The sequence below is a fragment of the Halobacillus seohaensis genome, from assembly GCF_042663045.1.
GTDB lineage: Bacteria > Bacillota > Bacilli > Bacillales > Halobacillaceae > Halobacillus_A > Halobacillus_A seohaensis.
The window spans coordinates 1-42,641 of the sequence record NZ_JBHSZV010000035.1 but is presented as its reverse complement, the minus strand read 5'-3'; the positions used below and the strand labels follow the sequence as shown (position 1 = coordinate 42,641).

Genomic DNA, 42,641 nt, shown 5'->3' with positions numbered 1-42,641 from the left:
AGTAAAGAACTATGATTTCAAAGCTATTTACATATATTTCAAGTCGTGCAAGGCTAGTGGGTCACCCCCCCTATATTAATACATATAAAAAGAAAGCCCTGCAGAGATTTCTCTCCGCAGAGCTTTTCCTTTAGCGCTTTACAGCGCTGTGGGTTAGACACGAAATTAAATTAGTTAGCAGGGTTTGTTAGGTCTGTAGAAGTTGTTAGACCATTCTTTGTAATATACGTGATAGTTGTATCATCAGATTCACCTGCATTAGTATCATTAGCGGTACCGCCTGTAACAGTGATATCAGCATCAGATGACATCCAGAATCCAGTAGTTGTTACATCTAGAGTATTATTGGCAACAAGGTCTACACCATATTGGTCTAGGACTTCTACATCACCAGAAAGGTCTTCAGTTCCCTGATCTGCAATAGTTGATGCAACAGTATCAGCAAAGTCTACAGATGCTACTGATGGTTTTTCTTCAGAAACTGTAACAGTGCTTGTTCCTACAACTTCTCCATCTTTCCAAGCAGAAATTGTAGCTGTGCCTTCAGCAACACCATCAACTTCTACATCACTATCAACATCAGCAACATTAGTGTTACTTGATGTAATAAAGTCAGGAGTGCTAGAAGCAAGTTTAACTGTGTCTCCATCAGCGTTTACACCGCTCAGTTCAGTCACTACATCATAAGAGTCATCCCCTGCAGATGCGTATACTGTGCCAATTTCATTTAGTGTATAGCTTTCTACGTCACTTGAAGTAATTACTTCAACAGGAACGTCTACGGTTACTCCATCAACTTCTACAGTTAATGTAGTTGTGCCTTCTGCTACAGCAGTCAAATCAGTACCGCTGGCAACATCAACAACACTAGTATCATCACTAGTTACATTAATTGCACCTTCAATAGAACGTCCGTATTGGTCAGTGACAGTTAAGTCATCATTAGTTACTGTGTGAGTAGCACCATCTTCGAATAGAGTAGCCAAATCATCAGCTTCTACATCTTGTACTTCTGCTTCAGGTTCGATGTTGAAGGATACAGTTCCTAGTTCATCTCCTGCACCATTTGTGATATTAACAGTTGCTTTAGTAGTCTCATCGATAGTGGCATCGGAAACTCCTGAAAGATCTACTGCTAATGATGTCTCTCCATCTTCTTCATTCAAAGTAAGATTAGCTTCGCTTTCTAGAGTAGCATCATCAAAGGAAACGTTTAGTCCATTCACAGATTCAAGAACATTACCATATTGATCTGTTACTGTAACAGGAAGATTAAATGCCTCATCTTGAGAAGCAACAAGGCTTGTCGGTGCGGAAACAGAAACTGCTTCCGGAGTTGAATCTTCTTCAACTGTAACTTCTGTAGTAGCTACTGCTCCGGATTCATTCACAACAGCAGTAATAGTCGCAGTACCATCACCTGCAACAGTAAATTCAATTTCTCCATTTCCGTCTTCATCATCGACTACAGCAATATCACTAATAACTGAAGAATCAGAGCTGATAAATTGAACACCATCAATTGTAGCTGGTAATGACGTTTGACCTGTAGCGCTTAGGTCAGTACTTTCACCATATTGATCAAGAAGAGAATAATCAAGTTTGAAAGTACCATCAGATACGTTTAATCGGTTATCATCTTCTTCTAAAACAACGTCCCCTAATTCAATATCAGCGGCAGAAGAAGCATCAGCAACTAAAACATTAGACTGGGTTGTTAGACCTTTGTAGGTAACTGTAAACCTAACTTCATCACCAATTTCGTAAGCATCCGTAGAAGAAGTATCTAGTTCAAAATAGTCCTCAGCAGGAGTAGCGATGTCACCCGTTACGTCTGCATCTTGTGTAACGTTATAAGCGGAAACATTAAGATTAGAATCAGTAGCAAGTACTTCCATATCTTCACCATACTGGTTTTCAACTACAAAAGGTACTTGTGCTGCTGAAGCTTCATCATCAACAGTTGCAGCTGTAACTTGTACAGCGTTAGCTGCCTCTGCTTCAACAGAGAAATCAGTTGTTAGATCTTCTTCACCAAGACCAGAAACTACCGCTGTATAATCATCTTCAGGTAACTCTACTACAGTTGTTACTGTAGCGACTGTTCCTTCTTCATTCCACTCCACGTCAGAACCATAAATTGCAGCTCCACGTTTAATTTGAACTGTTGCTTCTTCAGTATCTACTGCTTGGTTGAATTTAACATCGACAGTTTTCACACCAGTTGCTTCTACTGAGCTAAGTTCTACGGCAGGTGCTTCAAATTCAACAGTTTCAGTGTACTCAACACCGTCAACTGTGAAAGTAACTTCGTTTTCGCCATCTACAAGCGCTTCGTCAAGTTTAACTTCAACAGTTTCTTCATTGTCGAAAGTTACTTCAAGAGTAGTAGCGTCAATCGCACTTACACTCTCAACAGCTACTTCTTCAGAATCAGGGTTCATTGCACGAGTAACCATTAATGCGAAATCTCCGCGCTTAATGTTTTCTTGTGGTGCAAATTCATTATCACCTTGACCTTCAACAACGCCATTTTGTTCTGCAATAGCAATATACTCTGCAGACCATCTGTCGGCGTTAACGTCAGTGAATGAACTGCTTTCTCCGTCGCCTTCAAGACCATAAGCTTCTACAAGAATTTTAGCTGCTTCTTCACGAGATAGGGAAGCTTCTGGATTAAAGTTTCCGTGGTCATCTCCACCGAAAACTCCTGCATCAGTAACGCCAACAACAGCCTCATAGAACCAGTCGCCTTCGCTAACGTCAGGATAATCTTCGCTTCCAGTTGTTGGATAATCTAGAGCTTTTCTTAGAACTTCTGCGGCTTCAGAACGCTCAATGTCAGCTTCTGGATTGAAGTCCCCGTTATCGTCCCCTTGAAGAACTCCTTGTTCAGATAAAGCATGAATAGCATCCGCGTAGTAATCTTCACCATCCACATCTTGAAATTGGTCATGTTGTGCAGATACGGCAGCTGGTGCTACGGCTGATGCTACCATTGCAGCAGATAAAGCTCCTGCATAAAATTTACGATTTGACTTTGGTTGATAACCCATAGTACAAAATTCCTCCTGATTGGTATAATTTTCAACTAATCCTATGTATTAAGTCAGAACTATAAAAGCTCACTTTTCAAAGATTAGTAGATTTACTAGAGCATTAAACCCAAATACACGATAACGATGACTGTCTTTATTATGTATGTTTCTCAACATCCCGCAAAAATGGAATGATTTATGTGAAATGGATTAATTTGCTTCAAATACCATAATACATTATTTCAATATGATTTCAAGCTAAACGTAATAGACTATTGCGAAATCTATGTCGATTAAACTCTATAATTAGTATATCGGCAGATTTTTTAGGATTTAAATGTTTTTATAGGATTTTTTGAACTCCCTTTTGAAACATAACTGAAATCTATCAGAATTTTTCATGTAACATTATATAGAGATAAAGATTCACATCTAATGATATAGAAAAGACGCTTCTGTAAAGGGAAGCGTCTTTTCTATTAGGCTGTGTTATATCTTGTTGTTAATTTTTGTTACAAAAATTATTGATTTCTCTATAGAGAAAAGGTACATGCACGACTTTCCTCCTTTGCCGGTTCTGTTAACTTCCTTATTGTAATGGGGATGAAAACAAGGAGACTACTGCAGGGAAAGTGAACAAGGTGAGAGTTCAACGTACAACAGCCATATCCCTGACACCATTCTTCTTCTATTAAAATATTATCGAAAAGATGGATCTTGGGATTTTGCTAGTAATGATGAGAATTCTGCTCGTGTAACATAGGAGTATGGTTTGAATGTTCCATCCGGATACCCTTTTATAATTTCTCTTGTTGATAAAGCTTCTATAGCTTCTCTAGCATAGTAATGATCTTCAACATCTGAAAAAGTCGGGCCACCCGATTCCTGAGTAAGTTCAAATGCTCGTTTTATAATTAGGGCAATGTCTCCTCGCCTGATCGACTTCTTCGGCTGAAATTCTCCATTAGGTAATCCTTCAACAATTCCTAACTCACTCGCAGAGGCAATATAACCGGCACTGTAAGCATCCGAATCAACATCTGGAAAGGGGTTGTTTGTCGTTTGTGCATCTTCTAACTCTAGAGCGCGTCCTACCATAGTGACTGCTTCTTCACGGGAAATTTTATTATCTGGACGGAATTCGCCATCTTCAAACCCTTTTATTACTTTATCTACATAGAGTTTATTTACATATGATTGAAACCATTCTTCCTTTTGGATATCTACAAACGGAAACTCTAAGGACTGAGTCAATCCATGCCCATATTCAAAATCTTTTCCTTTTTCACCTAGGTCTAGTGAGTGTTCAATTAACATTTCTTTTATTTGATTTGCATCAAAATGAGGAAATGCTTGTTTATATAGTACGGCTAACCCTGATACGTATGGGGCTGCCATTGATGTACCATTGAGTGTTTCGTAACCACTATCATTAGATTCCGTTTGAATATATGTACTATTTATACTTTCCCCAGGAGCAACAAAATCTAACGAATCGCCTCCATAAGAGAACAACGTCGTTTCATTGTTGTCATCGATGGCACCTACACTGATTACACTGTTATAACGAGCTGGATACATAACATCCTCTAAATATTCTCCGTCACAAGTTATTTTATTACCAGAGGCAGCAACCACTGAAATACCTTCAGCTTCTGCTTCTTCTAATACCATTTTCATAGTGTTTGATGTATTACAGGAGGTCAGACTTAAGTTAATGACATCCATTTCCTGATCGATTGCCCAGTAAATACCCGCAATGATTTGCGCTTCCCATCCTTCCCCTTCGTCGTCAAGGGATTTAACACCATAAAGGTCAACATCGGGAGCTACACCTAAAACGCCTTTCTCATTGTCTTTGGCTGCTATTACTCCAGCAACATGAGTTCCGTGACCATTATCATCATCATAACTGTTCACGTCTTCAACAAAGTTTTCTCCACCAACAACATCTAAATCCGGATGGTCTGTATCAATGCCAGTATCAATAACAGCTACCTTAATGCCTTCGCCGGTCAATCCCCATTCAGTAGAACGCTCTACCATGGTAGATTCATAACCCCAGTCAACTTTTTGCGTCTCAGTACTAACTTTTTGCTCATCTTCTACCGACTTTACTTTTGGGTGTTGCTTAAGTTCATTTAGAGAAGAGATCGGCACCGTTGCAGATACGGCATCAAGTTTTTCAAAAGTATGATGAATCTCATACGTTCGCTCTTCTAACATATTTTCATCTATCTCTTCTTTAAATCCTATAATCACTCGTTGGTTATCACTCGGTAGTTCGTCTGCTAATACGTTATTTGAACTACCTGCTAAGAATAAACCAATAATTACAATTACAAAGATCCTCACCAAATGGACCACCCCTTTAAATCATTACAAAAGAAGCGAACAAATGTCCGCCTCTAATTAGCTTTATTCCTCTTTCCAGTTATAATAATCGACAACACCTAAAGCTATTGCTCTCGCTGCTGCTTCACGATAATGATCTGTTTTTAATTTCTTTACATCTTCATCGTTGGTCAGAAAACCAATCTCAGTAAGTACAGAAGGCAATGGGTTCGCCTTGATCACTCGGAAACCAGCCTCTTTTACTCCACGATCAGTCATATCCATTTCTTTATATAAACGATCATTAATGAACTCTGCTAATTTCATACTACGATAGGCACGATCCGATAAACCTGAAGCAGAGTAAAAAGTTTCCACTCCATTAGCCGATTCTCCGAAAGCATTTGCGTGAACACTTACAAAAGCATCTGCCTTTTTATCTTGAGCAATTTTAACTCGTCCGTCTAATGATGGATACCAGTCGGTCTGCCTCGTCATGGCAACATCTATACCTGCATCCTCTAAGTATTCTCGAGCGGTTAAACTGACATCAAGTACTACATTCTTTTCAATTAATCCATTTGCACTTGCACCTGGATCCGAACCACCATGCCCTGGGTCAAGAGCAATAATATGAGAGGATTGAGGTTTATCAATAAGGTAGGATTGAGAAACCCATCCCTTTACATTACCTTTAGAAATGTATGCCCAGTTACCATTTTCTTCATAAACAGAAACGGCACTTCCTGTGGATAATGAGCCGACAATTCCGTAATTTGTGCTTGGACCTTTACGCACGTTAAGGTAGTCAGCTGTAACAACTTGTTCATCAATAACTTCTGAATTTCCCGCATCTTCTGAACTTTCTTGTTGCACACGGTACTCTGAATTGAGGCTACGTGCTACAAATAGTGAAAACTCTTCTCTCGTTATCTCTTTATTTGGCTTGAAGCCCCCATCTGGATATCCTGCAGCTACACCAGAAGATGCAACTTCCTTAATATATTCAAAGTATTTGTGGCTTTTAGATACATCAGAAAATGATTGGTCACTTTCCTTTTGAAGGTTAAAGGACTTGGATATCATGACAGCCATTTCTCCCCTAGTGATCGTTTGCTTTGGTTTGAATACTCCTTCAGGATATCCCGTAATGATATTATTCTGGGTTGCTGAAGCTATGTAGCCAGAAGCGTATGAACTAGAAGGTACGTCAGAAAATGTCGTATCTTGCTTTTCATCATTATATCCTAATGACCGACCGATCATTGTAGCTGCTTCTTCACGTGAAACATCGTTCTTAGGTTTGAAAGTGTTATCAGGAAACCCCTCAACTATTTCTTTCTGAATTAAGTAATTTATTTCATTTTCATACTTTGAAGGAATATCATTAATAGAATTAGCCGAAACATGTTGTTCGGTATCAAAAAAGCCAAATGATATAACAAAAAGGGCAAACAACAAACTTAGTAATTTTTTAGACATATTTTTTCGTGCTCCTTTTTTATTTTTACCAAAAAGCGTTACGACAAAGTCTACTTCAATTTAATAAACTTATAAATGTTTAGACCACTCCCCTTTTCTCAACAAAGAACGTATTATATATAGCTAGCAATTTAATCATCCCTTGTAATATTTTGTATAAAGCTTTTCATAGTTATCTATTATATCGTCAAAAGAAGTCAATTTATTACCCTACGAAAGACTCATTTTACTATACCACCCCCTTATATTAGCTTTTTAGGTTTTACCTATGTAGCTTGTGAATACGGGAAATTTCTTCTAGTCTTAGATCTTTCTTCTCTTTCAATCTAATTTTTCATACCTATTCTTTTATATGATTTTTTGATAGATTATTAAATGAATCTATAAAACTATAGGAGGATGGATACGGAAATGAAGAATATAATGTTAACCTTGCTTGGCTTTTCGCTCATATTTTCACTTTTCACCCCTGTTGCTTCAGCAGAAGATGACATAACAGGTACTGATTTCGAAGAGGAAATGAAATCTTTGATTGAGAAAGAGATTATGGAAGGATATGACGATGGTACATATAAACCAAAAAACTCCGTTACGCGTGCTGAGTTTACTGCATTTTTAGTACGAGCATTGGATATTGAATTAAAAGAGGATCAATACCCAGACAAGGAATTCAACGATGTAAACTCAAATGATTGGTTTCACAAATACGTTTTACCTGCCTATAACCAAGGCATAATCAATGGTTTTCCTAGTGGAGATTTCAAGCCAAATGATGTTATCTCTCGTCAAGACATGGCTGTAATGATGGCAAATACAGCTGATTCCGAAGGGCTTGTAAGTGAAAGATTGCCTTTAGATTTCACGGATAATGATCAAATAGACGATTATGCAAAAGAAGCTGTTGAACGTTTAACGTACTTACGTATTATTAACGGAAAGAAATTAAGTGATGACAGTGTGAAATTTGCTCCTGATGACAAAACATCCCGCGGGGAAACCGCAGCAGTTATCACTAGGCTCCTTGATCAATTGAACCCTTCAGAAAATTTAAATTTCTCTGTAGTATCTCTTGATGCTAATGCCGATCATGACACTAAAGGAGAATTTAAAACTTATGATGAAGCTGTTAGTCGTACTACTGGTAATGACGTAGTCCTTGAAGGAAACAACGTTGTTTGGATTAATGAAGGAATAGCGATTTCTAATAAATTTACAATTCTCTATAAATCTGAGTCATTAGCTACTGATTCAACATATGTCACTTCTGGGGTTGAAATGGAACTGCTTGAGATAGATGAGGATTGGGTTAAAATCAAATTAGCGGACACAACTGGATTTGTGGATCCAGATAAAGTAAATCTCACACCAACACATATGATTGAGGATCGTTCCCATTATGAGGTGGAAGACGGGGACCTTGTTCATAAAATCAATAATTCTATTAGCGGAATATCAACAGGGTACACATACGGAGCAGCTCCTGACTTTATGAAAGAAGGAGAAGAATATTACAGTTGGAACGGAAATACCTTTTACAACGAGGATGATGAAGAAGTTGGTGAAGCTTACCAGTACTTCAATCGGATGCCTCTGTATAGTAAAACAGACTATACAGCTGAACAACTTGATCAATATGTAGAATTTGTAGAGTCGGACAGTCCTCTGATTGGAACTGGGGAATCGTTTAAGAAAGCAGAAGAAGAACATGGAACGAACGCGCTTTATTTACTTGCTCACGCCATTCATGAAAGTAACTGGGGACAGAGTAAGATAGCAAAAGATAAAAATAATTTATTTGGTATTGGTGCTGTAGATAGCAACCCTTACGAAAACGCAGAAGAATTTGATGATTTAGAAAGTGGCATTCTTGGGGCTGCGGAAGATTTCATTGGACCTGGCTACTTTGCCAGTAATGGTCCTCATCACTTCGGAGCCCACCTCGGAAACAAGAGCTCTGGTATGAATGTAAAATATGCATCTGATGCTTACTGGGGACAAAAGATTGCTGGACACATGTATCGTGCAGATCAATATTTAAGTAAAAAATACGACAGCAAAGAGGAAAATGCGAGAAATGATTTAGCAAAGACCGTGACAACTAACGTAAACGTCCGTCCTGAAGCTAATACAAATAAGGCTCCTCTTTATCAACTGCCAAAAGAAACTGTGACGGTAGAAATACTCGATACCATCGAAGCAAATGGAACTTGGTACGAGGTCATCCCTAAAAATATATTGGATGATGATTATAAAGAATCCTTTATTTACAGTCACGGATATTCACCATACGGTACAAGTTTAGAGAAACTACCAACCGCTAAATAAGTCCTATTATGTTGAAAAAAGGTGGCAACATCTATATGTTGCCACCTTTTTATGTTATATTATGTAGAGGTATGAATGTGTATATTAAAGGAGTCACATCACAATATGAAGCACGTAATCATTTTAGGAATTCCATTTTCTATTATCAATCACCACAAATTGGTGAATAACTTAAATCAACAAATACAAAGTGCGGAAAAGTCATTTGTTATTACCGCAAATCCTGAAATCGTTATGCGAGCGAACCGCGAAATAGATTATAAACAAGATCTACTTCGTGCTACATATATAACCGCAGATGGTATAGGAATAGTGAAGGCATCACACATACTTAATAATCCACTTCATGAGAGAGTAACAGGGTATGATGTCATGATGGATTTGCTTCAACTATCAAACTACCACCAATATAAAATTTACTTGCTAGGTGCTGATCAAGAAACATTAGAGTACACAAAAGAAAATATAGAAACCGAGTACCCTTCGGTAAAAATTGTTGGTCATCATAACGGATACTTTGACTGGAATAATAACAATATTGTTGAAGAGATTAATCAATCCAGCCCTGACGTTGTATTTGTAGCTTTAGGTGCCCCAAAACAAGAACAGTGGATTTCACAAAATATCGATCACTTTCAAAAGGGTGTTTTTATTTGTGTGGGTGGAAGTTTTGATGTAATTTCAGGAAATGTAAAGCGTGCCCCTCTTAGTTGGCAGAACAGGAACCTTGAGTGGCTCTATCGTTTATTAAAACAACCTAGCCGTTGGAGAAGAATGTTAGCTCTTCCCCAATTCACCTTTCATGTCATCAAGCAAAAAGTGAAAGGTTCCTCATGAAACGCTCTACTTTTGTGAAAAGCACATTAATTTTATCTTTTGCTACCCTTTTATCAAAAGTATTGGGTAGCATTTTTAGAATACCCTTACAAAATATTGCCGGAGATGAAGTGCTTGGTATTTTCACACTGGTATACCCTATTTATATGGTAGCTTTAATATTGTCTGTAGCTGGAATTCCTATTGCTATCTCTAAGTTGATCGCTGAAGCTAGAACGCAAAAAGATGATGTAGCCATCTTTCAAATCAAACGTACGGCTAGTATCTTAGCATTATTATTTGGGGTTATAAGCTTCACTTTGCTCTACGCTTTTTCTGAATCAATTTCTACTGTACTCGGTGATCCCTCTACACGTCCTGCGTTAATTGTGGTATCCACAACTTTGTTAGTTGCCCCATTTATGGCAGTGTACCGTGGCTATTTTCAAGGTTTTGAGGATATGAGGCCAACTGCAATTTCTCAAGTTCTTGAGCAATTGATACGAGTCGGTCTTATTTTAATCAGTGCGATTTATTTCGTATCTAGAGGTTATTCTAACGAAGTTGTAGCGGCAGGGGTTATGTTGGGTTCTATTGTAGGGGTTCTAGTGTCGTTAGTTTATTTATTACTCCTCTATAAAAATAAAGTCGGATCAGAGGCTAGCCTGAAACACTTCTCTTACAAGACATTTCTCTCATGGAGCAAAACAATATTAAAGGTATCTATCCCTATAGCGATTGGTACGATTACGATGGCTTTATTAAATGCTATCGACTCATTAACTATCCCCTATGCTCTTCACTCTCAGAGCGACGGTACAAATAATGTTACTTATTTGTATGGAATTTATGGGAGAGGTCTTGCTTTAGTACAAATTGCTACCGTATTTGCTACCTCAGTTGTACTCCCACTTATTCCGCTAATGACCAAAAAATTAACCGAAAAAAAATATGATCAGACAAGACAGTTAATTGAAAAAACCAACCATCTTAGTCACCTTATTTCTTGGCCTGCTGCTTTTGGCTTACTCGCTTTAACACTCCCTTTAAACATTACTTTATTCACTAATTTAGAAGGAAGTACTATGCTAGGGATCATTGGATTTAGTTCAGTGTTTACTTCACTAGCAATAGTGGGGACAGGGATCTTACAGGGAATGAATCTTACGAAAACCGCTGCTCTCATAGTAATAGGCAGCGTAATTCTTAAAGCTTTCATTAATATTATTATGATTCATTATTACGGAATTACTGGAGCAGCTTTATCCACCCTGTTCGTTTATATCATGATAGTAGTAATAAATACGATATTTATTTATAAAAAGTTCAATTACAACCTTTTTCCTCGTGAATTACCAAAGATCGTACTATCTGCATTAAATATGGGAATCGTTATAGCAATTCCTGCCTTATGGTTTACATTCGAAAATTGGTCACGCGTAGAAAATATGCTCTATTTACTCATCGTTATCACATTGGGTGGGCTATTTTATTTCTGCCAACTTTTCTTAATGAAAGTAGTCAATAAACAAAGTTTAAGTAACTTACCTGTGATAGGTGATTGGTTGAAAAGATAAAGTGAGGTAATAATATGAAAGTGATTTTATCTGGATATTATGGTTTTCACAATACAGGGGACGAAGCTATCTTATACTCATTGATCCAGCAATTAAGAGCGCACGATGCCAGCATTGACATTACAGTTTTATCAAATGACGTCACACATACTAGAAATACTTATCAAGTTCAGGCCGTCAACCGATGGAATGTAAAAGAAGTCATTCAAGCTATCAAACAATCAGATGGATTAATTACTGGTGGAGGTAGCTTACTGCAAGATGTAACGGGCATTAAATCAATTATCTACTACACTGGTGTCATGAGAATTGCCAAATTTCTTCGGAGACCCGTTTTCGTCTATTCTCAAGGAATGGGGCCCATCACAGGAAGAATCGCAAAAAAACTTACTAAAGTGACGTTGAATAAAGTAGATTACCTTACAGTTAGAGACGAAGAATCTAAACAATTACTAACAGAAATTGGTGTAAAGAAAGAAATAACCGTCGTCCCAGACAGTGTCATGGGATTAGACTACTCCCCTACTACGTCCAGCTACACACAAAATAACAACTCTATTATTATGGTAAGCGTAAGGGATTGGCCGTCACAACAGCCATACAAAGAGAAAATAGCTCATGCTCTTGATCGATTAGTTCGACCTGGTGGTTATCAGATTGTTTTTATTCCCATGCACGGGGAGAACGATGCCCAATGTTCCGAAGACATTCGCTCTTTAATGGAGGAGTCTGCCGAGGTTCTTCCTCATCATTTGTCCATTCAAGAGAAAATAGACACAATTGCCAACTCCAAGCTTCTTATCGGGATGCGACTTCACTCGCTAATTTTTTCAGCGATCTCAACTACACCCTTTATTGCAATTTCTTATGACCCCAAGATTGATGCGTTCGCTAATCTCTTAGATCAAAACGTACTCGTCCATGTAAATGATGAGTTTTGGCAAGAAGAGGAAATCATACAAGAAGTGTCCCGACTTAACAAGGAACGAACTCATGTGCAGAATCATCTTAAAGGAATCATTTGGAAGAAGAAAAGTGAGTCAAATCAAGCTGTTAAAGAAATCATATCAATGATAGAGAATTTGTAAAAAAAGTCTTTGGCATTTTGCTTGTCATCCTCCACACGGGTAGAGGCTCCGATTTTTAAACCATAAATTCCATGATACCAACAAAAAATGACCATCAATTCGCATACGAATTGATGGTCATTTACATTACATTTTTAATGTGTTGATACCGTTACTATAAGTGAACTTTTCAGATGACTTGTCATAAGGGGATTTTTCTATCAATTATTGTTTGTTATCCCAATAGAAGGTCTACCAATCGAGTGGTACTCAAGACCAATTTCCTCTACTTTTTGTAAATTAAAACAATTACGCCCATCAAAGAGGGTAGGGTTCTTTAATTTATTCTTTAACTGGTCTAACGGATATTCTTTAATATCCTGCCAATCTGTCATGATAATGGCAAAGTCTTTATCTTCAATGGTTTCATCGATCGAATCTTTATAGATCGTTCCTCCAGGTAGAAAAATCTTCGCATTTTCTTTAGCAATCGGATCGTACGCATAAACTTCCGCCTCATTATCTACCAATTCTCGAATCACTTTAATCGAAGGCGCATCACGCATGTCATCTGTATTTGGTTTGAAAGCAAGACCTAAGACAGCAACTTTTTTATTGGATAAGTCGGGATAAAATTCTTTAATTTTATCAATGATGATGCGCTGCTGTTTTTCATTCGTTTCAATCACACTATCAACGATCGACATATAATAGCCGACACTGTTTCCAATCGATACTAAAGCATTTGTATCTTTAGGAAAACAGGAGCCGCCATATCCAACACCAGCGTTCAAAAACTTATCACCAATGCGCTTGTCCATTCCCATACCTTTTGCTACATTTTCAATGTTAGCGCCTAAGCGTTCACATAAATTTCCCAACTCATTAATGAAGCTGATTTTTGTAGCTAAGAAGGCATTGGATGCATATTTAATCATTTCAGCACTTCGCAAGTCGGTTTCTAAAATCGGAACTGTGAAGGAAGCATAGACTTCTTTGACACAATCTAAAGCTTCTTGTTCTTCTGAACCTATAACGATACGGTCGCCATGGTATGTGTCATGGATAGCCGATCCTTCTCTAAGAAATTCCGGATTGGAAACGACACTCACTTTGTATGAATTTGTCTTATTCTTATCGATGAGCTCTTTAACATATTCGTTCGTTCCTACAGGTACCGTACTTTTTGTTATTACAATCAAGTCGTCGGTCATATGTGCGGCAATACTCTTACACGCTTTTTTCAAATAAGTAAGTTCAGCAGACCCATCCTTCGACTGTGGTGTGCCTACAGCGATAAATACAATTTCCTTATCTACCATGGCTTCCTGGTAATCACTTGTGAAGGAAAGACGTTGTTCGTTTATATTTTTAGTCATCAACTCATCTAGACCCGGTTCAAAAATGGGAGAAATTCCTTTACGCATATTTTGAACCTTCTTTTCATCAATATCCACACATGTCACATCATGACCTACTTCTGACAAGCAAACACCTGTAACAAGTCCAACGTATCCCGTTCCAATAACAGAAATTTTCATTAGTTTCACCTTACTTTATTGGTCTATTTGTGTCCATTTTTCTTTTAATAGTTGGCGAACATCATCCCTTAAGTCGTCACGATTCAATGCAAAATCAAGGGTTGCATCAATAAATCCTAGTTTATTTCCGATATCATAGCGATGTCCCTTAAAATTGTAAGCTAAAACTCTCTCAGATGAATTTAATTGTTTGATTGCATCCGTTAATTGAATTTCGTTTCCGCGTCCTGGAGATAAATTTTCAAGTATATCAAATATGTTTGGTGTTAGCACGTATCGGCCCATGATCGCCAAATTCGAAGGTGCTTCCTCTTTAGCTGGTTTCTCTACCAAGTCTTCAATTTCAATTTGATCTTCTGATGGATTCGCACCTGTACGCGGCGCTACCACTCCATAGCTGGAAACCAGGTCAGCAGGTACTTCCTGTACTCCAACAACGGAACATTCCTCCTGCTCATACACTTCCATCAATTGCTTTAAGCAAGGCACTTCTGATTGCACGATATCATCGCCTAATAGAATAGCAAAGGGCTCGTTTCCAATAAACCGACTGGCACATGAAATGGCATGACCCAGGCCTTTTGGCTCTTTTTGACGGATATAGTGAATATTAGCTAGGTTTGATATGTTTTGAACTTCCTCTAATATTTCATATTTTTCTTTTTCAATAAGTTTTTCTTCAAGTTCATAGGATTTGTCAAAGTGATCTTCAATCGCTCTTTTTCCTCGGCCTGAGACAATAATGATGTCTTCAATTCCCGAGGCGACTGCTTCCTCCACAATATACTGGATGGTCGGCTTGTCAACGATGGGAAGCATTTCCTTAGGTTGAGCTTTTGTTGCAGGCAGGAAGCGTGTTCCAAGCCCCGCTGCAGGAATAATTGCTTTACGTACTTTCAACTCCATCAACTCCTTTATTCGAAACATCTTACCCAAGAATATCATATTTCATTCGACTTTTATTTAAAAGAAGATCTTACGACTGATCGATGAAATCTTCAATTAGTTGAAACATCTGTTTTTTTCCAGACTGAAAAGGGCGAGGCTGGAATGACTCCACTTCTTTCAAGGTTTCTTCCAGATCTTCACCTTTCCCCCAGTTTAATATATATCCCTGTTCTAAAAAGACATTAATTAATTCTAGTTGGTGATCATCATTGTGTTCCCCAAATTCTTTGAGTCTAGCCGAAGCAATTACTTTTTTCCCTTTCTTTAAACCCGTTGTTACTGAACCAGTTCCAGCATGTGTAATAATAATCCGTGCTTCTTCGAAAAGGTGGTCCATTTCTTCGTATGTTACAAATGGCTTAAGCGTTAACTCATCACTTTCATAAGAGGTGTTTCCATTTTGCACAATGACTTCTTCATCGATAATACCTGCTTCTTTCAATCGCTCTACCTCTTTTATCAACCTAAGAAATGGTAGCTCATGAGTGCCTAAAACGACAAAGATCAATAGATGCTCCCTCCATATACTGCCTTCGGATACACTTTCTTCATAGATTCCCATTGAACAATGAATAAATCCGCAATCGGGTAAATCATACGCCCAGAAAGTGTAGGCGAAGAAGATTTCGCAAAACTTTCAATATATATAACTTTCTTTCTGAATAACTTTGCGATGTAACACATAGGGACAGAGGAATGGACCCCCGTCGTTATAATGATATCTGGTCGTTCTCTCAGAAAGATAAATAGTGACTTAATTATATTGAAGGAAAACTTAAAAATGTATCGGAATGGATAGTTGCGAGCTCCGTATACTAAAAACGATATAGGATATTTATTCTTTAAGTCTTTTGTGATATCTGATTTCTCTGTCACAATATGATAATCGTACTGAGTGAAAAGAGGCTCCAACTGCAACAACTGCGTTAAATGCCCCCCTATCGAAGAAATCAACAACAACTTTTTCTTCTTCATTTCTTCGCTCCGATCTTCTCATAAACCTTACATAATAGGTTAATAAGAACGTCTTGATCATTTTCCTGTGCTTGATGTTCTCCATTTTCTATTAGCTTTTTCTGTAAAGAAGGGTCTTCCAATAATCTTTGAATGCCTTCTCGTAAAGAGCTCGTATTTTTGGGTTTCACGAGAATACCATGGTTATCTTTTAATAGATGTGATAACCCACCAACATCCGTACCCACGACCGGTGTTCGACAGGACATCGCTTCCACAGCGACTAGACCGAACCCTTCAATATAGGATGGTAGAACAAATATATCAGCCGCAGACATCCATTTGGCCACTTCGTTCTGTGGTAAGGTGCCATGGAAGTGTACATCCTTTATGTTATCCTTACGCAATATTGTTTTCAACTCATTTAAAAATGATTCTTGTTTCGGCTGACCAACTATATGTAAATTCAGCTTATCATTATTCATTTTAAGTTGTCCAAATGCTGTCACCAGCTCAAGTAATCCTTTAGCTTCAATAATATTCCCAACGAACAATAAATGAGTGTGGGATTCTTCCAAATCTAAATTTTGTTTTGCTTGATTTTTATCTACAGGAAAGAAAACTTGGCGGTTTACCCCCATACTCATAACTGTGATCAGTGACTCGGGGGCTTTAAACTCTCGGATCATTTCCTGCTTTAATCCTTCGCCTACAGCAATTATGTGGTCTGCATCATGAAGAATATGCTTCGTTTGGGTATGGATAAATGCACTTTTTTTCGGCATTTTATCTATATCACCGCCATGGGCAGTCACAACCAATTTAGCACCTGTGATTTTTTTTAAAAGTCTGCCAAACCAACCACTAGGAAAAACATAGTGAGCGTGAATTACGTCATATTTCCGACCTTTGGTGATAAGAAGGAGGACCATTCGAAGGATCCATTTAAGGTATTTCCATGCCACGTACTTTTTCCCTACTCTAGGGTCTTTAACCGCAGCAACATCCACATCAAACTGTCTTGCACGTAAGGAAGTCACTTGGTTTTTAACAAAGATCCCGAAGGTTTTATTCCTTTTTCCCGGATACATATTTGTAATTACGAGTATTTTTTGATTAGGCAAAGAATCACCTTCCTATTTTTTGCTCACCCTTTGCATTGGTTTAGTGCTTCTATATAGATAGGCCATTAACAGTGCTAAATATATTCCTGAAGCTGGTGAAGATAATACGTGTCCAGCCAAAAATGCAGTACCACAACCAATAGCTACAGCTATACCGACGAACAAATTCTCTCCATTTAAAACGCTAAACCGGCTAATAACTAAATGTTTCATGATCATAAATAAAAAGAATACGATTGGAATCACAAGTACAATAAATCCAAGGATACCAAAATTTAAAAACCAATCTAAAATGTCCATTTCTACTAAACTTGGCTTTTCTTTATAATTTCCGCCGCGCCCCATTCCTAATAATTTCTGTGATATTGGGGCCTCTTTATATTGATCTATTTTTTCAGCTAAGAATACATCTCGACTACTCAATAGCTCTCTTGCTTGTGCAGATCTATCACTTGAATTTGTGTCTTCATCATCTTCAGTCTCACTGTTATTGTTTGGATCATCGTCAGCATTTTCACCCTCGGATACTTGATCCATTCTTTCAGCTGTCAAACCTAAATTGTTTCCCACAGCCGTAAAAGGTACAGCAAATATGGACAAAACAAGTAAAGTAGGTAGAAGAATAGCATTAAACCATTTTCGCTTCTTCCAAATCTCAAATAAAGCGATTATACTTCCAAGTGCTAACACCATAAGGAGTGAACCTACTCCTACCTTAGTGCCAACAGTAAGAATTGCCCAAGAAGTAACAATTACTGATGGAAGGAGCAAGAAGCTTTTTTTGACTGTTGGTTGTTTCATCAGGTAAAGAATCATAACTGCAAAACCTATACCTAAAATGGCACTAACCTCATTTCCAGAATAAAACCAACCGGAGTGCCCTTCTTTATCCAACATTCCGTAACTCCTATTTCCAGTGTCTGTCAATGAAGCTAAAAGCATGATGAATCCAATGACCGCTAAATTAATCGTTACGTATTTCTGGAATGTATTCCTCCACTCAAATTGTCCACTCAACGACTTAAATACAAAATAGTAAATGATAAGCATGATCAGAAAATATGATGTTTTAATAATATAAGTCATCTCAGTCATCAAGGAGAATGGGTCTTTCACCACAAAATTGTTCACTAAGTTTGCACTCATAAATATACCAAGTAATACTATGTAGCTTATGGCCATAACTTTAGCCCTATTATGGGGGCTAAGCAGGATATAAACTAGTCCGAGGAAAAGAGTCAGGACTCGAACCGGTTCAGAAATCGGTAAATTTATATAAGCTGTGACATCTAGTAAAGGTTGTAACAGTATAAAAGTGACAAGATAAATTTCAATAAGCCTATTAAATCGATGAGTATTCTTTCCGTGTTGCATAAACCCCATTCCTCCAAAACATTTAATATACAATTTTTATTTATTTGATAGTCTTTCTAAATAAATCCGCTTTTTCTGTGGGTAATTTTTAAATATAGCCCACAGTAAAGTTATCGTTCGATTCGCTTGTTTAAACATTTTATCATATGGATAATTTTTCTGTCTTAGTTTATCGAACTGTTTAATAAATTGATCGACATCAACTTCTATAAACACCTCGGCCGCTAACACAGAATGATCATTTACAATATTTGATTTCAGTCGATTTAATTCTAAAAATCCATCAAAAGCGATGGCTTGAGATTTAAATAGTTTAATTGCTTCTTTTTTTGTAGAAAATGTTGAGGTGACATCAATGACACAATTAATTTCATGAGGTGGAAAAGGACAATTAATTTCGTATAAACGAATCTTCTCTTCCTCTCCCCTTATCTTTAAACAATCCGATAACAGTGTAGCCGTTCCCATATGATCAGGATGAGCATCAACAAATGGTGTACAATAAATTAAATCGGGATCAATTTCTTCTAATAATGTCAACAGTTTATTTTGGGCCTCTGGAGTTGATTGAACATTACCATCTGGAAGATCCATATAGTAAATAGACTTCATTCCAAGGATTTCATTCACTTCTTCTATTTCTTGTTTGCGTATCTTACTTAGTTCCTCCCTCGCAAGGGAACTCTCGCTGTTTGAACCATCTGTACTGAAAACACAGTGTACTTCGGCCCCTTCTAATACGTGACGTCTAATTGTCCCTCCTAAGCCTATCGTTTCATCGTCCATATGAGGAGCCAAAACTAGGATTTTCTTATAATTCCCCAATGGAGTCAAGGCAGAATCAGAATTATAGTGTTTCTTTAGAAGTAGCTTTGTAATGGGTTTTATTATTGGTTCACTAAATTTAAAAAGCAATTGCTTAAAATCCATTCAATCTGTACCCTCCTTTCCTTTATGTATAAACATTCTACAGTCTGTAGCTATTCTAAATTTTCTAAGTAGAGAATTAGCCCAAACGGCTTTAAAGTAATGAAAGGAAGTGTTTAAAGAGCTATTCCTTTGTATATTTCTTAGGATACGTAATGTGTTAATGACGGAAAAACAATTATCAAATAATTTCGATAACTTTATCATTACTACCTATTATTGTTTCTCTATAAGCTTGTACACCAAACTATAACACTAATCTTAACATTAGACCTTATTCCTAACCTACATCGAACATTATAACATTTGAGTCAATATATGCTCGATCTTTTATTGAAACATCTATTTCACTATACAATTTATCTACAGGAAGTATAATACAAATGGTATTGATAAAGTAAATTAGGATGAGAAAAATTCTAACGTCACGCTCTATAACTACTGTATATTTTAATTTATTGAAATTTGAAGTTTGAAATGTTGGCTTATTGGTAAAATAATGTTGTACCAACGTTAACATTATTACCCACAATAAATTCTAAAAAAAGACGAATCATCTAACACACAATCGATTCAGAGAGTTGGCGAACCGTATGACGATTAATTTTCAAGAAATATCATTAATAATACCTGCTTACAATCCAGATAATAAATTAATAGAATTGGTAAACGAACTGTCTTCTATTAATTTTAATAGTATAATCGTTGTTGATGATGGAAGTTCTACTTCAAACCACATTTTTAATGAGTTAAAAGATAAACAAAACTGCATTATACTTCATCACGAAAAGAACAAAGGAAAGGGTAGAGCATTGAAAACGGCCTTCTCTTATGTTCAGAAACACCAAACTAATATCACAGGGATGTTAACAGCTGATGCTGATGGTCAACATAGTATTCCCGATATAAAAAAAGTTGCTGAATCCTTACTAAAACATCCAAATAACTTAATACTAGGTGTACGCGACTTTAAAAAAGAAAATATACCGTTACGGAGTCGTTTTGGAAATAACTTAACAAAACTAATATTTAGGATCACTTCTGGATTAAATATTAGAGATACCCAAACTGGGTTAAGAGGAATCCCCCTCTCTTTCTCTAAACATTTATTAAATGTAGATGGTGAACGGTATGAATTTGAAACTCGTATGATTTTAGCTAGTAAAGACATTAACTGTGAAATTAGTGAGGTAGAAATTGATACCATCTATATTGATGATAACTCTTCTTCCCACTTTAACCCGATTCTTGATTCATTAAAAATTTATTACATTTTCATTAGGTTCTTACTATCTTCTGTAGCCTCTTTTATATTGGATGTAGGGCTTTTCACATTATTCTCTGCTTTCTTAAAAACGATTCTGCCAGGGTCGTTTATTATAATATCAACTATCCTTGCAAGAGTGTTCTCTTCATTATTTAATTACTTTGTAAATAGAAATATTGTTTTTAAATCTACTACATACACAAAGGTGACACTAATCAAGTATTATACACTTGCCGTTTTTATATTAGGAGCTTCCTCTATCAGTGTTCATTACACTTACCAATTCATTGGGGACCATGAAGTTATTATAAAAGTATTAATAGACTCTATATTATTTCTAATGAGTTTTTATATTCAGCGCACATGGATTTTTAATAAAAAACAAGCAACAGAAGGTGAACATTTATGATTACTGTGATTCTCATGTTTTTAGCTATATTTATTTCGTTTGCAGGATATGGTATGTATATTAGGTTTAGATGGGGGATAAATCCTTCGATCATTCCCCTTTTGTTATTCTCCAGTTTAGTAACTATTTTGTTTATTGGTGGAACTTTAAACATATTACCATTAACTGTTAATCTCATTTTTGCTGCAGGACTTGTCCTGTTTATCTATAACCTCATAAGAATAGTAAAGGATATAAGCACGTTAAAAGTCCTTTTAAATCCTGGAATTATATTTTTCCTCATAGCTTCCTTATTTTTTGCCTTTCTTTTAAAAGATGCATTATTTATACATTACGACAATTTTAGCCATTGGGGATTAATTGTCAAAGAAATGGTCGAGGGAAACTCATTACCAGACGATTCAACTATCGTTTCTTTTAGAAATTATCCACCAGGAACGGCAATTTTCATTTATTATATCGTCAGTATTATGGGTTTTTCGGAGAGTGCTTCCCTTATAGCACAAGGTGTTCTGATTGCCGGAACGTTAGCGTCACTATTCCTTTTCACTTCATTTAAGAAACCAGTTATTTCTATCTCAGTTTTTTTAGTTTCCCTTTTACTCTTACTGATTGATGGAAGTATGATTTATACACTTCTAGTAGATTCTTACTTAGGATATTTATCAACTGCTATTGTACTGATTTCTTTTTATTACCGGAATCAATGGAGTCGATTAAGTTTGATTGTAATGCCAATGCTTACTTTTCTTGTTTTAGTTAAGGACAGCGGTAAAATCTTCTTATCCTTCTGCCTAATATGGATTATTGGATTATTAATTAACTATATTAGAAAAAAGGAATTTAATATAAGAGAGAATTGGAAGAATTTAATCGCTTGGGGTTTCTACTTACTATTTGTCCCTTTTTTCGTGAACTATTTGTGGTCCAAGTATACTGCTAAAGCATATGAGGCTAGTTATGATTCTAATCGACACGCTGTAACATCCGACACTTTTAACTTAAGTGATAGATCTGCAGAATTAGTTAATAATTTGTTGCCGGACTTATTACAAGCTTCATTTAATCTAAGCTCTCCAACTTTTCAACTTATGCTATTTGCTAATGCATTTGCAGTTCTGGCTGTAGTTTATATTTTCATTTCCCAAAAGCAATTAGCAAAGACGCTAATTTGGACAGGAATATATGTGAATATACTGTATTTAATATATACTGCTCTATTGTATATCTTATATTTATTTTTAATGCCTGAGAATGAAGCAGTTTACTTAGCAGGATTTGGTCGGTATAACACTTCCATTTCCATATTTTTTCTAGGAACCTTATTAATTATCACGCTCCACTCCTTGACCCAAAGTATAAATTTCTCTGGTTCTATAAAATTAAAAGAAATTGTTTGTATGGTGATCGTGGCTTTATTACTTACTATTCCACAAGGTCAGATTCAATCTTTCCTACAACAGGATGAGCCGAGTACTCCTGCATTACACGAAGCCACAGAACTGTTAAAAAGTTTAAGAACTGAGAAAAATATAAGTAAAGAGAATGGGGTTACCGTTTTCAATGACCTTGGTGAATCAGACCGTTTTTATTTGCGTCATGTTATGTGGTATAAACGATCAACTTTCAAAACCTATACCCATACGTATTGCGATTCCCCTAAATTAGAAGAAAGGATCAAAATAAATTTAGGTAAATCTGACTATTTGCTTGTCCTTCAGAGTACTAACCATATTGAAAAATGTCTACCTGACGAAGGGATACAAGAGTTAAACAAAGGTGCTTACGCCATCAATGATGGTTTGATAACAGAACGCATAAACCTACCTAGCTATGCTGAATACGACAATTAATATTGAAAGAATAATCCGTTACAAATTAATAACCACAAGCCTCTCATGATAAGAAAGGAGTCTTGTGGTTTTTACTAGGAACCAACTAAGATTTTTAGCGATTGTTATTAAGTTTCTTAAAAATAGAAATTAGTGTAAAATCAAATACGGGAAGCCAATTATTAGTGTTAATTCAATTGTGAGAGGAAAGATAGTCAGAATGTCCATAAGAAATTATGCAGCAGGCGATGAAGTACAAATACAAAGATTATTTGAAAAAACCTTTAAGCACAATCGCTCTCTTGCACATTGGGAATGGAAATTCAAGCAACATCCACACTTCCAAGATCCAATAATTTTGGTGTGGGAGGAAAATGACGAAATTCTTGGACATATAAGCCTATGGGTAAACAAAGCTTATAATGGAAATGAAGTTCATAAAGTCGGCTTAAGAATTGATACCATGGTTGACCCAAAAACAAGAGGTAAGGGAATATACAGGAAACTGAATGACAGACTGATTGAGGAAGCAAAAAAAGAAAACATTGATTATTTATTTGGTTTTCCAGCGCCAAAAGCAAAAAATTTATTAATCAAATATTCAAATGCTAAACACATTATTAATATGCCTAGATTAGTTAATATACAAAGACCTTTTTCTTTATTATCGTCAAAGTTCTCTTTAATAAAATATCTAAAACCTCTTGATGAAATGGTAATAAAGATAAAAAACAGAAAAAACGTACGGTTTTCTAACCATTTTTCTGTAGTTGAAATTCGAAATTTCGATGATAGATTTAATAGACTTGCCTCTACAATTAATAACACCGAGCAAACTATGGTGCTGCGAGACGCTTCTTATTTGACTTGGAGGTATTTATTACATCCAGAAAAACACTATAGGATTTTAGCCTTAGAGGATGACTCAAACAACCTCCAAGGATACATTATTTTTACAGTTGAAAACAAACACTCTTATAAAAGCGGAATAATCTTAGACTGGGTCTGCTTAGCAAATTCTAAAGGAAGTCGTTTGCTTTTAGACACAGCATTGTCATATATGAGGGAAGCAGATCTTGTACAAACATGGTCCCTCCCCCATACTTCTATGTACTCCCTTTACACTGCTAATGGTTTCCGTCAAAAAGATACCCCTGTCCCATTAGTGGGTATTAATATAAGCAACGATTTCATACATTTACATCAATCCTCTAAATGGTTCATAACACCAGGGGATGTAGACTCTTTTTAATGCTCTACAAAAATTCAGCATGAAATCATAGTCAGTATAAAGCAACGGGATTACCCGTTGCTCTTTAGTATCTTATGGTCATATTCTAAAATCAGAGCTGAGTGTATTGAAAGCCTAGAACAATACTTATATAATTAGAAAATATGTTTTTTTCCCAAGGAGCGAACGATGAAAGAATTTCTATTGAATTTAAGTCGAAAAAAGTTTGTACGTAATGTTTTTATAATGGCCACTGGAACGGCCGCTGCCCAAGGGGTTATGATGTTATTTTCACCATTTATCACTCGACTCTATGGTCCAGAAATTTTTGGAGTTCAAGGAGTTTTTATGTCAATAGCAGGCATCTTTGCTCCAATAGCAGCGTTAGCTTATCCAATTGCTATTGTCTTACCAAGAAAAAGGGAGGATGCTAAAGGTTTAGCCAAACTCTCTCTATATATAACAGTAGTTATAACGTTATTAGTTGGATTGATTTTATTCTTATTTAATCAACCACTCGTTAAATGGTTGCAAATGGAGGAAATTACTAGCTACCTTTACCTAATTCCTATATTTATATTTTTCTCAGGGTTTCTTCAAGTAATTGAACAATGGTTAATTCGAGAAAATAAATTCAGCGTGTCTGCGAAGTCCACATTTTTGCACGCTCTACTATTACAAGGAAGTAAAGTAGGTGTAGGATTCTTTTATCCACTAGCTTCAGTTCTCGTGATTTTATCAACTGCTGGACAAGCATTAAAGGCAGTATTAATGATAGGTATGAGCAAGGATACGTGGAAACAAACTGATGATAATAAGAATAACCCTTCACTAAAAGTCTTAGCGAAAGAGCATAGAGACTTTCCCATATATAGAGCGCCACAAGTGTTTATAGATGGATTTTCTCAAAGTTTACCTGTTATATTGTTAGCTAGCTTTTTTGGACCGGCGGCTTCTGGTTTTTTCACAATTTGTAAAACCGTTCTAGCGATACCTACCAAACTAATTGGTAAAGCAGTAGGTGATGTTTTCTATCCTAGAATTACTGAGGCTGCTAATAATAAGGAACGATTAAGTGATTTAATAAAAAAAGCGACTTTAGCACTGGGTGGTATTGGAATTATTCCCTTTGGCCTAATTATCCTGTTAGGTCCTTGGCTTTTTGAATTAGTATTTGGTGCAGACTGGGAAAGAGCTGGCGAATATGCTAGATGGCTTGCATTATGGGGCTATTTCAAATTTATTAATCAACCTAGTGTGAAATCTTTAGCAGTGTTAGGCGTGCAATCTTTTCACTTAGGATATACAATTATTACCTTTGTAGTACGCATGGCAGCCCTAACAGTAGGTTATTATGTATTTAATAATGATCTTGTAGCCGTAGCTCTATTTGGAGTGACAGGGGCTATTTTAAACTTTTTATTAATATTTATAACACTTCGCATTAGTAAGAGATTCGATAGTCAATTCCCTTAAATTAAGGTACGTTAACAAAGCTCGATAGTCATTGATAAAGAAATAGGTGGTATGTAATGAGTGATTTCATTTATTCAAAAAAGCCGTTCACACCAGATGAACTTACAAAAAAAATCCATAAAATCTATGATGAAGACAGACCTCTAGTTTATGAATTTCACGGGAATTGGGGTTCTTTAGCTATTAGTCAAAACCTATACAATGGGTTTGAACCATATGAAACTGATGAACATATTACAATAGTACTGGGAGGTCCACTATTGTGTTTCAGGGATAATAGTTTTTTAGTAAATGACGATTCTAAATTTGAAGCTGTCCGCTCGATCTATAATCGTTGGCAAGAACAGCAAATAAAATGGGATGAAGACTTAAGTGGTCCTTATTCGGTTCTAATTATAGACAAGTCTACTTATGAAGTTCACTGTATTACGGATTTAATGTCATTTATACCAATTTATTATTTTAGCAGTGGAAGTAATATAATACTTTCATCACATGTAGATATGTTAGCTGACGCATCAAATGAACAAGCTAATCTTGATATTGTTTCTCAGGTGGATTTCATACTTCATGGATTTGTAACTTACCCTTATACAATGTTCAAGGGCATTAAACAAATTTCACCTGCTTCTATCCATTCCCTTTCGAACCATTCATTAACATTAGAATCAGAGCCATATTGGATACCAAAAGAAACGTATGAATACAGTAACCTTACACAAGCTGCACTAGATTTGCGAACTGCTTTAGAAAACTATGTACATTCCCTTACTAAAGATATGACACACATAGCTCAGTTTATTAGCGGAGGAGAAGATTCTCGAGCGTTATCAGCCCTTTTACCAGAAAACTCAAAACGGGATGCTTTTGTGTTTTTAGATTATATGAATAGAGAAGGAAAAGTAGCAAAAAAGGCAGCAGATGCATATGGAGCAAACTTTCACATTTCTACCCGAGAACAAAAGCACTACCTGAATATTCTCCCAGAAACCGAAAAGTTAGTAGGCAGTGGCTCTCAGTTTCATCACGTTCATACGTTCGGCTTTCATAAAAATTGTAAACTTACCGAATATCCTGCTGTATTCGGTGGCTTGTTTGCTGATGCACTGCTTAAAGGCTCACGTATCAAGAAAGTTAAGGGACCAAGACGCTTCCCTTTTTTACCACAAATTAAAAATAAAAAGTATTCAAATGCACAGAGTAAAAAGAATGATGTATTCAATAATGAGGTTCTAGCTGAAATAACTGCTAGAAGACGAACTCACTTAGATCGAGTGAAAAAATTTCGTAACCAGTCTGCTGAAGAGTGGTTTGAACTTTGGCCCAGTACGATGAATATGAATATACCCAACCTTCACGGGAATCGCCGACTTTTTCGTACTTATGAACCTTTTATGGCTAAAGAAGTGGTAAAAATAAGTGCATCTGTGCCTCAACATTGGAAGCTTAATCACAAATTGTTCCGGATCACAGCTAAACCTTGGCTATCAAAAACTAAATGGTTACTTCACGGGGAAGGTAGATTACCTTACTTTCCTTTTTATGCTAATTTCTTTGTACAGTTTACCGTCTGGCTAATGAGGGAAGCAGGAAAAAAAGCAAATATTATACAAGGCAATCAAGGACCTTGGGGCCAATGGAACGAAGTCATGAAAAGTGATGAATGGAAACAGAACGTTGAGAACTATGCAGATGGGTTGATCTCTTTGGAATCAGCCTTAAAAGAAAGTAATCCAAACTATTTATTTGAGGGAAATAAATTAAATAAATCCCAAAAAATTAACCTTATGCAAGTACTGTATAGTAATCATATAAATGGATATCATCGAATGGAGAAATAATCATCCACCCTGGTTTCCTTATATAAATCTAAGCAATTAAGTATGAGCCTATTGCAACTTCAACTGACCATGATAAACTGCTATAATAATTCAGATGCCAGAGTTTTTTCACTAATTTTGTTAACTGATTCTATTCAGGAATTAAAGGAATTTTCATAGTGTGTATCCTTATGATTTTGAAGGTGACGTTATAACGCAGGTGAAATTTAGATTTATTAAAACAACCTTTGAGTTTTGCTTTAAAGGTGAAACATCTACACTAAACTTAAATATTACTTTTTCTTAAGCTATCAGAAAAAGAAAGGACCAAATATGACTCAAAACTCTAATCAAGACTTAATCAGTGTTATTATCCCGACCCGAAATAGGTTAAATTTATTAAAAGTTGCTGTTACTAGTGTTCTCAACCAAACACATGAAAATTTAGAGCTTTTTATCATTGATGAAGCTTCAAATGACGGCACTGCTGATTATTTACAAAGCATTAAAGACCCAAGGGTGAATGTCATTGTTCATGAACAGCCTAAAGGTGGTAATGTTGCTCGAAACAATGGATTTATGCAATCAAAAGGTAAGTATATTGCTTTTTTAGATGACGATGATATATGGGCCAAAAGAAAATTAGAAATTCAGTGCAAAATGATGAATCAAAATTCGTCCATTGGAATAGTAAGTTGTAATAACTTCTACCTTGATGATAATGATGACCTTGTTGGGTATAAAAACAGAGGGAATGACGAATTATACGAAAGCCAGCAAGCCTTAGAAATGATGTTATTAGGTAATTTTATAGGTGGTGCTTCTTTTCCACTCATAAGAAGATCATATTTGGAAAAAGTAGGTGGTTTCCAAGAAGATCTAAAAAGCGCACAAGAAACAAACCTATTTTTAAGAATCATCAATTGTGAAACAGATGTATTCATTTGTAAGGAACCTTTACTCCTCTATCGAATTCATTCAAATAATAGGATCAGTGACAGTTATGGTCCAAAGCTTGAGGGTATTAGACAATTACACAGTTATATAGAACAAAACTTATTTTCAGAGGTAAATGAGCAAATGAAGAGCAAGGTGAAAGAGATCCATTTACAAAAAATAGCCGGAGTTTATATCCAAAACAAGAATTACAAAGGATATTTAAAAGAAAAGAAAGAGTTCATTAAACATAATAAGACGGGAACTCAGATTTCTAACAGGAATATTATGATCGCAGAGTGTAAAGCGCTTATCAGCAGCTCACTTTTAGGAAAAAAAGCAAAAAATATTATGCAATCATCCAAAAAAAGTAAGTTGAATGAAAAGTGGGATTATTATATTGAAAATGAATTTCCAAACCAGTTATCTTAAGGAATTCGTATATAGGTTATTTGGCGTAAATGTTATACGTTAAAGGGCAGTATTGTTGAATAAAGTATTATGATAATTGAATGATTCTCCTAGTAAAGTCGAGGAATGGGATCTGGGTATACGGTGAGTTTCTTCGCTTGGTTGCGGAGCCTCACCATGTCCACTTCACGTCTCCCTCATGTGGAGAGTACGAACCAATATTAGTGTCATAAAATCGCACTAACTCGATAGACTGGTGAGACATCGCAGAGCTTTAGCTCGAGTAGGGTTTCCGGTCTTAAAACTATGTCAAGGATGGTACATGTTAATGGCTGTAATCACACCCAATATTAAGTTATAAATCAGAAAAAATGCTCAAGCTTTTGAGGAGATTCCTCAAAAGCTTGAGCATTTTTTTACTACCTGAAATATTCAATAGGGCTTTTAAAGCTACTAATGAAGATATACGAATAGTTATGCACATTGACGAAGTTGTGCTTGTTGCGCTAACTTAGCAGGATTGTTGAAGACTCGATTTCGAGATGATTGTTTGGAGAAATCGAGCCGTTCTACCGTCCCTGTTAAAGCATGAGATATCTGATATAACGCCAATTGAAGCCTGATACAGATCAGGATGGCCATCACAGATTGAGCCATTAGATAAGTTAAAAATCGGGTGTGATAGCGTGTTTATATGAAGGGAGGAGATTACCTGTTGTGTATGCCTACCCATCCCCCATGCTCCGATGAAAAACAACGGAACCACGATTCTTTTATTGAATAATCTGAAGCTTTAAGCGATATGCAAGATCGCACCTTCCAGCACAATTCTCACTCGTAAGGAATGCTTTTCACTTGAAGCACCACATCTGATGCTTCCGTTCTCCTTACGAAAGCAAGAAGGTCCGGGAAATTGCGAGACTCCTGTGGGATGAACATGATCGGTGAGATCCCGCAAGGCGTAGCCTGAGGAAGCTCACCACATGCCCACGGAAAGCGAGTGATTTCCCGGACCTTCTAACGCCATCCTTTGTAACGGAAACCACCGTATAAATCAGGACAATGATTAACAAATGTTTTGTTATTAGAGAGGCTGCAATTCACTATAAAATGGGGATAATAATTTCCAGTAAAGTGTGTCAGTTATTTTAGCAGAAACTGTTTCATTTTAAATGACGGTTACAAAGAGTCCATTCCCTCAAATTCAACCGTACCATTCAACCTTAAATCACCCGAATTATGTATAAACGTTTGATTCTACTCCCCAGTAAAAACACACCCCAAACAAATAAAATATAATCGAGATTTTAATTAAGCTATAGAATTTAATACCTATTCATCGGAATTTTTTTCTTCTTCGCTTTTTTGTTTTTTCACTATTTTAGGTTTCTTTATTAAGTCAATAATTGGTCTTTTTCCTCGTGATACAACTCCTGTCATCTCAGCAAATAAATGAAGCATTAACAATAATACAAATGTGATAATTAAGGATATTCCAAAGGATGTTAACGAAAACATAATCGCTAAGAAACCAAACATCGCACTAAACGCATAAATAATGAGCACTGTCGCACGATGACTATATCCTTCCGCCAAAATTTGATAATGGATATGCTTATTATCTGGCATCATAATCTTCTGCTTGTTTATAATTCTTCTTAAAATAGAGAATAACGTATCAAATAAAGGAACAGCTAGTACAATAATCGGAATGATAAAGCTAAACAAAGTAACATTTTTAAATAGACCGACCATTGATATGACGGACATAGAGTAACCCAAGAATAATGATCCTGTATCACCCATATAAATTCGTGCCGGATAAAAATTGTGTACAAGGAACCCTAAATTACTGCCAATTAGAACAATGCATAAATAAACGATAGCAATTTGCGGTTCAATAGCTAGTGCCATGATCGCTATACTTATTAAAGAAATAGTGGTAACACCTGTAGCTAAACCGTCTAGGCCGTCAATTAAGTTAATCGCATTCGTAATACCAATAATCCAGAAGAAAGTGAAAATAATACTAACAGGATCACTCATTGGAATCATTCCAAGAAATGGTATTGTTATAATGTCAATTTTTAAACCGGATAATATAACAACAAATGTTGCTGAAATTTGGCCTGTGAGTTTGAGTATAGGGTTAATTTGATAACGATCATCTAATAATCCTGTTAAGACTATGATAAATGCGCCAATGCTGATGGGCATAAGATATTCAATATCAGGACGTATATAAAGCATTCCTGCAACGACACCGCCGAATATGGCAATTCCACCCATTCGAGGAGTCACAACTTTATGGATCTTTCTTTCTTCCGGATGATCCATCATTCTCCATTTTACCGCTAGCTTTATAACTGGAAAAACGAGCAAATAACTAACTATCATTGAGATCACTAATGCAATTATTATGTTGATGTATTCATTCATAAATATCCTCACTTGTTGTTAAAGTCATTGTATTACACAATCAGCCTTATTATATCATAATTCGAGCTTTGAACTTTAACAATACCATATTTTCCCCGTTTTTTTGACACTTTCTTTTTTAATATACTATAACCTTTCGAATGACATTTAATTTTCAAGACGGTTTTCTCATATATATGGAGCTAAGGGCTGTTGAAAAGGTATTGACGAACGCAAAAATCTTTACAATATAAGCACTTAAAAATCCTATCCAATAGGAGAATCATCATGATGGTTCCGTCTTTAGTATCAGTGAAAGGGGCTCTGGGGATCAATTTCATTTTTTCCGCAGTCTCATCGTTCCATGGTTAAAATGAACGGAACCGCTTATCAACGGTAATCACGCTAATTATCATTACATTTATGAATCAAATAAGCTACCGATATTTTAGCTTGATCCATGCCTATGAAAAGGGGATGGCTATTTATCAATTCAAGTCTGACGGAAAAGTTCGCACAAAGGGTCTATATGACATCCAGAACGTCAACAACTACCACCGCAGGCTTAAAGTGTGTATACAGGGATTTAATGGTGTGGCAACCAATTATCTTGCGTGGTTCCAAGTGTTAGAGAGCATCCATCTTCAACTAAATAAAGGGACAATGAATGAGATATGATAATAAAAGGATTTAATTCTAAGTATCGAAACATATGATACGCTTAGGTTATCTAAGTTTAGTGTATAAAGTTTTTTTCTTTTTATTCAACTAACCTAGCAGGATTGTTGAATACTCGACTCCGAGATGATAGGGGTTCGTTACCGTATAAGGGATAAGGGTGGCTTTGAAACAACTCGCTTTCCTGCGGGGGAACTGGCAAGCCTCCTCAGTCGTTGGCACTCCCTGTGGGGTCTTACCTAGCTCCTTCTCCCGCGGGAGTCTCGTCGTTTCAAAGCCACCCCATTCGACATGGAAATGAACGAACCCTCGGCATAGGAGAATGCGACTTTCCTATGCTATAGAATAAAGCTCATCTAACACGATGCTCACGCATGAGGCGTTCTGTTCGCATGAAGTAGCTTATCCGATGTTTCCGTTCTCCTTACGAAAGCAAGAAGGTCCGGGAAATTGCGAGACTCCTGTGGGATGAACATGATCGGTGAGATCCCGCAAGGCGTAGCCTGAGGAAGCTCACCACATGCCCACGGAAAGCGAGTGATTTCCCGGACCTTCAAACGCCATCCTTTGTAACGGAAACCACCGGAATGTCTCGAAGCTGTCTTCCACATAAGGTCAGAAGGGTTGAAGACTCAATTCCGAGATGATTATGTGGAGAAAGAGACGGTGGGGAAGGAGTTGCTTGCCGTATGTTGCTATCGAAATCGTGCTGTTCTACCGTTACTGTTAAAGTATGAGGTATCTGTTATATCTATTGAGCCACTTAGATAAGTGTTAAAAAATGGGGATGATGATCTATTTAATAAAGCCCGCCTATAAACAGGCCTTGACATAAAGCCACTGTTGTAATAATTTCAGTCCATAAACAGTAGCTAGGAGCTTCTTTGCGTGTATGCCTACCCTCACCACCTCTCCTTGTAAAGACCGTTTCCAAATTACATTACAGGTCATTTTGATGTACTAAGTGGATCATTTCAATGGCAATAATTACACAGCCCCACGATTTTCACGTATAAGGCTTCTGCTCACGTGAAGATGTTTCCGTTCTCCTCACGAAAGCAAGAAGGTCTGGGAAATTGCGAGACTCCTGTGGGATGAACATGATCGGTGAGATCCCGCAAGGCGTAGCCTGAGGAAGCTCACCACATGCCCACGGAAAGCGAGTGATTCCCCGGACCTTCAAGCGCCATCCTTGGTAACGGAAACCACCGGAATGTCTCGAATTTGAGTCTTCCACAATCTGGGGCTTTAGTTGAAGAAGAAATTAAATAAAGGACCACACATATTATACATAAGCGTGCCGTAGAGGCTCCGCAGTGAGGAGACGAACGAGGAGGCTTGCAGGTTTGTCCGCGGAAAGCGAGCTAAGATTCCAAGCCAATCATCAGACAAGAAAACAAATTAAAAACGCTTGGATTAAAATACAATCCAAGCGTTTTTGGTTGTGCAAATTTTACTATTGTTTACTTCTTAAATAACTTGATTCAGTTGTTCATTGACAGACTGTTTAACAGACTCAAGCAAGCTTAAACTTTCCTCACTAGATCCTGTCTTCACTCCATAATAAAACTTAATTTTCGGCTCTGTGCCTGAAGGACGAAGGCAGAACCAGCTATCATTTTCCAAAATGAACTTCACTACATTGGCCTTTGGTAAATCGATGGTTTCTTTCGTTCCCTTGTCGGTTAAACGCTCAGATGTTGCATAATCTTCTACAGCGATAACGTTAAGTCCGCCCGCTTGTTTTAACGGATTTTTTCTAAAGTTATCCATGATATTCTCGATTTTCTCTGTTCCTGTTTTTCCTTCCATGGTTAAAGACTGAAGATCTTCCAAGAAATAGCCATGTTTTTCATACAATTCGTCAAGGGCTTCTAGCAATGTTTTACCCTTCTTCTTCCAATAGGCAGCGACTTCTGCTGATAGTACGGTGGCTTGTACTGCATCTTTATCACGGGCGAAATCTTTTACGAGATAACCATAGCTTTCTTCATAGCCAAATAAGAAAGTATGCTCTCCAGACTGTTCATATTGTTGAATTTTTTCACCGATGAATTTAAATCCTGTTAAAGTATCGAGACTGCTGACACCATAATGGTTAGCGATTACTCGACCGAATTCTGAAGTAACGATTGTCTTAATGACAATGCCATTGGCAGGGACGTCGCTTGACTGAGATAACAAGTAATCGAGCAATAAAGCTCCTGTTTGATTTCCTGTTAGTACTTGATATTCTCCAGAATCATTAGGAACGGCTACACCTAAGCGATCAGCATCAGGATCTGTTGCAATTAATACATCGGCCCCTCGTTCTTTTCCTTCTTTAATTGCCAATTCGAACGCTTGATGTTCTTCAGGATTGGGAGAAGCAACGGTTGAGAATTCCGGATCTGGCTTAGCTTGCTCCTGCACGGTATGTACATTTGTCATCCCCATTTGCTGCAGTCCTTTTTCAACGAGCATTTGGGCTGTACCATGTAAAGGAGTAAAAACAATGCTTAAGTCGTCTCCTGCTTGGGCAACATCAGAATTGACGTTCACTGTTTTTAATGCCTCAAGATAAGCGTTGTCTACTTCTTCATCAATCCACTCTAACAGACCATTTTCTTCTAACTCCGTTTGTTCAGCTACTTTAACTTCTAGTTCATTTTCCACCTGATTGACCATATCAATGACCGTAGTCGCTTCTTCTGGAGGAAGCTGTCCACCATCGGAATTGTAAGCTTTAAATCCATTGTATTCTGGAGGGTTATGACTAGCTGTAACCACTACCCCAGCTGCTGCATTTAAATGTCGAACAGCAAATGATAATTCCGGTGTAGGCCTTAACGCGGAGAAGACGTAGGTTTTAATATTATTACGGCCCAGTACTTTCGCGGTTTCTATAGAGAACTCTTTAGACATATACCTAGAATCAAAAGCTACGACTACGCCTCGTTCTTCACCATTTTGGCTCTTCACATAGGCAGCAAGACCTTCAGCTGCACGACGGATGGTATAGATGTTCATACGATTTGTGCCTGGTCCAAGCTTCCCACGCATTCCTCCTGTACCAAACTCAAGATATTTGTAATAAGCATCTTCTAAAGATTGTTCATCTTGCTGAAGTTGGTCCAGTTCGGATCTTAACTTACGATCCAAGGAGGTAAATGTGTTCCAGCGTTCATACTCTTGATTCCACGTCATATCATCAATCCTTTTCAAGTTATTTACTATGTATTGTCATAAATTATAACACATGAAGGCGTTTACTTGGGGGATTCTACTAAAATATTACAAGCTTTTCATCTGCAAAAATAGACAAAAATCGCCAACAAAAAAAGGACAGAATACTGTCCTTTGTATTACTTATGTTTGAAGTTGTTGAATCATTCGATTAATTACGTCTTCTGAAGATAGTAGCTCCGCATTTTCCGTTTGCTTAATAATGCTCTGCAAGATTTCTTTTAACTCTTCAGCTCTAGTCATTGCACACACCTTTTCTTTCTATTATTATAACCCTCTATTCCTCACTCATTCGATTGTAAACGTGTTTTTTCGTCGGTATCTCTTAAAGAAAAGGACTAATCCTACTCCTAATAGTCCACCAACAGCATCTAAGATAACGTCACCTGCATAAGGCGTGCGGTTAGGTGTAATTCCTTGGTGAAGCTCATCAAATATGGCATAGATTACCGTCAGAACCCAGGCTAACCATAATGCTCGGTTCGTTTTGTTTAAGGTGTAATATAGTGCCCCATAGAATAACAAGGTTAATACGAGGAACACACCAACGTGAGCTCCCTTTCTTAAAAAGAACTCTATTAAGCCTTCAACCCCGTGGGTAGCAATACTAACTGGGCTTTGGTTATAGGTGAACGAAACCCAGTCTAAATAAGGAGATAACCAAGATAAATCTAACCACTTTCCTAACAATGGCTGAACGTTTTGTTCTTCATAAGGGGTTGATGATGAATAAAATATAATTCCCATCCATGCAAATGCCGGGAGCCAATACATAATTTTTTTCATAGTAATCCTCACATCTATAAAACTATGTATATAGTAACATATTCTGTCAAATGAATGCATTATTCTCATTAAAACCGAAAGCAGCCCACTTATTAATAAGGCTCTGTGAAAGTTTAGTGTTGATATTACACAGAAAAACTTCCAATTTCATGGAGGTTCCCTTTTGTATATTGGGCTTATTTAACTAACGCCCCAGATTGTGTAATAAGGGGGTAATTGTTGATGGGGAGGAAATTAGCTCGCTTTCCGCGGACGAACCCTCGAGCCTCCTCGCTACGCTGCGGGGTCTCTCACGATCGTTTTTCCGCCGGAGTCTCGCCAATTTCCTCCCCATCAACGCCAAACGAGATGATGTCCACAATCGCTTACTTTCTAGTGAAAAAGGCTTTAAACAAAGCAAAAAACAAGGGAGCCACCTACGAATATCTAGGTTATTCCTTTGTTTTTTGCTATATTTTGATTGATTTGGTTCTTATTCTCTTAAATGATCAGTTTTTCAGTGGCCTCCTAAAGCACTTAGGGGTCTCACCAGTATATCGTTTTTCCAAGATTCTCACCGTTTCCCATCTCTCATTACTATAAAGAGTGGAACAGAACCATTTTATGAAAATCGTTTCATGTATGAATAGTGTCATGAATAGCCCCCGTACGATTGACCTGTACTAACAAGGCTGGATCCTGTGATGGCACTATTCACTGGTCTGTATCAGGCTGCAATTGGTGTTATAACAGATATCTCATACTTTAATCGATGGAAATATACGGAAAATGACGGTGGGGAGGTGAGACGCATTCTCCTATGCCGGGGGTTCGTTCATTTCCATGTCGAATGGGGTGGCTTTGAAACGACGAGACTCCCGCGGGAGAAGGAGCTAGGCAAGACCCCACAGGGAGTGTTAACGACCGAGGAGGCTTGCCCGTTCCCCCGCAGGAAAGCGAGTTGTTTCAAAGCCACCCCTATCCCTTATCCGGTAACGAACCTCCATCATCTCGGGGTTGAGTCTTCAACAATACGATCCGTTTCTTTAAGACTGAGTTTGTTGACGATGATGTAGTGAGAGGATCTATTAAATATTCTGGTAAAAGGTGCTTTTCCGAGTCGAATATCAACAATCAACTTTAACAGAGCCATAATAAAGTGGGCCTATTCCTGACTATTTGATATCGTCGATTGTTGTTTTTGGCGAAACTCCTTAGGACTAAATCCCTCATTTTTTTTAAATACCCTCGTAAAATAACTTTGGCTATTGTAGCCTAGCAAAATACTAATTTCCATTAATGTATACTGGGTATTGCTTAATAGTGCTTTAGCTTCCTTTATCCTTTTATTATTGATATATTTCGTTATTGAAATCCCCATATTTTGATTGAAAACACTTGATAAATAATTCGGGTTTACCTTTAATTCATCGGCAATCACTTTTAAATTAATATCTTCTGTTATGTTTTGATAAATATAATTCTGCGCACGATTGACTAGAGGGGAGACTCTGCTCTCACCGGTTTTCTGCTTCATTACATTTACGTAGGCTTGGACAATCGTCAACTCCAAATTAGCTAATTCAGTAAGGTCCTCTTTCGTTTCAAGAAAATTGATATAAAAATCATGCAAGGAGAACACGTCCCCTTTTACTACTCCCTCTTCAATAGCAATTCTAGTTAATTTGGAAACTAAAGTGATAATGTTATTTTTTGCTGACCGAAGTTCGTCACCATTCCCTAACGGAAAAAGAGAAGATCGTCGCAGTTTTTGATACTCATTTAATGCTCTATTATCCCCTTGTTTGAAGAATCCGTTAAACTTTTCATTTAGTTCAAGAAGATGACGAGAAAACTTCGAATTTAAATGGTTACTTTTAAATTCTTGATATTCTTGCATCTCTTTTGTAGGAATCTGACCAATAGAATATCCTTCTGATCTTTTTGGTAATAAATTGATAAGCAGACGTTCCATTGATTCTAATTCATTTTTGTTAACTATAGGTAATGTTTCAAAATACTGGATCGTTTCTTCTTCATAAGAAAAGTCCAGTCCGTGAAGCACAAGTAGTTTACGTACTTGCAACTTTCCTACTTCATGGGTTAGAAAAGGACCAATACCTATATAAGTTAATTGACCTGTTTTATCTTGTATAGGATAGAAAAAGAACGATTGGTAATACACACCCTCATTTAATTGAAGTTGAAAAGGGTATCGTTTACTATCCCGTAAACATTGGTAAAACTTTGGTCTGAAAATCTCAGGTGGACGTTGAAAATGATCTGGAAAATAGCGAATCATTTTTTCATTATGATTAAAGACTAGAATTGGGGTCTTAAATGAATCCGAACAATCTTTTAGTAACCTAAATAAATCGAAATGACTAGTTTCCATACATATCCCCCTCTCTATTTACTATAAATGATTTGTAAAAAAATAACACCAGCATAATATGCTGATGTGTAAGAAATCGACGGTTAGTTTTTAACTTTTTCTATAAATTCCTTTACTTCTTCTACAGATAAACCCATGTCTCTAGCTTCTTCGATCAGTTTAATCCATCCTACGTCTAGTGACTTCAAGTCAGGTAACATATTCATCATGGGTGAACCTCCCCGAATAATATCTAGATAACTTCTACTTTTTTAAGTATGTAAGTTATCCGTTAGCACCTATCCCTATATTACTAAGCCTATTATACCGTCTATGATAATAATAGTTTTGTATAAAATTCAGTTTTTTTGAACATTTATTTTATAATCTTCAGTTTTTTTATGAAAATATTGTAAAATAAAATCGAATCTAGATGGATACAAATAAGAGCGCTAAACGACAAGCTCGTTAAGCACTCTTTATATTAAGACATTCGTTCCCATGGAATACTAGAATCTTCAATATATTTAAATACCCTGGTTCCAACCTTTAAATTGTATCCCTCACAATCAAATCGATGGATATGTTTTTGAATATACTTCTCCTCATCGCCTTGTATCGTATAAAAGATAACTACGGGATGATGTAATGAATCATAGAAGAAAATAGGATTTAAACTTTTCCTGCTTGGCTCAAAAGGCCACATACCGACAATTTCTAAATTCTTAATGAAGGAATCGTCCAATATTCTTTCATAGCTCCAACTGTCTTGATTAGATTTATCATATTTGAATAATTCATAATAACAAACAGTTGCCTGCAAATACGATAATGGAGACTCGTCCCCACGGACACCAGCCATTGGTTCATCCTTTTGAAAAGTTTCCTTATTCTGAGCACAGACTACGCCTGCCTCACTTTTAATCGTACAAGATGACTTGACCATGAGCTGGGAGAATTGCTGAATGACTGACCGCAAGTTACATGTCACCTCATCAAAAACTAGTATTGGAGGAGGGGATGAACATTGATAATTTGGCTGTGCTGCCAATCGCGTGAATGAAACCTTACCCATCATACAAACCTTCACCTCTTTTCTACTTGTAGGAATTGACGAATCTTTTCTTTTTCAAATCCCAGGTGTTTTGCTGTTTTTATTAAGCGTACCCATTCTTTATCAAGTTGGTCGTTACGTGCTGAGTCTTTCACCTTGATCACTCCACTTCCTCGCTTGTTTATTTAGCTTGGTGCTGTTGATCATTGGTGCGGGACAGCAAATCTTCTAGAGGTACATCAAGAGTAACGGCTAATTTTCTCATTACAATTAGTGACGGGTTCTTTTGTACTTCTCGTTCGATATTACTAATGTAAGATTTAGACACGCCAGACTTATTTGCAAATTGATTTACTGATAATCCTTTTCCTAATCGTAATATGCGAATGCGTTCACCTATGCTGGACATATTCATCCCTCTTTTCTATAAGAGCATTTTTTTTGGATATTGTTCGTTCTCAATAAAGAATATGCAATTTTAGTATACCGAATAAGTTTAGAAATTAAAAGGACTATTTTCTTTATTAAGAACAAATACCTAAGAACTTCTTAGCAAGTAGAGGTCAGTAGATAAATGATCGGAATAGATCTGGTTCCGTTTTTCGAATCAGTGAAAGGGGATCTGGGGAACGATTCGCTTTCCGTGGACGAAGGTTAAGCCTCCTCGTATCCTGTTTTTATCGTTTATCAACGGTAATCACGCTAGAACCACCGATTAGCACTACAAATTTATGAATCACATAAGCTACCGATATATTAGCTTGATCGATGCCTATGAAGGGGATGGCTATTTATCAATTCAAGTCTGACGGAAAGTTCGCACAAAGGGTCTATATCACATATAAAGTTTATTTCTTTAATCAACTAAACTAGCAGGATTGTTGAAGACTCCGATATGATTGTGTGGAGAAAGGGGCGGTGGGGAAGGAGTCGCTTTCCGTGGGCGTGCGCTGAGCCTCCTCAGGCTTGCGCCTTCCGGGGTCTCATCTAACCCGCGTATCCCACTGGAGTCTTCCCCTTCCCCACCGCCCTTTTGCCGTATGTTTCTATCGGAATCATACCGTTCTACGTTTTTGCTAAAGTATGAGGGATCTGTTATATCTATCGGGCCACTTAGATAAATTGTTAAAAAACGGGGATGATGGTCTATTTAGCCTATTAAGGGCCTTGACATAAAGCCACTGTGGTAATAATTTCAGTCCATAAACAGCAGCTAGGAACTTCCCTGCGTGTATGCCTACCATCACCACCTCTCCTTGTAAAGACCGGTTCCAAATTACATCACAGGTCACTTTGATGTCCTAAGTGGCAATAATTACACAGCACTACGATTTTCACGTATGAGGCTTCTGCTCACGTGAAGATGTTTCCGTTCTCCTTACGAAAGCAAGAAGGTCCGGGAAATTGCGAGACTCCCTGTGGGATGAACATGATCGGTGAGATCCCGTAAGGCTTAGCCTGAGGAAGCTCACCACATGCCCACGGAAAGCGAGTGATTTCCCGGACCTTCTAACGCCATCCTTTGTAACGGAAACCACCGGAATGTCTCGAAGCTGTCTTCCACATAAGGGCAGAAGTGGATCATTTCAATGGCAATATTCACACAGCACCCCCGACTTTCATAAAAAAGCGTTCCGTTCCACTCTTCATAGGGGGATGGGAAACCTCGAGACTCCTGCGGGAAAGGATAGACTGGCAAGACCCCGCAGAGCTTTAGGAGGCTTGCCGTCTTCCCCGCGGAAAGCGAGTGGTTTCCCATTCCCCATGCTCCGATAAAAAGCAACGGAACCGCCATTCTTTTATTAAACAATCCGAGCCGTTTGTGAAGAAGAAATTAAATAAAGGACCACACATATTAGACATATCTAAAATGTGTGGTCCTTTATTTATCAACTATTTAACCTATCTAACCTAATTATAAATTATTTTTGGAAGTTCTATTTTTTCTATAAATATCAACAACGATTATAAAAAATCTTCTTTTAAAATACCCGCCAGTTTTGTAAACGCTTTCTTATCATTACGATCAATAGCCTTATCTATAAGTCTAAGCAGGTTTTCTTTTTCAAGCTCTGTTACAACTTCTTCAACTTCTATATTAGTTTTTTCAACAATCCATTCCACTTTTTCTGCCTCATATGGAGAAGTAATGGAATGAAGATGCGTGAGAAATTCAGGCAAGTTCAATAAATCAGCTACAGAAACATAAACAATCCGTTTACCACGCTGAAATACAAAAATATCCAAAACATTATGAACGCGCTTACTTTTTCGATCAATAATAATTTCACGAGACTCCATAGGAATAAACTGATACAGTTCTTCATCGATCAATAAGGAAAAGTACTGGTAGGCGAGAACAACTCGGATAAAACGTTTATCTTCTTTAACATAATACGGTTTTAACATTTTTATATTTAGCATAGGCCCACCCCTCTAATCAGAATTTTCAGTATTTAACTCTATTATCCATCATTTGTCTAAAAAAATAAAGTGAAACTTCTATTCGTGGAGCTATACGGATAGTTAGTTGAACGAATCGGGCTTTTACGGGCAGTTGCCTTCCATCTTCTTTCTGCTTTTACCTCTTAATACCTTATGATTGGCTTACTGACCGTTAATGCGGGGAAAAGTAAAACTTCTATCAGTGGGTTTTTATGGAGAATGGCCGACCAAAACAAAAGCCGTCGATAAAAAACTTAAATAGTTCGGTTTTGGAGTACAAAAACATATGTAGAGGGAAAAATAGCAACAGAATTATCGAACCAATTAACATACTAAATAACATTACAATTGGTAAAGAAAAACGCTTGGACATTTTCCGTTATGGTTGAAAGCGTTTGGAGGTCCGGGAAATCACTCGCTTTCCATGGGCATGTGGCGAGCTTCCTCGGGCTATCGCCCTGCGGGATCTCACCGATCATGTTCATCCCATAGGAGTCTCGCGATTTCCCGGACCTCCTTGCCATTGTGAGGCAGACGGAAACCTCAGTAATGGGTTCTTCAAATTGTAGGCTATTCATAGATGGGAGTGGGTGGCTAGGAAACGGGGAGATTCCCAAGCCACCGCTTCGACATGTGAGAAACGAATCCCTTTCCCAGAAGGACTATCTTCCACTATCCGTGTTCTATTGCAATGAACCTCTCTATATCAAGGATTTTAATAGGACCGATCGCTATCAAGATTTGCATGCAAACTTAGGAATGGCTGCCTTTTCTTGAAGGGGTATCGAGACAC

At 37.1% G+C, this 42,641-nt stretch carries 29 protein-coding genes and 1 pseudogene; 11 read left to right on the top strand and 19 right to left on the bottom strand.

Annotation, left to right across the window (positions count from 1 at the left end):
• Positions 1-170: 170 nt before the first annotated feature.
• From ACFQIC_RS14290 to ACFQIC_RS14280, 3 genes are all read right to left on the bottom strand, one after another.
• Entirely contained in the window at positions 171-3,056 is a 2,886-nt protein-coding gene (locus tag ACFQIC_RS14290; protein WP_204708905.1) for an S-layer homology domain-containing protein, read from the bottom strand.
• Positions 3,057-3,737: 681 nt separating this feature from the next.
• Positions 3,738-5,393: a S8 family peptidase gene (locus ACFQIC_RS14285; RefSeq protein WP_204708906.1), complete on the bottom strand. Its 1,656-nt coding sequence runs from the start codon at positions 5,391-5,393 to the stop codon at positions 3,738-3,740.
• 63 nt (positions 5,394-5,456) lie between these two features.
• Positions 5,457-6,854 (bottom strand): N-acetylmuramoyl-L-alanine amidase, encoded by a 1,398-nt coding sequence (locus tag ACFQIC_RS14280; protein ID WP_204708907.1) that lies wholly within the window; start codon positions 6,852-6,854, stop codon positions 5,457-5,459.
• A gap of 411 nt (positions 6,855-7,265) precedes the next feature.
• Here ACFQIC_RS14280 and ACFQIC_RS14275 point away from each other — a divergent pair, with 411 nt between their 5' ends.
• The 4 genes from ACFQIC_RS14275 to csaB all read left to right on the top strand — a co-directional run bounded on the left by ACFQIC_RS14275 (position 7,266) and on the right by csaB (position 12,660).
• Positions 7,266-9,179: an S-layer homology domain-containing protein gene (locus ACFQIC_RS14275; RefSeq protein WP_204708908.1), complete on the top strand. Its 1,914-nt coding sequence runs from the start codon at positions 7,266-7,268 to the stop codon at positions 9,177-9,179.
• Between the two features lie 105 nt (positions 9,180-9,284).
• On the top strand, positions 9,285-10,016 hold the full coding sequence (locus ACFQIC_RS14270) for a WecB/TagA/CpsF family glycosyltransferase (protein ID WP_204708909.1): 732 nt from the start codon (positions 9,285-9,287) through the stop codon (positions 10,014-10,016).
• The gene (locus ACFQIC_RS14265; protein ID WP_204708910.1) at positions 10,013-11,572 is read left to right on the top strand and encodes a putative polysaccharide biosynthesis protein; all 1,560 of its coding nucleotides are present in this window, start codon (positions 10,013-10,015) and stop codon (positions 11,570-11,572) included. Before ACFQIC_RS14270 ends, ACFQIC_RS14265 begins: the two co-directional genes overlap by 4 nt.
• 14 nt (positions 11,573-11,586) lie before the next feature.
• The gene (gene csaB, locus ACFQIC_RS14260) at positions 11,587-12,660 is read left to right on the top strand and encodes a polysaccharide pyruvyl transferase CsaB (RefSeq protein WP_204708911.1); all 1,074 of its coding nucleotides are present in this window, start codon (positions 11,587-11,589) and stop codon (positions 12,658-12,660) included.
• Positions 12,661-12,860: 200 nt separating this feature from the next.
• Here the strand turns inward: csaB and ACFQIC_RS14255 are convergent, their stop codons facing one another.
• The 7 genes from ACFQIC_RS14255 to ACFQIC_RS14225 form a co-directional block, all read right to left on the bottom strand.
• The gene (locus tag ACFQIC_RS14255) at positions 12,861-14,180 is read right to left on the bottom strand and encodes a UDP-glucose dehydrogenase family protein (RefSeq protein ID WP_204708912.1); all 1,320 of its coding nucleotides are present in this window, start codon (positions 14,178-14,180) and stop codon (positions 12,861-12,863) included.
• A gap of 15 nt (positions 14,181-14,195) precedes the next feature.
• Entirely contained in the window at positions 14,196-15,080 is an 885-nt protein-coding gene (gene galU / locus ACFQIC_RS14250; RefSeq protein WP_390217274.1) for a UTP--glucose-1-phosphate uridylyltransferase GalU, read from the bottom strand.
• A 76-nt stretch (positions 15,081-15,156) separates the two neighbouring features.
• Complete coding sequence (gene pssE, locus ACFQIC_RS14245; RefSeq protein ID WP_204708914.1) at positions 15,157-15,636, bottom strand: PssE/Cps14G family polysaccharide biosynthesis glycosyltransferase; 480 nt, start codon at positions 15,634-15,636, stop codon at positions 15,157-15,159.
• Positions 15,633-16,103, bottom strand: a complete 471-nt coding sequence (gene pssD / locus ACFQIC_RS14240; RefSeq protein ID WP_204708915.1) for a PssD/Cps14F family polysaccharide biosynthesis glycosyltransferase — start codon at positions 16,101-16,103, stop codon at positions 15,633-15,635. The genes pssE and pssD overlap by 4 nt, the downstream gene beginning before the upstream one ends.
• Positions 16,100-17,206, bottom strand: coding sequence for a glycosyltransferase (locus ACFQIC_RS14235; RefSeq protein WP_390217273.1), 1,107 nt, complete (start codon positions 17,204-17,206; stop codon positions 16,100-16,102). Before ACFQIC_RS14235 ends, pssD begins: the two co-directional genes overlap by 4 nt.
• Before the next feature lie 12 nt (positions 17,207-17,218).
• Positions 17,219-18,580 (bottom strand): O-antigen ligase family protein, encoded by a 1,362-nt coding sequence (locus ACFQIC_RS14230; RefSeq protein ID WP_204708916.1) that lies wholly within the window; start codon positions 18,578-18,580, stop codon positions 17,219-17,221.
• A 36-nt stretch (positions 18,581-18,616) separates the two neighbouring features.
• Complete coding sequence (locus ACFQIC_RS14225; RefSeq protein WP_204708917.1) at positions 18,617-19,510, bottom strand: PIG-L deacetylase family protein; 894 nt, start codon at positions 19,508-19,510, stop codon at positions 18,617-18,619.
• Between the two features lie 578 nt (positions 19,511-20,088).
• Between ACFQIC_RS14225 and ACFQIC_RS14220 the strand changes: the two genes are divergently transcribed.
• The 6 genes from ACFQIC_RS14220 to ACFQIC_RS14195 all read left to right on the top strand — a co-directional run bounded on the left by ACFQIC_RS14220 (position 20,089) and on the right by ACFQIC_RS14195 (position 28,910).
• A complete protein-coding gene (locus ACFQIC_RS14220; RefSeq protein WP_390217271.1) occupies positions 20,089-21,183 on the top strand; it encodes a glycosyltransferase in 1,095 nt (364 codons plus the stop codon).
• Positions 21,180-23,036 carry a hypothetical protein gene (locus tag ACFQIC_RS14215; RefSeq protein ID WP_204708919.1) on the top strand — a complete coding sequence of 619 codons (1,857 nt, stop codon included), beginning with the start codon at positions 21,180-21,182 and terminating at the stop codon, positions 23,034-23,036. Before ACFQIC_RS14220 ends, ACFQIC_RS14215 begins: the two co-directional genes overlap by 4 nt.
• A 199-nt stretch (positions 23,037-23,235) precedes the next feature.
• On the top strand, positions 23,236-24,267 hold the full coding sequence (locus tag ACFQIC_RS14210) for a GNAT family N-acetyltransferase (RefSeq protein WP_204708920.1): 1,032 nt from the start codon (positions 23,236-23,238) through the stop codon (positions 24,265-24,267).
• A gap of 168 nt (positions 24,268-24,435) precedes the next feature.
• Positions 24,436-25,722 (top strand): lipopolysaccharide biosynthesis protein, encoded by a 1,287-nt coding sequence (locus ACFQIC_RS14205; RefSeq protein WP_204708921.1) that lies wholly within the window; start codon positions 24,436-24,438, stop codon positions 25,720-25,722.
• A 56-nt stretch (positions 25,723-25,778) separates the two neighbouring features.
• Positions 25,779-27,563: an asparagine synthase-related protein gene (locus ACFQIC_RS14200; protein WP_204708922.1), complete on the top strand. Its 1,785-nt coding sequence runs from the start codon at positions 25,779-25,781 to the stop codon at positions 27,561-27,563.
• Positions 27,564-27,875: 312 nt separating this feature from the next.
• Positions 27,876-28,910, top strand: a complete 1,035-nt coding sequence (locus ACFQIC_RS14195) for a glycosyltransferase family 2 protein (RefSeq protein WP_204708923.1) — start codon at positions 27,876-27,878, stop codon at positions 28,908-28,910.
• A gap of 1,311 nt (positions 28,911-30,221) precedes the next feature.
• On the opposite strand, the gene ACFQIC_RS14190 is transcribed toward ACFQIC_RS14195, so the two are convergent.
• Positions 30,222-31,328 carry a glycosyltransferase family 4 protein gene (locus ACFQIC_RS14190; RefSeq protein ID WP_204708924.1) on the bottom strand — a complete coding sequence of 369 codons (1,107 nt, stop codon included), beginning with the start codon at positions 31,326-31,328 and terminating at the stop codon, positions 30,222-30,224.
• Between the two features lie 438 nt (positions 31,329-31,766).
• Here ACFQIC_RS14190 and ACFQIC_RS14185 point away from each other — a divergent pair.
• A pseudogene (locus ACFQIC_RS14185) lies at positions 31,767-32,054 on the top strand (IS1595 family transposase); the annotation flags it as partial.
• Positions 32,055-33,455: 1,401 nt separating this feature from the next.
• Here the strand turns inward: ACFQIC_RS14185 and ACFQIC_RS14180 are convergent.
• The 8 genes from ACFQIC_RS14180 to ACFQIC_RS14145 all read right to left on the bottom strand — a co-directional run bounded on the left by ACFQIC_RS14180 (position 33,456) and on the right by ACFQIC_RS14145 (position 41,827).
• Complete coding sequence (locus ACFQIC_RS14180; protein ID WP_204708925.1) at positions 33,456-35,171, bottom strand: phospho-sugar mutase; 1,716 nt, start codon at positions 35,169-35,171, stop codon at positions 33,456-33,458.
• 327 nt (positions 35,172-35,498) lie between these two features.
• Positions 35,499-35,996, bottom strand: coding sequence for a VanZ family protein (locus tag ACFQIC_RS14175; RefSeq protein ID WP_204708926.1), 498 nt, complete (start codon positions 35,994-35,996; stop codon positions 35,499-35,501).
• Positions 35,997-37,140: 1,144 nt separating this feature from the next.
• Entirely contained in the window at positions 37,141-38,370 is a 1,230-nt protein-coding gene (locus ACFQIC_RS14170) for a helix-turn-helix domain-containing protein (RefSeq protein WP_204708927.1), read from the bottom strand.
• Positions 38,371-38,453: 83 nt separating this feature from the next.
• Positions 38,454-38,579, bottom strand: coding sequence for an anti-repressor SinI family protein (locus tag ACFQIC_RS14165; protein WP_390217267.1), 126 nt, complete (start codon positions 38,577-38,579; stop codon positions 38,454-38,456).
• A 254-nt stretch (positions 38,580-38,833) separates the two neighbouring features.
• The gene (locus ACFQIC_RS14160) at positions 38,834-39,328 is read right to left on the bottom strand and encodes a hypothetical protein (protein WP_204708928.1); all 495 of its coding nucleotides are present in this window, start codon (positions 39,326-39,328) and stop codon (positions 38,834-38,836) included.
• A 107-nt stretch (positions 39,329-39,435) separates the two neighbouring features.
• Complete coding sequence (locus tag ACFQIC_RS14155) at positions 39,436-39,558, bottom strand: anti-repressor SinI family protein (RefSeq protein WP_204708929.1); 123 nt, start codon at positions 39,556-39,558, stop codon at positions 39,436-39,438.
• A 26-nt stretch (positions 39,559-39,584) separates the two neighbouring features.
• Positions 39,585-39,812 (bottom strand): helix-turn-helix domain-containing protein, encoded by a 228-nt coding sequence (locus ACFQIC_RS14150; protein ID WP_204708930.1) that lies wholly within the window; start codon positions 39,810-39,812, stop codon positions 39,585-39,587.
• Positions 39,813-41,368: 1,556 nt separating this feature from the next.
• Positions 41,369-41,827, bottom strand: coding sequence for an IDEAL domain-containing protein (locus ACFQIC_RS14145; protein WP_204708931.1), 459 nt, complete (start codon positions 41,825-41,827; stop codon positions 41,369-41,371).
• Positions 41,828-42,641: the final 814 nt, after the last annotated feature.

Excerpts from the sequence above, each read along its gene's own strand:
- ACFQIC_RS14265 (WP_204708910.1), top strand. The coding sequence starts at position 10,013 with ATGAAACGCTCTACTTTTGTGAAAAGCACATTAATTTTATCTTTTGCT.
- ACFQIC_RS14190 (WP_204708924.1), bottom strand. The coding sequence starts at position 31,328 with ATGAATGAATACATCAACATAATAATTGCATTAGTGATCTCAATGATA.
- ACFQIC_RS14275 (WP_204708908.1), top strand. The coding sequence starts at position 7,266 with ATGAAGAATATAATGTTAACCTTGCTTGGCTTTTCGCTCATATTTTCA.
- ACFQIC_RS14200 (WP_204708922.1), top strand. The coding sequence starts at position 25,779 with ATGAGTGATTTCATTTATTCAAAAAAGCCGTTCACACCAGATGAACTT.
- ACFQIC_RS14165 (WP_390217267.1), bottom strand. The coding sequence starts at position 38,579 with ATGATGAATATGTTACCTGACTTGAAGTCACTAGACGTAGGATGGATT.
- ACFQIC_RS14270 (WP_204708909.1), top strand. The coding sequence starts at position 9,285 with ATGAAGCACGTAATCATTTTAGGAATTCCATTTTCTATTATCAATCAC.
- ACFQIC_RS14175 (WP_204708926.1), bottom strand. The coding sequence starts at position 35,996 with ATGAAAAAAATTATGTATTGGCTCCCGGCATTTGCATGGATGGGAATT.
- ACFQIC_RS14205 (WP_204708921.1), top strand. The coding sequence starts at position 24,436 with ATGAAAGAATTTCTATTGAATTTAAGTCGAAAAAAGTTTGTACGTAAT.
- ACFQIC_RS14230 (WP_204708916.1), bottom strand. The coding sequence starts at position 18,580 with ATGCAACACGGAAAGAATACTCATCGATTTAATAGGCTTATTGAAATT.
- ACFQIC_RS14180 (WP_204708925.1), bottom strand. The coding sequence starts at position 35,171 with ATGACGTGGAATCAAGAGTATGAACGCTGGAACACATTTACCTCCTTG.
- pssD (WP_204708915.1), bottom strand. The coding sequence starts at position 16,103 with ATGAAGAAGAAAAAGTTGTTGTTGATTTCTTCGATAGGGGGGCATTTA.
- ACFQIC_RS14210 (WP_204708920.1), top strand. The coding sequence starts at position 23,236 with ATGTCCATAAGAAATTATGCAGCAGGCGATGAAGTACAAATACAAAGA.
- ACFQIC_RS14170 (WP_204708927.1), bottom strand. The coding sequence starts at position 38,370 with ATGGAAACTAGTCATTTCGATTTATTTAGGTTACTAAAAGATTGTTCG.
- ACFQIC_RS14225 (WP_204708917.1), bottom strand. The coding sequence starts at position 19,510 with ATGGATTTTAAGCAATTGCTTTTTAAATTTAGTGAACCAATAATAAAA.
- ACFQIC_RS14290 (WP_204708905.1), bottom strand. The coding sequence starts at position 3,056 with ATGGGTTATCAACCAAAGTCAAATCGTAAATTTTATGCAGGAGCTTTA.
- ACFQIC_RS14145 (WP_204708931.1), bottom strand. The coding sequence starts at position 41,827 with ATGCTAAATATAAAAATGTTAAAACCGTATTATGTTAAAGAAGATAAA.
- ACFQIC_RS14280 (WP_204708907.1), bottom strand. The coding sequence starts at position 6,854 with ATGTCTAAAAAATTACTAAGTTTGTTGTTTGCCCTTTTTGTTATATCA.
- ACFQIC_RS14255 (WP_204708912.1), bottom strand. The coding sequence starts at position 14,180 with ATGAAAATTTCTGTTATTGGAACGGGATACGTTGGACTTGTTACAGGT.
- csaB (WP_204708911.1), top strand. The coding sequence starts at position 11,587 with ATGAAAGTGATTTTATCTGGATATTATGGTTTTCACAATACAGGGGAC.
- ACFQIC_RS14150 (WP_204708930.1), bottom strand. The coding sequence starts at position 39,812 with ATGTCCAGCATAGGTGAACGCATTCGCATATTACGATTAGGAAAAGGA.
- ACFQIC_RS14195 (WP_204708923.1), top strand. The coding sequence starts at position 27,876 with ATGACTCAAAACTCTAATCAAGACTTAATCAGTGTTATTATCCCGACC.
- ACFQIC_RS14215 (WP_204708919.1), top strand. The coding sequence starts at position 21,180 with ATGATTACTGTGATTCTCATGTTTTTAGCTATATTTATTTCGTTTGCA.